The sequence below is a fragment of the Ensifer sp. Root423 genome, assembly GCF_001426275.1.
Classification (GTDB): Bacteria; Pseudomonadota; Alphaproteobacteria; order Rhizobiales; family Rhizobiaceae; genus Ensifer; species Ensifer adhaerens.
The window spans coordinates 112,974-167,763 of sequence record NZ_LMEG01000034.1; the positions used below are offsets into that span (position 1 = coordinate 112,974).

Sequence of the window (54,790 nt, forward strand, 5' to 3'; positions counted from 1 at the left end):
CCGGGCCACCGGCCGTCTCGATCTCGGCCCCAAGCACCGGATCGTCGTCGGACAACGGCAGGGTCTCGATGTCGACAGGTGGTTCGAAGGCGGTTTCCGGGCTCTCTTCGACGATCTCTGCCTCGGCAACGGCGGCAGGCGGTTCGACCGCCTCGGAGCTCGGCTCCGGCTGCGCCTCGACTTCGGGCGCAGAGACGATCGTCTCCTCCGGTACACCTTCCGGCGGCTTCGTTTCCTCCACCGCGCCCTTGCCGAAGGTGAAGATCCTCTTGATGAAACCCATTGCCATTCAGGAATTCCGCATAAATCAGGCCGCAGCCATCTGTTTTACCTGCATCGTCAGATGCTTGCCATTGTGGCCGGTGATTGAGACCGGGACAAGCGCACGGGGCGTCAGGTCAGCCGCGTCGACGAGCGTGAAGTTTTGTGTGTGGGCAAGCCCGTTGTTCTCGACCAGGATCGTCTGCTCGCTGCCGACCATACCTTCGAGGTGGCGGGCGTAGAGCGTCGCGCCGACGGCGCGAAGCCGCGCAGCACGATCCTTGACGAGCGCCCGGTCGAGCTGCGGCATGCGTGCCGCCGGCGTGCCGGGACGCGGGCTGTAGGGAAAGACGTGCAGATGCGCGATGCCGCAGTCCTCGGCGAGGCTCGCGGCATTTTCGAACATCTCTTCGGTCTCGGTCGGAAAGCCGGCGATCATATCGGCACCGAGGCTGATATCGGGGCGCAAGCGCCGGACCTGATCGGCAAAGGCGCGGGCGTCGGCGCTCGAATGACGGCGCTTCATGCGCTTCAGGATCAGGTCGTCGCCATGCTGCAGCGACAGGTGCAGGTGCGGCATGAAGCGCGCCTCGTCGGCGATCAGGTCGAAGAGGTGTTTGTCGGCCTCGATGCCGTCGATCGAGGAAAGCCGCAGGCGGCGGATTTCCGGAACCTGTTTCAGAAGCGTCTTCGCGAGCAGCCCGAGGGTCGGCGTGCCCGGCAGGTCGGCGCCGTAGCTGGTGGCATCGACGCCGGTCAAGACGATCTCGCAATAGCCGCTCTCGACCAGCCTGCGCGCCTGGTCGACGACGGCGCCCATCGGCACGGAGCGGGAATTGCCGCGGCCATAGGGGATGATGCAGAAGGTGCAGCGGTGGTCGCAGCCGTTCTGCACCTGGATGAAGGCGCGCACGTGGCCATCGATGTGCTTGACCATCTGCGGTGCGGTGGCGCGCACGCTCATGATGTCGTTGACCCGCAGTTTTTCTTCCGCCGAGACGCCGAAATCCGGCAGTGAACGATAGGAGGCGCTCTTCAGCTTCTCCTCGTTGCCGAGCACGGCGTCGACCTCGGCCATTTCGGCAAAGGTCTCCTTTTCGGTCTGCGCCGCGCAGCCGGTGACGATGATGCGGGCATGCGGATTGTCGCGCCGGGCACGGCGGATCGCCTGGCGCGCCTGGCGCACCGCCTCGCCGGTGACGGCGCAGGTGTTGACGAGGATGGCGTTGTTCAGCCCCGCCTTTTCGGCTTCCGCCCGCATCACTTCGGATTCGTAGGTATTGAGACGGCAGCCGAAGGTTATGACCTCGACGCCGCTCAAAGCGCCCGGGCTCCGCCCGCTTCGGCCTCGTCGCGCTGCCAATTGCCGGTCGTCGGGTTCAGCGTGCCGGACCATTCCCATTCGGCAGGTCCCGTCATGACGACATGATCGTCGTGCTCACGCCATTCGATCGTAAGCTTTGCCGGGGCAGGGGCGGATGCGACGTCGATCGCCACCTTGCGGCCGGTGCGGCCGGTGCGCGCGGCGCTGACCGCAGCCGCGCAAGCCGCCGAACCGCAGGCAAGCGTCAGCCCGGCGCCGCGTTCCCAGGTGCGGGTGCGCAGCGACGAGGGCGAAAGCACCTGCGCCAGCGTGATGTTGGCGCGCTCGGGAAACATCGGATGGTTTTCGAGCAGCGGGCCGAAACGATCGAGATCGAAGGACATCGGGTCTTTGTCGACCCAGAAGACGGCGTGCGGATTGCCCATCGACATGGCCGAGGGCGAGTGCAGGACGGGATTGTCGATCGGTCCGATCTGCAGTTCGATGCGGCTCGTATCGGCAAATTCCTCGGCAAGCGGGATCTTGTCCCAGGCAAAGACCGGCTTGCCCATGTCGACCGAGATCGTGCCGTCCTCATGCTCGGTGGCGTTGAGGATGCCTGCAATGGTCTGGAAGGTGAAGGCCTTCTTGCCGGTTTCGGCGGCCAGTGCCTGGACGACGCAGCGCGTGCCGTTGCCGCAGGCCTGGGCCATGGAGCCGTCGCAATTGACGATATCGATCCAGGCGTCGGTGCCCTGAGCCTTGGGGTCGTGGATCGCCATGATCTGGTCGAAGGCGGTTGCCGGATCGGCATTGAGCGCGATCGCAGCGGCCGGCGTCACCCGATCCTTCCGACCGCGCATGTCAACGACGAGGATCTTGTTTCCAAGCCCGTTCATCCTGGCAAATTGCACGTTGTCGGTCATGTCGCGATTGTCCAAACGGGCCCGCTCCGGGCGGGCCATCCTTCATTCGGGCTGTATATGGCGGAAAAGCCCGGAAAATACCAGTGCCGCCTTTATTCGGCTCCCTCGCCGCCGGTCGGTACATCGAAGATTTCGCCGGGGCGAAGCGGCCGGAAGCGGCTGCGGGCGATGCCCGCCGCATCGAGCGCCCGTTCCAGCGCCTGTCGCGGCTCTTCGACGCCTTCGTCGGTCAGGCGAAACGTACCCCAATGGTGGCCGGCGACATGGGCGGCGGCGCAATCGACCATGCCGCGCACGGCTTCCTCCGGGTTCTGGTGCTGGTCCTGCATGAACCAGCGCGGCTCGTAGGCCCCGAAGGGCAGGTTGGCGAGGCGGAAGGCGCCGTGTTTTTCGCGGGCGGCGCGATAGTTGATGCCGTCGTGAAAGCCGGTATCGCCGACGTGGTAGATCTTGCCGGCCGGCGTCTCCACGACGAAGGCGGCCCAGAGCGCCATGCGCCGGTCGCGCGAGCCGCGCGCCGACCAGTGGTGGCAGGGCTCGGCGTGAAGAATGACGTCATCGCCGCAATCGAGCTGGTCGCCCCAGTCGACCACGTCGATCTCGACGTCGGGAACGGCGCGGCGGATGATCGTGTCGTTGCCGAGCGGCGTGACGATGCGGGGAGCATGTTCCTCGTGAAGGGCTGCCAGCGTCTCGACATCGAGGTGGTCGTAGTGATTGTGGGTGACGAGCACGATGTCGATCGGCGGCAGGTCGTCGAGTTCGATGCCGGGCGCGTTGCGGCGCTGCGGGCCGGCAAAGGCAAACGGGCTGGCGCGATGCGACCAGACGGGGTCGGTGAGAATGTTGAGCCCATGCACCTGGATGAGCAGCGTCGCGTGTCCGACCATCGTCACGCGCAGGCGATCGCCTTCGACGCTGAGTTCAGGCTTCACCGGCGCGAACGGGCTTGGATTGTGCGCGGGCCAGCGCACCTTGCCGCTGCCGAACTGCCAGCGCAGGAGATCTGCCGCGCCCTTGGGCGGTTTGCCGTCGGGATTGAAGAACCTGGTGCCGTCGAAATGATCGGTGACGGGACCTTGGTAATAGGGATTGCGTGTCTTCATCCGGGCGGTTCGCCTTGGTTGAAAGGTCAAGGTTTAATAAATTCTTGAAGACAGCAACTGGATTGCTATCGTGGTTCCATGCTCGTTCGATTCGACCCGCAAGAACGTCTCTACAAGACCCTGAAGCTGGTCCGCTCCATCCATCTCAATATGCAGCGCTCGGCAGAACATATGCTCGATGGTGCCGGCATATCAGTGGCGGAGCGGGCGGTTCTCGAACTTTTTTGCGAAATGCCGCTGACGGTGCCGGAAGCCGGACGGCGCCTGTCGATGAAACGGCAGTTCGTGCTCAGGGTCGTCAACGGGCTGATGGACAAGACGTTGCTGGAAAGACGGCCGAACCCGGAACACCGCAGCGCCTATCTTTGTGCGCCGACGGCGGCCGGGCGTGATCTGTTCGCGGAAATCCATCGCCGCGAGGTGGAGTTGCTGCATGCCCTGCTCGGCGATATCAACCAGACCGAAGTGGTGGCCGCACTTCGGGTGATGACGCGGGTGTCGACCGCCTTCGAGCAGCTGGCTGGCGAACTCGACGACGCCGGCAAGGACGAGGCGCTCTGAGCCGAAAGCGCCTCATTTGCCTGCCGTCCTTGACTTTTGCCGCGCTTTCCTGTTTATCCGCGCCAATTCCTTCGCAAGCTCAAGTCTTCGAAGCCACCGACCGGGTCCCGTAAAGGTATAAAGAGAACCCGGAGGTCAACACCCGACAGCGCGTGGCGCCCTCGGGTGGTTTTTGGCTTTGCGCCTTGTTTTCTGCGCGAAGGAACCCACGTTTCCGGCGAGTTGATCGCCACCGGAAACCAGAAGGAAGTGAGAATGTTCGAGAGCCTCCAGGACCGCCTTGGTTCCATATTGAATGGACTGACCGGCCGCGGCGCATTGTCGGAAGCCGATGTTTCCGCTGCGCTCCGCGAGGTTCGCCGTGCGCTGCTCGAAGCCGACGTCGCGCTCGACGTCGTGCGCTCCTTCACCGAAAAGGTTCGTGAAAAGGCCGTCGGCGCCGAGATCCTGAAGTCGATCAAGCCCGGCCAGATGGTCGTCAAGATCGTCCATGACCAGCTCGTCGAGATGCTCGGCTCCGAGGGCGTCACCATCGACCTCAATGCGCCGGCGCCGGTCGTCATCATGATGGTCGGTCTGCAGGGCTCCGGTAAGACGACGACCACCGGCAAGATCGCCAGCCGGATGAAGACCAGGGACAAGAAGAAGGTCCTGATGGCTTCGCTCGACACGCGTCGTCCAGCAGCCCAGGAGCAGCTGCGCCAGCTCGGCGTGCAGACCGGCGTCGACACGTTGCCTGTTATTGCCGGCCAGTCGCCGACCGATATCGCTGCGCGCGCCGTTCAGGCTGCCAAGCTCGGCGGCCACGACGTCGTCATTCTCGACACGGCGGGCCGTACCCATATCGACGAGCCGCTGATGATCGAGATGGCGGAGATCAAGCGGAAGTCCAATCCGCATGAAATCCTGCTCGTGGCAGATGCGCTGACCGGTCAGGACGCCGTCAACCTCGCCCGCAACTTCGACGAACGCGTCGGCATCACCGGCCTGGTGCTCACCCGTATGGACGGCGACGGCCGTGGCGGTGCAGCGCTGTCGATGCGTGCGGTCACCGGCAAGCCGATCAAGCTCATCGGCGTCGGCGAAAAGATGGGCGAACTCGAAGAGTTCCACCCCCGCCGCGTCGCCGACCGTATCCTCGGCATGGGCGACATCGTCTCGCTCGTCGAGAAGGCTGCCGAGAACATCGACGCCGAGAAGGCGGCCGCCATGGCCGCCAAGATGGCCAAGGGCAAGTTCGACCTGAACGACCTCGCAGACCAGCTCGGCCAGATGCAGAAGATGGGCGGCATGGGCGGCATCATGGGCCTGATGCCCGGCATGGCCGGCATGAAGGACAAGATGGCCGCGGCCGGCCTCGACGACAGCCTGTTCAAGCGCCAGCTCGCCATCATTTCGTCGATGACCAAGGCCGAGCGCGCCAACCCGGATCTGCTCAAGCACTCGCGCAAGAAGCGCATCGCCGCCGGTTCCGGCACCGATGCCGCCGACATCAACAAGCTTCTGAAGATGCACCGCCAGATGGCGGACATGATGAAGATGATGGGCGGTAAGGGCAAAGGCGGCATGATGAAGCAGATGATGGGCGGCCTTGCCAACAAGATGGGCCTTGGCGGCCTCGGTGGCGGCGGCATGCCTGATCTCTCGAAGCTCGACCCGAAGCAGCTCGAAGCCCTGCAGAAGCAGGCGGAAGCCGCCGGTCTGAAGCCGGGCGGTATGCCTGGCCTTGGCGGCGGTGGCCTGCCAGGTCTGGGTGGCGCCAAGCTTCCGGGTCTTGGTGGCGGCTTCCCCGGCCTTCCCGGCCTGCCGAAGAAGAAGTGAGGATCGCTTAAAAGATGATTGATCCCGAAATCAAAAAGGAATTGGCGGGCTACCGGCAGTCGATCGACAATATCGATGCCGCGCTCGTCCACATGCTGGCTGAACGCTTCCGCTGCACCCAGGCAGTCGGCGTTCTGAAAGCCAAGCACGAACTGCCGCCGGCCGACCCGGCGCGCGAAGAATACCAGATCGAACGCCTGCGCCGCCTGGCCAAGGATGCCAATCTGGATCCGGATTTCGCCGAGAAGTTCCTGAACTTCATCATCAAGGAAGTCATCCGGCATCATGAAGCCATCGCCGCCGATCGCTCGCATTCCGCGGGCAACGCCGGCACAAACCATTCCGCTTGAACCAAGCGGTCAAGAAAGCCTGCAAGGAGTTACTCAAATGGCACTGAAAATTCGTCTCGCCCGTGGCGGTTCCAAGAAGCGTCCTTACTACCAGATCGTCGTTGCCGACGCCCGCAGCCCGCGTGACGGCCGCTTCCTCGAGAAGATCGGCTCGTGGAACCCGATGCTCGGCAAGGACGACGAAAAGCGCGTCGAGCTCGACGCCGAGCGCGTCAACCACTGGATCGCCCAGGGCGCCCAGCCGACCGACCGCGTTCTGCGCTTCCTCGACCAGGCCGGTCTCGCAAAGCGCCCGGCTCGCAGCAACCCGACCAAGGGTGCCCCGGGCAAGAAGGCTCAGGAGCGCGCTGCTGAAGCCAAGCAGAAGGCTGAAGACGCCGCTGCTGCTGCTGCTGAATAACAGCCGGCGAACGGTCCGGAGAGTGATCGGCGGTCATCTGCCGACGCAGCTCTCCGGCTAGCCGTGGCTTAAGGAAACGGGTGGCATTTCCATGCCGCCCGTTTTCCGTTATGTGCACCGAGATATACCGAAACGGATGCGGACGATGAGCAAACTCGAAAACCCGGTTCTGATGGCGACGATCGGCGCGGCGCAGGGCCTGCGCGGCGAGGTCAGGGTCAAGTCCTTTACCGATGATCCGACGGCGCTCGGCGAGTATGGCAATCTGCACAGCGCAGACGGCCGTGTGTTCGAGGTGCTGGAGATTCGCGAGGCGAAAAACGTCGTCATCGTTCGCTTTCGCGGCGTCAATGACCGCAATGCCGCCGAGGCGCTCAACGGCCTCGACCTGTTCATCGAGCGCGACAACTTGCCCGATGACGATCTCGACGAGGACGAGTTCTTCTATGCCGATCTCGAGGGCCTGGAAGCGATCGACGGCAATGGCACGAGCTACGGCAAGGTCAGCGGTGTCTTCGATTTCGGCGCCGGCGATCTCCTTGAGCTGAAGGGGCCAGGCCGACGTCCGGTGCTGATCCCGTTTACCGAATGGTCGGTGCTGGAGATCGATCTGGAAGCGGGGCGGCTGCTGGTCGATCCGGTTGCGGCCGGCCTTACCGACGACAAGGACCAGGATCCGGGTAGTCCGTTTTCCGCGAAGCGCAAGTGAGCATCGCGGCCATGACGTTTCGCGCCACCATCCTGACGCTCTATCCCGAAATGTTTCCGGGCCATCTCGGCGCCTCGCTTTCCGGCAAGGCGCTCGAGCGTGGCCAGTGGTCGATCGAGCCGGTGCAGATCCGTGATTTCGCCGAAGACAAGCATCGCACAGTCGACGACACGCCGGCTGGCGGCGGCGCCGGCATGGTGCTGAAGCCGGATGTGCTCGCGCGCGCGATCGATCGTGTCTCGGAGAACGACGATCGGCCGCGATTGCTGATGAGCCCGCGTGGCCGACCGCTGACACAGGAGCGGGTGCGTGAACTCGCCGCCGGCCCCGGCGTCGTCATCGTTTGCGGACGCTTCGAAGGTGTCGATCAGCGGGTGATCGACGCCCGCGACCTCGAAGAGGTTTCGATCGGCGACTATATTCTTTCGGGCGGCGAGCCGGCGGCCCTCACGCTTCTCGATGCGGTGGTGCGCATCCTGCCGGGTGTCATGGGCAACGAGCTTTCGGGTGTGCATGAGAGCTTCGAAGGCGGGCTGCTCGAGCATCCGCACTACACCCGCCCACAGGTCTTCGAAGGCCGCGAAATCCCGGCAGTGCTGACCTCGGGTAATCATGGCGCCATTGCCAAATGGCGCGAGGCGGAGGCGCGGCGGCTGACCGCCGAGCGCCGGCCCGATCTTCTTAATCAACCCGTGAAGAAGTAATAGGCGGCAAGCAGCAGACCGACGGCGACGACCAGCGTGCGGATGACCGCCTGCGGCACGCGTCTTGCTGCCCAGACGCCGCTGTAGCCGCCAAGGGCGGCCCCTGGCACCATGATTGCCGCGTGCAGCCAGGACACGACCCCGCCGGCGGCAAAGACGACGATGGCGATCGCGGCAATAACGATCGAGATGAAGTTCTTGAGCGCGTTCAGCCGGTGATAGCCGCCGCCGGTCGCAAGTCCCAGCACTGCCAGCATCATGATGCCCATGCCGGCGCCGAAGAAGCCACCGTAAATGGAGGTGACGAACTGGGCGCCGATGCCGACCGGATTGATCGCATGCTCGTCGACGCGGGCCCTGGGCTTCAGGAGCGGCCCGGCAGCGAAGATCGCCGTCGCGGCCAGCAGCAGCCAGGGCACAAGCGCGCGGAAGGAGGCATTGGAGAGCGAGATGAGCAGCAGCGCGCCGGCCAGACCGCCAAGTGCGGAGATGACGCCGAGCAGGATCGCATAGCGCTTGTCGGCGCGGATCTCCTTGGCATAGGCGAGCGCCGAGGTGATGTAGCCTGGAAACTGGATGATCGACGAGGTCGCGTTGGCGACGATTGGCGAGAGACCGCCAAGCGTCATCGCCCCGAAGGTCAGGAAGGTTCCGCCGCCGGCAATGGCATTGACGACGCCGGACAGGAAGCCGGCCGCAAACAGCATGAGTATTTCGAAGATGTTCATGGTCTCCCCCGACCCCTCATGCTCGGGATAGCCGGTGGTTGTGCCGGCCGCAAGTCCGTTGCATCGGACAATGATCACGCGCGTGTTTGCGTATTTTCTGATAAATTCGGCTTTCCTGGCGCGGATGCCTTAGAAATTATGGCCTTCGGGGATGACAAGGCAGTGCGATTGGTGTAAGTGCCGCCCCGGTTCGGGTTGCATGCCCGTCGACCAAAACAAAGAATGGCGAATCCGCTCCTGCCGGTATCCGGCAAGACCTGAAGGCTGGCCCGACAGGTTCATCGAGAGCGCTCTGGCTGTTTCAGAAGAACTTGAAAGGTTAGACCGATGAACATCATCCAGCAGCTGGAAGCCGAACAGGCCGCCAAGATCGCCGCCAAGCGCACGCTCCCGGAATTCTCCGCAGGCGACACGCTCCGCGTCAACGTCCGCGTTGTCGAAGGCAACCGTACCCGCGTCCAGGCCTATGAAGGCGTTTGCATCGCTCGTTCGGGCGGCGGCATCAACGAAAGCTTCACCGTTCGCAAGATCTCCTACGGCGAAGGCGTCGAGCGCGTATTCCCGGTTTACTCTCCGCTCGTCGAGAGCGTCGAAGTGGTTCGCCGCGGTAAGGTCCGTCGCGCCAAGCTCTACTACCTGCGCGACCGTCGCGGTAAGTCGGCTCGTATCGTCGAGAACACCGGCACGCGCGCCCGCAAGCTGAACGAAGCCGAGCGTCAGGCGTTTGCCGAGGAAAAGGCACGCATCGAGGCTGAAAAGGTTGCAGCAGCTCAGGCGCTCGCCGCCGAGAAGGCAGCAGCCGAAGCCGCCGAAGCAAAGGCAGCAGCGGAAGCCGCAGCAGAATAACATTTCAATCCCTAGGGATTGTTGGAAAGGCGGCCTCGGCCGCCTTTCTTTTTTGGTACTATCCGCTTGTCTTTTCGACGGAATTTGTGACATTTTCCGCTGCCACACTTTTCGGGAGCTCCTCCAATGACAATCCGTCGCCACGTGCTTGCGGGCATCGCAGCCGCACTTGCAGCACCTTTTGCGTTTTCTGCACCGGCGCTGGCCGCCGACCTGCCTGACCTCGGCGGCAAGACGGTCGTCGTCGTCACGGAGAACGCCTACCCGCCGCTGCAGTTTGTCGATCCGAAGTCCGGCGAAGCCAAGGGCTGGGAGTACGACGCGATGAACGAGATCGCCAAGCGGTTGAATTTCAAGGTCGAATACCAGAACACCAGCTGGGACGCGATGATCCAGGCGGTGCATGACGGTCAGTACCAGATCGGCATGACGGGCATCACCATCAAGGACGACCGCAAGGAAAAGGTCGATTTCTCGGACCCCTACATGCGCTCGCAGCAGTTCATGCTGGTGCGCAGCGACGAGGCCCGCTTCAACGATGGCAAGAGCTTCGGCGCCTTTGCCGACGGTCTCGTCGGCGCACAGCCGGGTACCTCGCCGTTCTACACCGCCGTCTACGAAATGCTCGATGGCAACGAGCAGAACCCGCGCATCAAGCTGTTTGAGACCTTCGGCGCGACCGTTCAGGCGCTGAAGGCCGGCGACGTCGACGTGGTCCTGACCGATAGCGTCGCCGCCAAGGGCTATGTCGATTCCTCCGAAGGCAAGCTCAAGGTCGTCGGTGGGCCGCTCGGCACCGAGGATTTCGGCTTCATCTTCCCGAAGGGCTCGGATCTCGTGGCTCCGGTCAACGCCGCGATCAAGGCGCTGAAGGAAGACGGTACCTTCGACGCCCTCGATAAGAAGTGGTTCCTCGAATACAAGATGGGCGGCTGATAGCAGGCTATGGCCGCTCCACAATCTTCAGACATGTCCGGCAAGGGCGACTATCCCTGGTGGTTGGTCGCCCTTGTTGTGATCGCTGTGTCGCTCGCCGCCGTGATCATCAGCAATGACATCTTCTCGGAAGTCTTCACCGTCGTCTTCAAGGGCCTTGGCGTCACCGTCTTCGTGACCCTCATGGGCTTCGTGCTGGCGACGACGCTCGGCCTCGGCATCGCGCTGATGGCGCTCTCCGAGCACTCGTCCCTTCGGCAGATCGCCCGCTTCTATACGGAAGTCATCCGCGGCGTGCCGATCCTGGTGCTTCTGTTCTACATTGCCTTCGTCGGCGCGCCGGGGCTCGTCGTCGCGGCCAATTTCATCTCAGCACCGCTGATTAGCGCCGGCTGGATGGAGCCGGTTGTCGTGCGCGACATCTCCTTGATGTGGCGGGCGATCCTGGCGCTGATGATCGGCTATTCTGCGTTCATCGCCGAAGTGTTCCGGGCGGGCATCCTCTCGGTAGACAAGGGGCAGGTCGAAGCCGCTAAGGCGCTCGGGCTTTCACGCTACCAGCGCTTTCGTCTCGTCATCTTTCCGCAGGCGATCCGCGTGATCCTGCCGCCGCTCGGCAACGACTTTATCGCCATGGTCAAGGACAGTTCGCTCGTCTCGGTGCTCGGCGTCGCCGACATCACGCAGATGGGCAAGGTCTATGCCTCCGGCTCCTTTCGCTTCTTCGAGACCTATTCGATCGTTGCCTATGTCTATCTCGTGCTGACCATCGGTCTGTCGCTGGGATTGCGGGGGCTGGAGCGGCGGCTCAGGCGCGCGGAGCAGCGCTGAGTCCGTTTCCGGCAATTGCCGACCTGTCAGAAAATTGATATGAACACGGCCATGGAATCCAAATTCGGATGTAGCGAGCAGAAAATCGTCGTGCTGCAGGACCACAAGCGCCTGCCGGCACGCTTCTTTGCGCGCGTCCACGGGGCGCTTACAAGCCGCCTATCCTGATCTCCTGATCAGTGCTTCCGGCCGCCTTGCCGCCGGCTTTCCTACTTTTTCTGAAAACTCGATGGATATACCGCCATGAGCGCACCGCGTACCCTCTATGACAAGATCTGGGATGATCACCTGGTCAACGAACAGGACGACGGCACCTGTCTTCTCTACATCGACCGTCACCTCGTTCACGAAGTGACGAGTCCGCAGGCCTTCGAAGGTCTGCGCATGGCCGGCCGCAAGGTCCGTGCGCCTGAAAAGACGCTCGCTGTCGTCGACCACAATGTTCCGACTTCGGCCGACCGTCACCTCGGCATCAAGAACGAGGAAAGCCGCATCCAGGTCGAGGCGCTCGCCAAGAACGCCGCCGACTTCGGCGTCGAATACTACTCGGAAAACGACAAGCGCCAGGGCATCGTGCACATCGTCGGCCCCGAGCAGGGCTTCACCCTGCCGGGCATGACCATCGTGTGCGGTGACAGCCACACCTCGACACATGGCGCCTTCGGTTCGCTGGCCCACGGCATCGGCACGTCGGAAGTCGAGCACGTGCTCGCGACCCAGACGCTGATCCAGAAGAAGGCGAAGAACATGCTGGTGCGCGTCGACGGCCAGCTGCCGCCGGGCGTCACCGCCAAGGACATCATCCTCGCCATCATCGGCGAGATCGGCACTGCCGGCGGCACCGGCCACGTCATCGAGTTTGCCGGCGAAGCGATCCGCTCGCTGTCGATGGAAGGCCGCATGACCATCTGCAACATGACGATCGAAGGCGGCGCCCGCGCCGGCCTGATCGCGCCTGACGAAACGACGTTCGCGTATATCAAGGACAAGCCGCGCGCACCGAAGGGTAAGGCCTGGGACATGGCGCTCGACTACTGGAAGACGCTGCACACGGACGAGGGCGCGCATTACGATCGCGTCGTCGTGCTCGACGCCGCCAACCTGCCGCCGATCGTCTCCTGGGGCTCGTCGCCGGAAGACGTCATCTCGGTTCAGGGCATCGTTCCCAATCCGGATGAGATCCAGGAAGAGAACAAGCGGGCCTCCAAGTGGCGCGCGCTCGACTATATGGGCCTGAAGCCGGGCACGAAGATCACGGACATCGCCGTCGACCGCGTCTTCATCGGCTCGTGCACCAACGGCCGCATCGAGGACCTCCGGGCCGTGGCCGAGGTGGTCGAAGGCCGCAAGGTCGCCTCGACCGTTTCGGCGATGATTGTTCCGGGATCCGGCCTCGTGAAGGAACAGGCCGAGGCCGAAGGCCTCGACAAGATCTTCCGCGAAGCGGGCTTCGACTGGCGCGAGCCGGGCTGCTCCATGTGCCTGGCGATGAACGACGACCGGCTGAAGCCTGGCGAGCGTTGCGCCTCCACATCGAACCGCAACTTCGAGGGCCGTCAGGGCTTCAAGGGCCGCACGCATCTGGTCTCGCCGGCGATGGCGGCAGCCGCTGCGGTCGCGGGTCATTTCGTCGATATCCGCGAATGGAGATAGGCCGGGTCTGAGCTTTTCCGGCGTCAATGGCCGCCCTTCGGGGCGGCCTTTTTTATTTGGCGCTCTCCCCGCCCGCGCGCCTGAAATGGGTTAAGCTGTGCGGGCCGAGGCACATTGGGGAGAACGATGGGATGAGCGACGATCTGCCTGTGCAACGCTACCGTCTGCTGCTGTTGCGCCATGCCAAGTCCGCCTGGCCGGACGGCGTTGCCGACATCAACCGACCGCTCGGCGAGCGAGGCCGCAAGGCGGCGCCACTGATGGGGGGCTATATGGCTCGGCATGCGCTCGTGCCGGATCTCGCCCTCGTCTCGACCGCGAAACGGGCGCAGGAGACCTGGACACTGGTAGCCGCTGCCTTGCCGCCCGGCATCACGGTCGAAAACACCCGGGCGATCTATGAGGTGGAGGCCGCCCAGATCCTCAGCGTGCTTCGTGCAACCGACCCGGCCATCAGGACGCTGCTGATCGTCGGCCATAATCCCGGCATGGAGGACCTGGCGCATGAACTCGTCGGCTCCGGCGATGCGGATCTGCGTATGCGCATGGCGGACAAGTTTCCGACGGCGGCGCTTGCCGTCCTTGAATTCGAAGCGACTGGCTGGCGTGAGCTTCTGTCCGGCGGGGCCAGGCTCGCGCGCTTCGTGACGCCGCGTTCGCTCGATTGAGCCGATCGGACGTCGAGGTCAGATTACCTTCACGACGGTGCCGCGGCGCATATGCGGGATCAGCCGACGCATCGCCGGCAGGCTGACGGCGACGCAGCCCTGCGTCGGCTCGTAGCCCGGCCGGATCAGGTGAAAGAAGATCGCCGAACCGGCATTTCGCCGGCGCGCGAGCAGGTTCCAGTCCATCACCAGGCAGATGTCGTAGAGCCCGTCGTCACGCATTAATTCCTCATGGCTCGGCTGGAAGGGTGCCTTGACCGGGCGATTGTAGAGCGCGTGGCGTGTCGCGTCGCACCACAGCATGCCCGTGCGCGTCGTCCGGGTCGGCAGCGGCGTCGACGGCAGGAGGAGGCGGTCGCGCCTGACATAGCCGCCGATCAGCTTCATCGCGGCGCGTGGCGTGGCGCCATCGCCCTCGCGCTTCAGGCTGGTAATGCCACTTCGCCCGATGGCGGCGTGCTCGACGCGGCCGTCGAACGAGACAAGTGCTCGCTTGCGATCGCGCGGTGCGGCGCGCACGGTGATGACAGATTTGGCTGGTCTTCTTCCCGACGTTTTCTTGAGCATCATTCTCACGGATTTTTGCTTTGCCCGTGATTTGGGGGGCACCATAAGCACGGTTACGGATATAAAGAGGTAGCAACGCTGGTTCGCTTGCCAACACAGGCATTTGAGCTAGTTTGAAAACGGAAGCAAACAGGAATTGTCCCATGGCGACCCGTACCATTCTTCTTGTCGATGACGACAATGACCTGCGCGAGACCCTGGTCGAGCAGCTCTCGCTCTACGAGGAATTCGACCTCATCCAGGAAGCGACTGCCGGCAAGGGCATCCAGACGGCGCGTGCCCAGCAGGTGGACCTGTTGATCATGGATGTCGGCCTGCCGGACATGGACGGTCGCGAAGCGGTGAAGCTGCTGCGCAAGGGCGGCTTCAAGGCGCCGATCATCATGCTGACCGGCCACGACACCGATTCCGATACGATTCTGGGCCTTGAGGCCGGCGCCAACGATTATGTGACGAAGCCGTTCCGTTTCGCCGTACTGCTCGCCCGCATCCGCGCGCAGCTGCGCCAGCACGAGCAGAGCGAGGACGCAACCTTCAGCGTCGGGCCCTACACGTTCAAGCCGAGCCAGAAGCTGCTGACGCTCGAAAACGGCCAGAAGATCCGGCTTACCGAAAAGGAAGCGGCGATCATCCGCTATCTCTACCGCGCCGACCAGAAGGTGGTGACGCGCGACGTGCTCTTGGAAGAAGTCTGGGGCTACAATTCCGGTGTGACCACCCACACGCTCGAAACCCACGTCTATCGTCTGCGCCAGAAAATCGAGCGGGACCCTTCCAATGCCGAGATTTTGGTGACAGAGAACGGCGGCTACAAGATCGTTCCGTAGCCGGGGTGCGCAGGGTGGCAATCCACTTCTCGCGCGTTCTCCGTAGACTGTTGTTTGCATGGGTCGCGTGCGCGATCCGGTCCATCGGGACCGGCACTGGCGTGACCGTGGGAGGTTAGCCGCTTGGCGCTCAACGACGATATCGTGCTTCTGTCCAACGTGCCGCTGTTTGCCGATATCAGCGAGGACAAGCTGAGGCTGATCGCCTTCGGCGCGGAGCGGCGCCGCATCTTCAAGGGACAGGAGCTGTTTCGCGAGGGGGCGCCGGCCGATTGCGCCTATGCGATCGCCAGCGGCAGCTTGTCCCTGTCGAAGGCCGGTTTCGACGGTTCTGAGACGACGGTCTCGACCGTCAGTCGCGGAGCGCTTCTGTCGGAACTGGCGCTGATCTCGATGGTCGAGCGTAAGTTCACGGCAACGGCCGAGGAAGACAGCGAAGTCATTCGCATCAATCGGCCGCTCTTCCGCCGCATGCTGGAGGAATATCCTGAAGTGGCCGAGCTCGTCGAAGCGCGCATCCGCGAAAACCTGCAGGCGATGATCCGCCGGGCCGGCGCGCTCGCCGGCCGTTTTGCTTGAACCGCGCTACGGTTTCCCGCTACCACCGATACTTCAGCGAACCGAGCACGGTGCGGCCCTGGCCGAAATAGCAGTAGCCATCGGTGCAGACCTCTTCGCGGCGATCGCCGAGATTGGTAGCGCTGACGGCGAGCGACAGTCCGTCGAGTTCGGGATTCTTGACGCCGAAGTCGTAGGCGATCGAGGCGTCGAAATAGACGGCGCCGCCGTTCTTGGCGGTGTTGGCATCGGACGTGTAGGAGCTTGACGCCAGCCGTACGCCGCCGCCGAGGCTGAGGCCCGCAAGCTGCTTGTCTTCGGGCAAAAGATAGTTCACCCACAGCGATGCGACATGGCGCGGCTTCGTCGACGGCACGTTACCGATCAGCGACGGATCGACGTTTCCGGTGATTTCAGCGTCGTTGTAGTTGTAGGCGGCGATGAAGCTCAGGCCGTTGTCGAACTCCCGGCGTCCTTCCACCTCGAAACCATTGGTCGTCACCTCGCCGGCCGACTTGTAGTAGTAGCCGACGGGAAGGGACGGGTCGGACACGTATTGCGGCGCGCCGCTTTCGACGATCCGGTAATAGGCCGCGCTCAGTGAATAGGCTTCGCCTTCCGGATGGTACTTCACGCCCAGTTCGACCTGCTCGCCGGTCGTCGGATCGAGCACGCGGCCATCGGCCGAAAGCTCTGTGCGCGGCACGAAGGAGGTGCTGTAGCTGGCATAGGGCGCGATGCCGTTGTCGAAGAGGTAGAGCAGACCGGCCTGCCCGGTGAGTTCGCCATCGTCCTTGCGATCGACGACGCCGGTGTTCTTGTTGGTGCTGGTCTGGTCGACCCAGTCGTAGCGAAGGCCACCAACGGCGCGCCAGTTGCCTACCTCCAGCTGATCCTGGACATAGATGCCCGTCTGCCGAAGGTCCCGCCCGCTGAAGCTGGTAAGTGCTGGCGTCGGACCGCCGACGCCGAAGGTCGGGTTGTTGAGATCGAAGCGATAGGCCGGATCGACGGCGCCGAAGCCGAGGCCGAAGTCCGAGGTGATCCAGGTGTAATCGAGGCCGGTCAGCAGCGTGTGCGAGGCCGCACCGGTGTCGAAGTTGGCTTCGAGCTGGTTGTCGATCTGGTAGGCGCGCTGGTCGTCCTTGATGGCGACGGGTGAGCGGTCAAAGACGCCGGGCGCGACCTCCGTCCCGAACTGCAGGTAACGGGCCTTGAGGTCCAGATCGCTGACGCGGCCGTGCTGGCGGAAGGTCAGGCCGTTGTCGAACTCGTGCTCGAACTTGTAACCGGCCTGGACCTGGCCGACCTTCTGGTAGTCATAGTCCGGGTCGCTGTAGCGCAGCAGCCGGCCGTCATGCTCGAGCACCCGCGGGCTGGCGTCGCTTTCGCCCTTCTGCGCCAGGCCATAGACCGTCAGCGACGTGCCTTCGTCCGGCTTCCAGGTGAAGGAGGGCTGCAGCAGGTAACGATCGTCGGCAACGTCGTAGTTGGTCTCGCCGTTTCGCAGAAGCCCGACGATGCGATAGAGGACGTCGCCGTCAGCCGTTACCGGTCCGCCGACATCGAAGGCGGCCTGGGCGCGACCGATCGTGCCATATTGCAGCTCGACCTCGCGGTGGGGCTCCTCCTCCGGCATCTTCGAGATGCGGTTGACGATGCCGCCGGCGCCGGCAGCACCGTACATGACCGAGACCGGACCTTTCAGGATCTCGATCCGCTCGAGGCCGTAGACCTCCGTCGGGAAGGTGCCGTAGTTCATGTAGGGCTGGCGCAGGCCGTCACGGAAATCGCCGGTCGTCGTCGTCTCGAAGCCGCGGATATAGATCTGGTCGAAACGCGGATCGAAGCCGAAGGCGCCGGTCGTGACGCCGGCGGCATAACGCGTTGCCTGGATCATGTCCTGCACGCCGCGTTCTTCGAGCTCCTTGCGCGTGACCACCGAGACCGAGCGGGGCGTTTCGATCAGCGGGGTGTCGGTCTTCAGCGCCGAGACGTTGCGTGTCGGCACGATCGTGTCGTTATCCTCGGCGATCGCCGCAGCTGCCTTGCCGGCCGTCGCTTCTATCTTTTCCAGACGGGTGGTCTTCTGGCTTTCGGCCGATTGCGCATGGGTCGCTGTCGGCGAAAGGATCACGGCGACAGCGCTTGCGGCGAGCACGGTGGTCGCGGACAGCGCGCGGCGCGAGGCGCGCAGGAAGGTGGTCGGCAAGGTCTTTGGCATCTCTGGCCCTCTTGCGGGCGCACGAAAACCCTCCGGCCAAAGCCAGAGCCAAGCACCCGAATATCAGTGAAAACGACGGCTGAGCGGCCATCGGAGGCGGTGTCCCCGCCGCCCGACAAGAGGGATAGTCCGTTTGGAAATGCGCATCAAGAAAAATATGATTCTTTTAGTCATGTTTTTCTTGATGGAACAGCGGGCGCCGAAGGTGCGTGCCGCCGCCCAGAAAATGACGTCCTAGATGTCGAAGTGCGCGATGACGGGCACGTGGTCTGAGGGGCGCTCCCAGCCGCGGGCTTCGCGCAGGATATCGACGTTCTTGAGCGCCGGCGCGAGGTCGGCGGACGACCAGATATGGTCGAGTCGGCGGCCACGGTCGGCAGCTTCCCAGTCCTTCGCCCGGTAGCTCCACCAGGTGTAGAGCTTGGTCGGGGATGGCGTGTGCTGGCGCATCAGGTCGACCCAGCCGCCGCCGTTCATGACCGTGGTCAGCCCCTCGGTTTCGATCGGCGTATGGCTGACGATCTTCAGGAGCTGCTTGTGCGACCAGACGTCGTCTTCCAGCGGCGCGATATTGAGGTCGCCGACGAGGATCGAGGAAATGCCGGCTTCGGCTTCGGCGTGCAGCAGCTTCATCTCCTCGACGAAATCGAGCTTGTGGCCGAATTTCGGATTGATGGTGCGGTCCGGCTCATCGCCGCCGGCAGGCACGTAGAAATTATGCAGCCGGATCTTCTTGCCGCCGGCCTCGAAAACGACCGAGAGATGGCGGGCGTCGCCGATGCCGCAATAGTCGCGGCGATCGCTAAGCTCATGCAGCGGCAGGCGCGAGATCGTCGCCACGCCGTGATAGCCCTTCTGGCCGTGCATCTCGATATGATTGTAGCCGAGCGCCTTCAGGGGCTTGGACGGAAACTGGTCGTTCGGGCACTTGGTTTCCTGCAGGCAGAGGATGTCAGGCTGCCAGGTCTGCAGCAGATGCTCGACCAGCGGCATGCGCAGGCGAACGGAGTTGATGTTCCAAGTGGCGACGGAAAGGGCCATGCGTCATTCCCTGATCGGCTGGGGCCGGACGCTCGCGAAGGGAAGGCCGGCTCGGGATGGATGTTTGACCCGAGCTTTAAGCAGGTCCGGCGCGCCGGGACAAGGAATGCCTGAACGAGGCCGCACTAAAAACCGCGCGTCCAATGGACGCGCGAAGGTCGGCTTGGCGCGTGATGTCGTTCAGCCGCCGCGCTTGTTGCGGACCTCGTCATAGGGGATCTGGAAGACCTTGTCGTCCAGCGCCATACCGGTCTTGACATTGAAGATCATGACCGAGGTGTCCTTCTTCTGCGCGTCGGTGATGGTCCACTGGCGCAGATCGTAGGTCTTCGGGTCGAACATCATGGTGATGGTCGAATCGCCGAAGATCGAACGGTCGCCAAGCACGATGGTGATGAGGTCGGACTCTTCCTTGACGTCGCGCACCATCTTGCCGGTCAGGTCGATCCTCTCGCTGAGCAGCAGGTTGAGCGGAGTCTTCGACAGCGGATAGATGTCCCAGGTCTTGAGCTTCATGTTGCCGATGACGACGGACTTGCCGTCGGCGATGACGCGCATCGGCGAGGGGGCCTCGTAGTTGAAGCGGATGCGGCCGGGGCGGCGGATATAGAATTTGCCGCCGGTCTGCTCGCCGCGCGGGCCGAACTGGACGAATTCGCCGGCCATGGTCTTCACCGAGGAGAAATGGTCGGCGATCTTCTGGGCAGCGCTCGGGGCCTGGGCGAAGGCCTGGCCGAGGTCGAGACCGGTGCCGCCGATGCCGCCAAGTGCCGCAAGCCCGCACACGAAGAGGCGGCGCGACATCACCGGGTGGTTGCGCTCGCCAGTCTTAGTCTCTGTCATCTCGGTCTCCTTCATTTACGAATCATCTGGAGCGCAAGTGCGGCGCCTTCAAGGCGCCATTTTCGAGCTTTTTCGCTCGCGCTCTCACATGACTGTTACCGGTTTGGCCCTTTATGCAGAGCCTCTGCCCGCATCCGCCGGGCGTCTTTTCTATCAATGCATTCGCCTCACGCGAATCTGCGGGAATTGCCCTGTGGTCCGGTGACTTACTCTTCGGTCGGAACGAGGATCTCGCGTTTGCCGGCGTGGTTCGCCGGCCCGATGATGCCTTCCTGCTCCATGCGCTCGATCAGCGATGCGGCACGATTGTAACCGATCCCGAGGCGACGCTGCACGTAGGAAGTGGAGGCCTTGCCGTCGCGCAGGACGACCGCAACCGCCTGGTCGTAAGGATCGTCGGAATCGGCGAGATTGGAGGTGCCGGCCGGGCCGCCGCCCTCGCCATCCTCGTCGTCATCCTCGGTGATGGCATCGAGATATTGCGGTACGCCTTGCGTCTTCAGGTAGGCGACGACTTCTTCGACCTCGGTGTCGGAGACGAAGGGGCCGTGGACGCGCTGGATGCGGCCGCCGCCGGCCATGTAGAGCATGTCGCCCATGCCGAGCAGCTGTTCGGCGCCCTGTTCGCCAAGGATGGTGCGGCTGTCGATCTTCGAGGTCACCTGGAACGAGATGCGGGTCGGGAAGTTGGCCTTGATCGTGCCGGTGATGACGTCGACCGAGGGGCGCTGCGTCGCCATGATGACATGGATGCCGGCGGCGCGGGCCATCTGGGCGAGTCGCTGCACGGCGCCCTCGATGTCCTTGCCGGCGACCATCATCAGGTCGGCCATTTCGTCGATGATGACGACGATGTAGGGCATCGGCGCCAGATCGAATTCTTCCGTCTCGTACATGGCTTCGCCGGTCTGGCGGTCGAAGCCGGTCTGCACCGTGCGGGTGATCTGTTCGCCCTTGGCAAGCGCCTGCTCGACGCGGCTGTTGAAGCCGTCGATGTTGCGCACGCCGATCTTCGACATCTTCTTGTAGCGCTCTTCCATCTCGCGCACCGTCCACTTCAGTGCGACGACCGCCTTCTTGGGGTCGGTCACAACCGGCGAAAGCAGGTGCGGGATGCCGTCATAGACGGAAAGTTCGAGCATCTTCGGGTCGATCATTATCAGGCGGCACTGATCGGGGCTCAGCCGATAGAGCAGCGACAGGATCATGGTATTGATCGCGACCGATTTGCCCGAACCGGTGGTGCCGGCGACGAGCAGATGCGGCATCTTGGCGAGATCGGCGACGACGGGCTCGCCGCCGATCGTCTTGCCGAGCGCCATGGCAAGGCGGGCCTTGGAGGTCTCGAAATCGCGCGAGCCGATGAGTTCGCGCAGATAGACGGTTTCGCGCCGCTGGTTCGGCAGTTCGATGCCGATGGCGTTGCGGCCGGGAACGACGGCGACGCGCGCGGCGATCGCGCTCATCGAGCGGGCGATGTCGTCGGCAAGGCCGATGACGCGGGAGGACTTGATGCCCGGCGCCGGTTCCAGTTCGTAGAGGGTAACGACCGGGCCAGGGCGAACGTGGATGATCTCGCCCTTGACACCGAAATCTTCAAGCACGCCTTCGAGCATGCGGGCGTTCTGCTCCAGCGCATCGGGCGAGAGCGAGGCGTCGCGGCCGACGTTTTTCGGCTCGGCAAGGAAATGCATCGGCGGCAGCGTGAAGTCGCCATCGTTGTCGTCGACGAAGGAGCGCTGGGCTTCGCGCTCGACGCGCTGGCCCGTCTTCGGGCGAGGAGCAGGCGTCGAAACGCGCGAGCCGCCCTTGGGCAGGCCCTGCTTCGGCGGTGCCGCCTTCGGCGCCCAGTCGGCGGCTGCATCGTAGTCTTCGTCGTCAGGCAGAATGCCGGCGGGGCGGCGCTCGTCAATGTCGAAGGGCAGGTCGTCATCCTCGTCGTCGGCCATGATCGGCGGCGGGGTGAGGATGCGGCGCTCGGAGCGGTCGAGCGAGGGCTCGATGCGGTCGCCGGCGGCCATCGGCTTCGGCCGGGCGGGTTCGTTCAGCGTGCCGAACTCGTCGTTGTTGAAATCATAGGGTTCGTCGTACTGGCGCTTGGGCGTGGCGCGGGTGCCGCTCATGCCGAAAATGCGGCGCATGCGCGCGTGCATGGTGTAGCGCATATGGGCAAAGGAGCCCATCAGCAGGGTGAAGGGGCCTTCGCTGTCGTCCTCGTCCAGTTCGTCGCGCACGGTGCGCGCCTTGCTCGGCGTCGGCTCGGCAATTTCCTCTTCCTCCTCCTCGTCGCTGACGCCGATCAGGCCGGCGCTATAGACCAGGCACCAGGCGGCGGGGACGGCGAAGATGCAGGCAAGAATGGTCGCAAGCGTGCCGGTCGGAAAGGCGCCGGTAAAGAGCGCGGGGAAGCGCAGGATCATGTCGCCGAAGACGCCTCCAAGGCCGTTGGGCAGCGGCCAGGTGATGGGGGCGGGAACACAGCTGAGTGCTGCGCCGGCTAGGACGGAACCGACGAACCAGAGACCGAGGCGCTTGAAGACCTTGTCGAAACGTTTGCCGCCGATCAGCACCAGGGCCCAGGCGACGGCCGGCAGGAGGGCGACGACGCTGGCCAGCCCGAAGAACTGCATGAAGATGTCGGCAAAGGCAGCACCCGTGTAACCGAGCACGTTGGTCGGCGCTTGTGACGTAGCGTAGGAGAAGCTGGGATCGGCGACGTTCCATGTCGAGAGCGCTGCGACGGCCAGCGCCAATGCGCCGAACAGCGCAAAGCCCGCCAGCGACGCGATCTGTCGCCAAACGAAGGTGGTTAGCACGAACCGGTTGGAACGGCTGTCAAGCGCTGCCGGATTGCTTCTGCTCATGTTGCCTGCTGCCCGTCTCGATCTTCACGGCGCATTGCGCGCCATGGAATCAACCTAAGCGGTGTACGGTTAATGCGACATTAACCATGCGTAGTTGGCGCTAAAATAGCAGTCGCAGCCGGACCGATCGGCACGAAAAAGGCCCGGAGCTTCCGATCCGGGCCAAGGGCGATCCGCGTGGGGCGGATCGCGACGGGACTGTAGGCGGCGCCGGATTGCCGGCGCCGCGATCCGCTTAGCTGTGGTAGGCGGCTTCACCGTGCGACGAGAGGTCGAGGCCCTCGCGTTCGGCTTCGACGGAGACGCGCAGGCCGACGATCGAGTCCACCAGCTTGTAGAGGATGACGGAGACGACGCCGCACCAGACGATGGTGATGGCAACCGCGGTCAGCTGGGTCATGAACTGGCCGCCCATGGTGACGCCGTCGGCATAACCGATGCCGCCGAGCGACGAGGAGGCGAAGATGCCGGTGGCAAGCGCACCGAAGAAGCCGCCGACGCCGTGGACGCCGAAGACGTCTGCCGTGTCGTCATAGTGGAACTTGTTCTTCACGACAGAGACGAAGAAGTAGCAGAGCGGCGAGACGAGCACGCCCATGACGATCGCGCCCATCGGGCCGGCAATGCCGGCGGCGGGCGTGATGGCGACGAGACCGGCGATCATGCCCGAGGCGGCGCCCAGCATCGAGGCCTTGCCGCGGGTGAAGGTTTCGACGGCCGACCAGGAAAGGATGGCGGCTGCGGTTGCAAGGAAGGTGTTGACGGTCGCGAGCATGGCGCCGCCCGAGGCTTCGAGGTTCGAGCCGGCGTTGAAGCCGAACCAGCCGAACCAGAGCATGGCAGCACCAACCAGCGTCAGCGTCATCGAGTGCGGTGCCATCATGTCGCGGCCGTAGCCGGTGCGCTTGCCGACCATGATCGCGCCGATCAGGCCAGCCACGCCGGCATTGATGTGAACGACGGTGCCGCCGGCGAAGTCAAGCGCGCCCATGCCGAAGAGCAGGCCGTTGCCGTCCCAGACCATGTGGGCGATCGGGAAGTAGACGAAGGTCGCCCAGAGTACCGAGAAGAGCACGGCTGCGGAGAACTTGATGCGCTCGGCAAAGGCGCCGACGATCAGCGCCGGGGTCAGTGCCGCGAAGGTCATCTGGAACAGCATGAAGATGTATTCCGGAATGACGACGCCTTCCGAGAAAGTGGCCGACGTGCTCTCAGTGGTGACGCCGGCGAGGAACATCTTGGCGAAGCCGCCGAAATAGGGGCTGGTCGAGCCGCCGAAGGCGAAGGAGTAACCGTAGACGACCCAGACGATCATCATCGTCGCGCCGATCACGGTGCACTGCATCAGCACCGAGAGCATGTTCTTGGCGCGCACCAGGCCGCCGTAGAACAGCGCGAGGCCCGGGATCAGCATGAAGAAGACGAGAAGCGTCGAGATGAACATAAAGGCGGTATCGGCCTTGTCCGGCACCGGTACAGCTGCGGCCGCCGCCGGTGCCGCTTCCTGCGCGAAGGCCACGGCCGGCGCAAGCAGGGCGGCGGTCATTGCGCCCAGGCGTCCAAGAGAGGTGGAAAGCTTAAGTGATGACATCGAGGTAGTGCTCCCTGAACGGCGTGGTTTACAACGCTTCTGAATCGGTTTCGCCGGTGCGGATGCGCACCGCATGGTCAATGGCGTAGACGAAGATCTTTCCGTCGCCGATCTGGCCGGTCTTGGCGGCTGCGGCGATCGCTTCAACGGCCTTGTCGACGAGTTCTGAAGGAACGGCGATCTCGACCTTCAGTTTCGGCAGGAAGCTCACGGCATATTCGGTACCGCGGTAGATTTCGGTATGTCCCTTCTGGCGGCCGTAGCCTTTGACTTCGGTCACGGTCAGGCCCTGGATGCCGACAGCAGTGAGGGCTTCGCGAACCTCATCGAGCTTGAACGGCTTGATAATGGCCATCACAATTTTCATCTGGTTTCATCCTTGTTCGCCTCCGGCGGAGGCCGTCTCTCCTTGCTGCGGAGCGCCAGAGCGCCGTGCAACCGAACCATGACATTCAAGGGGCGTGCCAGATTCTGACGCTCGACTTAAAGTAATGAAAACAAATAGAAAAAAAGAAAGCCGCAGCACGATTGCTGCGGCGCATCAAAAAATCGTCACTTTAGAAGATTAAAAAATAGGCAGAACGAAGATTCTGCTTATTTCCTATTCAGATGCCTTTTTCCGGATCAACCCTTCCTGGGCGACGGAGGCGATCAGCACACCGGAACGCGTAAAAAGGCTGCCTCTGGTCATCCCGCGGGCACCATGCGCACTCGGACTGTCCTGGGTATAGAGCAGCCAGTCGTCCATCTTGCAGGGCCGGTGGAACCACATGGCGTGATCCAGGCTCGCCACCTGCAGGTTCCGGTCGAAGACCGAAGTGCCGTGCGCATAGAGCGAGGTGTCGAGCAGGGTCATGTCGGAGAGATAGGCAAGGATCGCTGCCTGGATATGGCGCTCGTCCGGAACCGTGCCGACGGCCTTGACCCAGACATCCTGGATCGGCTTGCCGTCGTTGCGGGTAAAATAGTGCTGCAGCGACGCCGGCCGGATCTCGATCGGCCGCGGCCTTTCCCAATAGCGCCGGATTGCTTCGGGCGCGTGGACGAGAAACTTCTCTTTGAGTTCCTGTTCGCCCGGAAGCGTCTCGGGCATGGCGAGATCAGGCATGTCGATCTGGTGGTCGAAACCATCTTCGTCATACTGGAAAGAGGCGGACATCGAGAAGATCGCCTTGCCGTGCTGGATGGCGACCACCCGCCTGGTGGCGAAGCTCGAACCGTCGCGGATGCGGTCGACTTCATAGATGATAGGTACGGAAGGATCGCCCGGCCGCATGAAATAGGCGTGCAGCGAATGCACGTAACGCCCCTCATCAACGGTTCGCTGCGCGGCGACCAGCGCTTGGCCGATCACCTGGCCGCCGAAGACGCGCTGCCAGCCGACCTGCGGGCTACGGCCGCGGAACAGGTTTTCCTCGAGCTTTTCGAGATCGAGAATGGCCAGCAGCGCATCCATGGGGGTGGCGGTCTCGGTGGGGCGCGACATTTCGGCTTTCTCCGATGGTAGGAACGTCGATGGCATTGATCTATATAGACATAAAACGATGCTCAAGTGCGACGGAGAAAGCCGATGCTCGATGTCTTGATTGCCGGTGGCGGCTATGTCGGCCTTTCGCTCGCGGTTTCGCTGAAGAAGGCGGCGCCTCATCTCGACGTGATGGTGATCGACGGCGCGCCGGAAGGCGCCTGGAAGAAGGACCAGCGCGCTTCCGCCGTTGCGTCCGCGGCCGAGCGCATGCTCGACGTGCTTGGCGTCTGGGATGAGATCGCGCCGGAGGCCGAGCCGATCCGCCGCATGGTGATTACCGATTCGAAGGCGGCCGATCCGGTGCGGCCTGTGTTCCTGACCTTCGACGGTGACGGCGGCGAGGGTCGTCCGTTTGCCCATATGGTGCCTAATACGGCGATGGTCGGCGCACTGCGCGGTGCCTGCTCGGCGCTCGGCGTGGTCAATCGCCAGTCGACCATGGTCGAGAGCTTCAAGAGCGGCGACCACGCAGTTGCCGTTACGCTTGCCGGCGGCGAAGAACTGGAGGCCCGTCTTTTGGTTGCCTGTGACGGCGTGCGCTCCAAGCTGCGCGATGCCGCCGGCATCAAGACCGTCGAATTCGACTATGGCCAGTCCGGCATCGTCACCACCGTCGAGCATGAGCGGCCGCACGAGGGCACGGCGGAGGAGCATTTCCTGCCGGCCGGGCCTTTCGCCACCCTGCCGCTCAAGAACAATCGCTCGTCACTGGTCTGGACCGAGCGCACCGAGGACGCCGAACGCCTGGTCAAGGGCGACGATTTCCTGTTCGAGGAAGAACTGGAGCGCCGCTTCGGCCACAAGCTTGGTCACCTGAAGGTGGTCGGCGGACGGCGGGCCTTTCCGCTCGGCCTGACGCTTGCCCGCGATTTCGTGAAACCACGCTTCGCGCTTGCCGGTGACGCCGCCCATGGCATTCACCCGATCTCGGGGCAAGGGCTCAATCTCGGCTTCAAGGATGTGGCAGCACTTGCCGAAACCATCGTCGAGGCGGATCGTCTCGGGCTCGACATCGGTTCGCTCGCGGTGCTTGAGCGCTACCAGAGCTGGCGGCGTTTCGACACGTTCCGCATGGGTGTTACGACCGACGTGCTCAACCGGCTGTTTTCCAACGACATCACCCCGGTCCGGATCGCCAGGGATTTCGGCCTGGGCCTCGTCGACCGGCTGCCATCTCTCAAGAGCTTCTTTATCCGCCAGGCGGCCGGTATTGCCGGGGAGACCGATCCGCGGTTGTTGTCGGGTCAGCCGATCTGAGGCTTTACGGCTGGGGTTGCCCCTCTCCTCGGGTTAAACCCGAGGACTAGCCCTCTCCTCGCAGGATGGGAGAGGGGACGCCTCGCTGCGTTTGCGGGGAGAAGGTGGCCGGCAGGCCGGATGAGGGGCAGTCGAGAACTCTACGGGTAACGGGCCGACGCGGCCCTCAATCCTCGATCTTGCGTGCTTCCGAGATCAGCATGATCGGTACGCCGTCGCGGATGGGATAGGCGAGGCGCGCCTTTTCCGAGATCAGTTCATTGGCTTCGGCGTGATAGCTGAGGCGTCCCTTGGTCAGCGGGCAGACGAGCAGTTCGAGCAGTTTCGGATCGACCTTGCTGGCGTTGATATCCATCTATCCGTTGCTCACTGCAAAATGCTGTCCATATCGCCGAAGTCGCGCGCAAGCACGATTTCGGTGATGGCGATCAGGGTTTCGGCGCGGGTCTTGAGATCGGGAGCCTCGAGCAGCGCCTGTTTCTCCGCCGGGCCATAGGGCGACATCATCGCCATGGAGTTCACGAGCGTGCGGTTGCTCGCCCGCTCGACGCTTTCCCAGTCGGCTTTCAGCTTGTTGGCTTCGAGATAGGCCTTGAAGGCGGCCAGAAGCGCTGCCCGGTCGACGAGGGTCTCGTCGTCGCGGTTTTCGAGATCTGCCGCAAAGGGGCCGATACGGAAGCGACGGTAGCCGCGGGTGCCCCCGACTTCCGAAAACAGCCGGTAGCGGCAGACGCCTGTGAGCGAGGTGATGTAGCGGCCGTCGCCGGTCTCGGCAAAGGAGGTGATGCGGCCGATGCAGCCGACCTCGCAGAGCGCCTGCATCGGTCCGGTGGCGGTGTCGTTGCGGCCCTCGCAGAAGGACGGCTGTACGATGCCGATCAGGCGGTTGCCGGAAAGGGCGTCATCGAGCATGGCGAGGTAGCGCGGCTCGAAGATGTTGAGGGGAAGCTGGGCGCCGGGAAGCAGCAATGCACCGGTCAGCGGAAACACCGGAATGATCTCCGGCAAGTCCTTCGGACCGAGATAGCGTGCATTTCCGACGTGCATTTCCGATAGACCCTGCCGGTATTCGCTTTGCCCCGCCAAGGAAGCGTGGTCAACCAGATCAAAAGATGGTGCGCTGCTTGAAAATCTCAAGGGACGAGCCCGTCGATCTTCACAGGTGAAGATGGATCGTGATCGGATCCGCTTACGAAAAGGGGCGCAGATAGCGCCCCTTTCAAAAACATGTCTGACGGCTCAGGAGAACAGGATCGACGAGAGCTTGCGTCGCGCGGCGATGGTTGCCGGATCCTTCGGGCCCCAAACCTCGAAGAACGAAAGCAGCTCGCGCCGCGCGCCGTCGTCGTCGTAAGCCCGGTCGCGCTTCATGATCGTGAGCAGATGGTCGGCCGCAGCCATCCGGTCGCCCTCGACGTTGCGGATTTTGGCGAGCAGCACGCGCGCCTCGTGATCATCGGGGTTTGCGGCGAGGCGCCGTTCGAACTCGTTGGGATCGCCGAGCTTGCGGGCTTCCTCGATCTGGTCGAGCTTTTTGCCGATGGCGGCAATGCCGGCATCCTTGGCAAGATCTTCCGGTAGGCTGGACAGCGCCTCGCGGGCCTCGGCAAGCTGGCCGAGCGCGATCATGCAATCGACCATGCCGGCGATCGCCAAGACATTTTCCGGGTCGGCCTGCAGCACGGCGCCATAGAGGCCGGCGGCGTTCTCGGCATCGCCGGCATCGATGAGCGCCTTGGCGTCGGCGAGAACCGCCTCGATCTCGGCCTTGCTGTCGTCAACGGCGGGACCGGCGATCTTTTCGATGAACTGCTTGATCTGGCTTTCCGGAACTGCGCCCATGAAGCCGTCGACCGGGCGTCCGCCGACGAAGGCGATGACGGCCGGGATCGACTGGATGCCGAGCTGGCCGGCGATCGAGGGATGATCGTCGATGTTCATCTTGACGAGCTTGACGCGGCCTGCGGCTTCCGTGACCACCTTTTCGATGACAGGGGTCAGCTGCTTGCAGGGACCGCACCAGGGCGCCCAGAAATCGACGAGAACGGGCTGCTGCCTGGAGGCTTCGAGCACGTCCTTGGTGAAGTTGGCAGTGGTGGTTTCCTTGATCAGGTCACCGCCCGACGCGGCCGCCGGCGCCGGCTGGCCGAAGGAGGCCGAAGCCGTCATCTGAGTGCCGAAAGACCCTGCATAGGGATTGTCGCTGCCCGTCATTCTTCTCTCCTCGCCGGCTCGTCCGCCAGCTTACTGCATTCGCGCCAAAGATCGTATGTCAGGCCGTGACTTTCAAGACAAGCGGTTCGTGTCCGGTCGCTTCCATGAAGCGCAACAGATCCTTCGAAGCGATCGAGGTCGTTGCGTCGTTGGAAAGCGGGTGGCAGTTGACGATATCGAACGTCATCAGCGCCTCGTCGAGGATGACCTTGACGTTGCCTCCGGTGTCGTTGATCGCGCCGAAGGCGGTTACGGCCCCCGGAATGACGCCGAGATACTCCATCAGCTTCTCCGGCTTGCCGAAGGATACCTTGCTTGCCGCGCCGATCACCTGGTGCACGGTCTTCAGGTCCACCGTCGCGTGCTCCTCGACGGTGAGCAGGAAATAGTTGTCCTTCTTGTCCTTCACGAAGAGGTTTTTCGTGTGGCCACCGGGCATCTCGTCACGAAGCGCCACCGATTCGGCCACGGTGAAAACCGGAGCGTGGTTCTTCGTCTTATACTCGATTCCAAGTCCATCGAGAAAATTGAAGAGGTCTTCGGCGGTTTTCGGCTGTGATTCACGCATGATTCTCATCCCCACGGCGTTCGTTTCGTCTCTGCTTTAGGGGAGAAGGCCGTCAGGACGCAATCTCACAGGCGGCGAGGCCGGCCGAAAACGCGGCATTTCCGGGCTTTGCGAAGGGTGTCCAAAAAAATATTCGATTTCTCGTCATTTCCCTGTTGCATTCCAAAATCGCTTAGGCCATATACCGCCCGTCGCCGCAAGACAGCGCCGACGCCACGGTCCACCGACTACCCCCGGACCTTGGATGATGAGCGGGTGTAGCTCAGGGGTAGAGCACAACCTTGCCAAGGTTGGGGTCGGGCGTTCGAATCGCCTCACCCGCTCCAATTTCTCCCAACCACTTCATTTCACAGTCATTTCTGGAATGAAACGGCATTTGCCGTCAGGCATTCCATGCGCCGATAGTGCCGTCCGCACCATGTGGTTCGGACCGCCGAGACGGCTCCTTTTGCATTTTGCCTTTGTTGGTAAAGCCGGTCGCCGTTTCCGCGCTCAGCTCTTCATGAACACGTAGTCCGTCTCCTGCCGGCGGATCTCGCCGGGGCGAAGTACCGCGTTCGGGAAGCCGGCGTGGTTGGCCGCATCCGGCCAGATCTGGGTTTCGAGACAGAAGCCGGCAAAGGCGCCGTAACGGCGGCCCTCGAGGCCGGGGACGGGGATGTTCAGCTTTGCGCCGGTATAGAGTTGCACGCCGGGCTCGGTCGTCAGCACTTCCATCGTGACACCCGAATCGATGCTGCGAGCAAGCGCCACCGAATGTTTCGCCATGCGTTCGTTCGAAAGGCAGAAATTATGGTCGTAGGCGATACGCTCGCCTTCGGTCTGGCGGCTGAGCCGCGTCATTTCCCGCAGATCGAAGGCAGTGCCCTCGACCGGGCGGATCTCGCCCGTCGGCACCTGGCGTTCGCTGGTGGGCAGATAATGGTCGGCAGCGATCATGATGTCGTGGCCGAGGGCGTCGGCGCTGCCGTCGAGATTGAAATAGCTGTGCTGGCAGACATTGGCGAGCGTCGCTTGGTCGGTTTCGCTCTCGTAGACGACGCTCAAGACGCCGCCGGGCTTCAGCTGGTAGGTGCAGGTGACCTTGCAGTTGCCGGGATAACCGGCGCGGCCATCCGGGTCGGTAATGGCGAGCGTGATGCTGTCGGGCGTCTGCTTTAGGATCGTCCAGTTGCGCTTGCCGATATTGTCGCTGCCGCCGTGCAGATGCGTGACGCCCTTCTCGTTCAGTTCGAGCTGGTAGGCCTCGCCATCGAGCGTGAAGCGGCCGTTGCCGATGCGATTGGCGCAGCGTCCAGGCGTGGCGCCGAGATAGGGCGAATGGGCGAGATAGCTTTCGAGATCGGTGAAACCGAGCACCAGCGGCGGCTCATGGCCTTCCAGGCGCAGGTCCTGGATCACCGAGCCCCAGGTCAAGACATGGGCGGTGAGGCCGCCACCGGAGAGCACCACACGATGGACCGGCTCGCCGGATGGCAGGTGGCCGAAGATTTCCGTGTTCTGATGCATATTCACCGCTGGCTCCCACTACAGCGCTGCGCGTCTCCCCAGACGCACAAAGGTCGCCGTACACTTTTGAATTGCTGCATGTTTTGTCCTTGGCTCGGTTAGGATCCAAGGAAACATGCAACGGTGCGATCGCAGCAACCTGCGTCATTTCCAAAGGCACGGCAACCGGAAAATCATACTAAATGCGGCCTGGCGCCGTCTCCGGCCTGAGAGCGAAAACATCCAGCTATTCAAGGTGCTACAGCGACCTCTCGGCAGACATGTCAGCGCGACAGCTGCTTGGTGGCCTCCTGCAGGCCGGCGAGCGTCAAGGGGAACATGCGTCCCTCGAACAGGCTCTTCACCATCGTGATCGACTGGGTATAGCCCCAGTGCTGCTCGGGCACGGGATTGAGCCAGATGGAGCGCGGAAAATGAGCCGTCAGACGAGAGAGCCAGAGGGCGCCCGCCTCATCGTTCCAGTGCTCCACCGAGCCGCCGGGGTGGCTGATTTCATAGGGGCTCATCGAAGCGTCGCCGACGAAGATGGCGCGATAGTCGCCGCCGTAGGTGCGCAGCACTTCCGTCGTACGGGTAATGTCGACACGGCGGCGGCGATTGTCCTTCCACAGGCCCTCGTAGACGCAATTGTGGAAGTAGAAATGCTCCATATGGCGGAACTCGCTGCGGGCCGCTGAAAACAACTCCTCGACGATGCGGATATGATCGTCCATCGATCCGCCGATATCGAAGAACATCAGAAGCTTCACCGCATTGCGGCGCTCCGGCCTCGTCACCACGTCGAGATAGCCGTGTTCGGCGGTGGCGCGGATGGTGCCGGAGAGGTCGAGTTCGTCGGCGGCACCCTGGCGCACCCAGCGTCGGAGCCGCTTCAGCGCAACTTTGATGTTGCGCGTGCCGAGCTCGATCGTGTCGTCATAATCCTTGAACTCGCGCCGGTCCCAAACCTTGACGGCGCGGCGGTGGCGCGACTGGTCCTGGCCGATCCGCACACCCTCGGGATTGTAGCCATAGGCGCCGAAGGGCGAGGTGCCGGCGGTACCGATCCATTTTGAGCCGCCCTGATGGCGGCCCTTTTGCTCCTGCAGCCGCTGGCGCAAGGTCTCCATCAGCTTGTCGAAGCCGCCGAGTGCCTCGATCAGGCGTTTTTCTTCCTCGCTCAGATGCTTCTCTGCGAGCTTGCGCAGCCAATCCTCGGGGATGACCGCCTCTTCGCTCGCTTCCATCGGGTTGACTGCTTCGAGACCCGAAAAGCAGTGCTGGAACACCCGGTCGAAGCGGTCGATATGGCGTTCGTCCTTCACCAGTGCCGTGCGCGCCAGATAGTAGAAGGCTTCGACGTCGAAGGTGGCGATGCCCGCCTCCATCCCCTCGATCAAGGACAGGAATTCCCGGAGCGTGACCGGGACCTTCGCTGCCTTGAGTTCGAGGAAGAAGGGAATGAACATCTGACCTCAGCTTTTCCCGGTGCCGATCTCCGCGAGATCGTAGGGCGTCGTCTGGTACATCTCGTTGATCCAGTTGCCGAAGAAGAGATGTGCATGGCTGCGCCAGCGGTTCTGCGGCGGCAGGGTCGAATCGTTGTGCGGGAAGTAGTCGTGCGGCATCTTGATCGGCACGCCCGCATCCACGTCGCGGAAGTATTCGTCCGACAGCGAGGTCGAATCATACTCCACGTGGTTGAACATGTAGAGCCGGTTGCCCTTTTTCTCGTGCACGAGGCAGACGCCCATCTCCTTCGATTCCATCAGGATTTCGAGGCTCGGCACCTTGTCGATGTCGGCGCGGCGCACTTCGGTCCAGCGCGAAACGGGGACGGCGAAATCGTCGGAGAAGCCGTTGAGATAGACGGAGGAGCGGTTGAGGTTCTGGTGACGATAGACGCCGAAGGCTTTTTCCTTCAGCGGATACTTCGGCACGTCGTGGAAGTGATAGATTGCCGCCATCGCGCCCCAGCAGACGTTGAGCGTCGAATGCACGTTGGTCTCGGTCCAGTCGAGGATGCGCTTCAGCTCGTCCCAATAGGTGACGTCTTCGTATTCGAGCGTCTCGACCGGGGCGCCGGTGATGATGAAACCGTCGAACTTGCGGCCCTGCACTTCTTCCCAGGTCTCGTAGAAGGAGAGCAGGTGATCTTCCGAGGTGTTCTTGGCGCGGTGCGCGCCGATGCGCACCAGCGACAGTTCCACCTGCAGCGGCGAAGCGCCGATCAGGCGCGCCATCTGGATCTCTGTCTTGATCTTGTTCGGCATGAGGTTCAGGAGCCCGATCTGGAGCGGGCGGATATCCTGACGGATCGCCACGGTCTCGGTCATCACCCGCACGCCCTCATGCGCGAGGGTTTCGAAGGCGGGCAGCGTATCGGGAATCTTGATGGGCATGGGCTTCCACTCGATCAATACAAAAAAACCGGCAGCGATTGATCGCGACCGGTCCTCGGAAATCCAACTTTCCTCGGCCCTTTAGCGACTTGTTTAACGTGGCTGCAAGCCGGCCGGCCAAATCACCACGGAGAATTTGATAGCGCGAGTGGGCCGCGGGGGTCAAGAAAAACGATTCGCGTTGGGGGCGGCTGCCCCTCATCCCGCTGCTGCGACTTCTCCCCGCTGGCGGGGAGAAGTGGCCTTGCCGCACCCGATCGTTCCACGAGTTAAGCTCAGCGGCCGTTCGGCCCATCTTGGTAGCCGGGTTCGCTGTCGGCACGTCTCGGCTTGGGGGCAGCCGTCGTCCTCGTCCCCTCTCCCCGCCTGCGGGGAGAGGGTCAGGGAGAGTGGCTGGTCTGCAGCAGGCGTAGAGCATCCCGCATGCCATAACCCAGCCGGCGGTCAGCCTGATCGATACCGAGCCAAAAGAAACGAAAGCGGATCGGGTCACCGCCGCCAAAGGGCGTCATTTCCTGATGTATCCAGGTCTGCCGTTGCTCGCCGGCAAGGGCGATGTGGAAGTAGTGCCGCCGATGACAGATCGTCCTGCCGTCCTTCGGGTAGTGGTAGTCCTGCGTGACGAGATGGGTGAGTGCTTCCGGCGGCGTCAGCCCGGTTTCCTCGATGAATTCCCGCTGAGCCGATGTCTCCGGGCTTTCGCCTGGTTCCATCGTACCGCCGGGCACCTGCAGCTCGATGTCTGGGAAATCCGGCTCGTCGAAGACCAGCAGGCGGTCCTGCCAGGTGGCGTAGATCAGGACCTTGTGCGCGTCCGGCCTCATCCGTCGCGGCGGGCCATGAAGGCGAGGCGCTCGAAGAGGTGCACGTCTTGTTCGTTCTTCAGGAGCGCACCATGCAGCTTCGGCAGCATGGTCTTGGCATCGGCCCTGAGGTCGGCCGGATCGACCTCGTCGGCGACGAGCAGGCGGATCCAGTCGAGCGCCTCTGACGTGGAGGGCTTCTTCTTCAGGCCCGGCACCTGGCGGATGTCGTAGAAGGCGGCGAGCGCCGCCGAAAGCAGCGTCTTGCGGATGCCGGGATAATGCACCTCGACGATGCGGGCGAGCGTGTCTGCATCGGGGAAGCGGATATAGTGGAAGAAGCAGCGGCGCAGAAACGCGTCCGGCAGCTCCTTCTCGTTGTTGGAGGTGATGATGACGATCGGCCGGTGACGCGCGCCGATCATCTCGCCGGTCTCGTAGACATGGAATTCCATGCGGTCGAGCTCCTGCAACAGGTCGTTCGGAAACTCGATGTCGGCCTTGTCTATCTCGTCGATCAGAAGCACCACGCGGCGATCGGCCTCGAAGGCCTGCCAGAGCTTGCCCTTGCGGATATAGTTCCGGACCTCGTTGACACGCTCGTCGCCGAGCTGGCTGTCGCGCAGCCGCGACACGGCGTCATATTCATAGAGGCCTTGCTGTGCCTTGGTCGTCGACTTGACGCTCCATTCGATGAGTTCGAGGCCAAGGGCGGCGGCGATCTGGCGGGCAAGCTCGGTCTTGCCGGTGCCGGGCTCGCCCTTGACCAGCAGTGGGCGCTCCAGCCGGATCGCGGCGTTGACGGCGATCATCAGGTCCTTGTCGGCGATATAGTCGGCGGTGCCTTGAAATTGCATGGGCGTCTTCCGGTTCAGCGTAAGTCAGGCGAAGTCATGCCCTATGGACTATCGCATAATGGCTTAAATCGGAATCGTTTTGAGGGTGGGCGCGATCAAGGGGTCAGCCGCGAAGCGCGGTGACCTCGATCTCGATCAGCATTTCCGGGCGGATCAGGTCGCAGACGATCATCGTTGCGGCCGGGCGGATTTCGCCGAAGACTTCGCCGAAGATCGGGAACACCCGGTCGGCGAAGCTGGCATCAGTGACGTAATAGTGGTTGCGCACCACGTCCTTCATCGAGAAGCCCGCTTCCTTCAGCGCGCCCTCGATCGTCTTCAGGCAATTGCGCGCCTGCTCTTCCACCGTCTCGGGCATGGTCATGGTGGCGTAGTCATAGCCGGTCGTGCCGGAGACGAAGCACCAGTCACCCATCGCGACGGCACGCGAATAGCCTGCCGTCTTTTCGAAGGGCGAGCCCGAGGAGATGAGCTTGCGCGCCATATCTTCGTTTTAAGCCCAGGGGCGCGCGGCGCCGACCGTCTTTTCGAAGCTGTCGATGGCGGTTGCCTTTTCCAGCGTCAGGCCGATGTCGTCGAGGCCGTTCAGCAGGCAGTGACGCTTGAAGGCGTCGACCTCGAACTTGACCGAACCGCCGTCCGGACCGGTGATTTCCTGGGATTCCAGGTCGACCGAGAGGATGGCGTTGGAGCCGCGCGAGGCGTCGTCCATCAGCTTGTCGAGGTCAGCCTGGCTGACGACGATCGGCAGGATGCCGTTCTTGAAACAGTTGTTGTAGAAGATGTCGGCAAAGGACGTGGAGATCACGCAGCGGATGCCGAAGTCGAGCAGCGCCCACGGAGCATGCTCGCGCGAGGAGCCGCAGCCGAAGTTATCGCCGGCAACGAGAATGCTGGCGTTCTGGTAGGCCGGCTTGTTGAGCACGAAGTCGGGGTTGACCGAGCCGTCTTCATTGTAGCGGGCTTCGGCGAAGAGGCCCTTGCCAAGGCCGGTGCGCTTGATCGTCTTCAGGTAGTCCTTCGGAATGATCATGTCCGTGTCGATGTTGACGACGGGGAGGGGGGCAGCGACACCGGTGAGCTTGACGAATTTTTCCATAACTTCAGGCCTTCGATTTCAGAAGAATGTTGCGCTAGCGTTTAGATGAGTTTTGCGCCGAAATGAAGGAAAATCTGTTCAAATACGCTTCGCCGGGCGGGTGAAAATGCCCGCCCGGCGAGAGCTTCGTCCGGATCTCGATTGTCTGCAGGGACTTAGCTTGCCTTCACCGGGCTGTTCATGGCCCAGAGAACGCCGAAGGGATCGCGGAGCTGGCCGTAGCGGTCGCCCCAGAACATCACCTCGATCGGCATCACGACCTCGGTGCCGGCGGCAACCGCACGGTCCCACCAGGCATCGATGTCGTCGACGGTGAGCGTCAGGGTGAAGGCCTGCGGCTTTTCCAGCGGATGGCCGTATTCCGGATAGGCATCGGCGAGCATCAGCGAGCTGCCGTTGACATAGAGGTGGATGTGCATCGTGCGGCCCTGCTCGTCGAGCGGGTGCCGGCCCACTTCCTTGGCCCCGAAGGCGCGCTGGTAGAATTCGGACGCCTTGGCGGCGCCATCGACCTGAAGATAGGGCAGAAGGCCGTTGAGGACCGGTGCCGGCTGCTGCGTCTGGGTATCCATATCGTTCTCCATCCTGTTCGAAGAGCCAGGACCGTGCTGGCCTGCCTCAAGGACGGACATGGAATCTCCGATCCGACATGGGGTCGAAAAAAAATCGCGGCCGGCTGCATGACGGTTTTTGAAGGCCACCAACAGGGTTCGAGCCGATCACGGATCGGCCCGATTGCAATGATCGCCGGGGATCGATTCCGACGCCCGGGGATCGATTTCGACACCCAGGGGGATCAGAGGTCGATGATCGTGCCGCGGCCGTCGTTCCAGATGCGCATCTCGCGCTGGCTCTGGGTCGCACCTGCGGCAGCCGGGCGCGCGGTGGCGCGGGCAGGCCTGAAATTCAGCCGGGTGGCAATGGCGCTGCCGACCACGACGACGGCGGCGATGCCGGCCAGTGCCAGCGCCAGCGAGGCGGTAAGCACAAAGGCCGCGAACGTGATGGTCAGGGCTGCGGCCGTAAAGAGAACAGAGCGAATGCTTTGCATAATCGTCACCTTTCTGATGGCGATGTGGGGGCGCGCCTTCGGACTTGCAAGAGGCGGGCTTTCGAAAGGGGTGCGGCGGTTCGCCTCGTCTTGCGGAACGCGGCAAAGGCGGGCACAACTGAAGCATGAACAAATCGAGCGAACATCACCCTGTACGCCTGCGCCGCTCGGTGCTTTGCGTGCCGGCCGACAATGCCCGCGCGCTTGCCAAGGTCGCGGAACTCGCGACGGATGTCGCGATCTTCGATCTCGAGGATGCGGTAGCGCCCGAGCGCAAGGTGGAAGCGCGTGCGGCGCTTGTGCAGTATCTGACGGCGAGCCGGCCGGATTGCGAGATTGTCATTCGCATCAATGCGATCGGCTCCGACTATGGTCAGGGCGATCTTGCTGCGGCGCTTGCGGCCAATCCCGACGCCATCCTGTTGCCGAAGGTCGAAAGCCCGGCGGATATCCAGGCGGCGGCCGACTGGCTCGACGAGAACGATGCGCCGGAGACGCTGCGCCTCTGGGCAATGATCGAGACGCCACGCGGGGTGATCAACGCGCCGGCAATCGCCGAGGCCGGCCGTACCTTCAGTGGCAGGCTCGATTGTTTCGTCGTCGGCCTCAACGACCTGCGCAAGGAGACCGGCGTTCCGGATCGTCCGGGCCGGCCCTATCTCATCCCCTGGCTGATGCAGATCCTGCTTGCCGCGCGCGGCGGCGGGCTCGATGTCATCGACGCCGTGTTCAACGATTTCCGCGATGGTGCCGGTTTCGACGAGGAATGCCGGCAGGGCCGCGACATGGGCTATGACGGCAAAATGCTGATCCATCCAGCGCAGATTGGCCCGGCGAACGAGCGCTTCGGCGTCGATCAGATCGCCGTCGACGAGGCGCGCGCGATCATCGCCGCCTTTGCGCTGCCCGAAAACGTCGGCAAGGGCGTCATCAACCTCAGCGGGCGGATGGTCGAGCGGCTGCACCTCGACCAGGCCGTCACGCTTGCCGCCAAGGCGGACCTCATCGAAAAACGAAAGACAAGATCTTGAAACTCTTCCGCTTCCTGACCGGCCCTGACGACGCTTCCTTCTGCCACAAGGTGACGGCGGCGCTAAACCAGGGCTGGAGCCTGCATGGCTCGCCCACCTATGCTTTCAATGCCGACACGCAGCACATGCAGTGCGGCCAGGCGGTGGTCAAGGAGGTCGAAGGCAAGGAATACACCCCGGATATCAAGCTGTCGGAGCAGTAGTCGAGGCTGTTTGCCGTCGTGCAGGTTTGCCCCTCTCCTCGGGTTTAGCCCGAGGACTAACCCTCTCCCTGCAGGCGGGGCGAGGGGACGCGGTTGATGCTCACAATCGGCGTGTGAGGCCTGCTTTCTGGAATCGGTCGTGCTCCGATTGGGATGCGTATCGCGAGTTTCCTTCGCCCCGCCTGCGGGGAGAAGGTGCCGGCAGGCGGATGAGAGGCTTCCTCACCGCGCGATGATAGGCAAATGAAGTGTCAGCCGCCGACGTGCTCGACGCTGGCCTCGATCCGTTCCATGTCGTCGTCGGAGAGGCCGAAATGGTGGCCGATCTCGTGGATCAGCACGTGGGTGATGATGTCGCCCAGCGTCTCCTCGTTCTCCGCCCAATAGTCGATGATCGGGCGGCGGTAGAGGGTGATGCGGTTCGGAAACTGGCCGGTTTCCATGGTGAAGCGTTCGCTGATGCCGCGGCCTTCGAAGAGGCCGAGCAGGTCGAAAGGCGTTTCCAGCGCCATGTCCTCGAAAACGTCGTCGCTCGGGAAGTCGGCAACTTCGATGATAAGGTCGGTCGTCAGCTGGCGGAATTCCTGCGGCAGGTGGCCATAGGCCTCCAGCGCAAGCTGCTCGAAAGTGGTAAGCGTCGGTGCGTGGCGTTCCCGCCAATCATCGGTCTGGTCAATGCGGGCCATAGGCACTCCTTGTTGCCCTCCATATAGCGATTTTGCCTTTGTTTTTCGAGTGTTGAATTCCTTGACCACAGGGACAGGAATAAATTCTTAGAATTGGCTGTTGACTCATTTAGGAAGCTCTGGAATCTAATAGAACATAACATGAACATTCTGATGGGAGTTGACCGTCATGGCCGACACAGCCGTGCAGCGGGAGACGGTACTTTCGCTCCGAGAAACCATAGCCAGGATCGAAAACCGTCGGCTTCCGGGCGTCGTGCGCGCCGCCAAGGCGGCCGATCCCGGCGGCTTCCGTCAACGGGAAGAAGACGAGCCTGGCCGCAAGGCGCTGGCGCTCGGCGTTCCCGATCTGGACGATCTTCTCGAAGGCGGCCTGCCGCTCGAAGGCATGACGGAAATCCGCAATGCCGAGACGCGCGATGCCGGTGCAGCCGCCGGTTTTGCCGCAGCACTCAGCGTGCTCTGTCAACGGGCGCGGCTTGAAAAGGGCGAGCCGGCCGCCCCCGTTCTCTGGATCAGCCAGTCGATGGCTTCCACCGAGGCGGGCATGCCCTATGGGTTGGGTCTGAAGGCCTTTGGTCTCGATGTCCGCGGCCTCGTCTTCAGCCTGCCACGCACGATAAAGGATGCGCTCTGGATCGCCGAGGCCGCGCTTTCCGTGCCGAGCTTCTGTGCCGTCATCCTTGAAATTCGCGGCAACCCGGCTGCCCTGGCACTCAGCGAGAGCCGACGCCTGCATGTGCGCTCGCGCGCTGGCCACGTCCCCCTTCTGCTTCTGCGCCAATCCGGACACGAGGAGGCGAGCAGCGCCTTCTTCCGCTTCCTCGTCGAGCCGGCACCGGCGCGTGAGCGACCGCTACCGGATGGATCGATGCTTCGCGGCAGCATCGGCCATCCCGTCTTTCACGTCATTGCCGAGAAGAGCAGGGCTCCTGCGCCGCTCGGCTTCTTCCTGGAGTGGAACCCCCATGACCGCCGCCTTTACCCCGTCGAGCCCCTACCAGCCGCTGCTGCGGCAGATCCAGAATCAGCGCATTCTGTCGCTCGCCTTTCCGCATCTTCCGGCCGATCGGGTCGCGCGCAAGCGCTGGGGGAACTCGTGGCTTTCCCGCGGGCGTCCTGAGCATCCGCCCGTCGTCTTCGCCGACAAGGTGAAGAGCGCAATGCGTCTCGTTGCGCTCGATGGTTTCGCTGAAAAGCGTGGGTTTCATATCGGCCAGGGTGTCGCCGAAGCGCGGGCCATGTGTCCCGAGATCGACGTGCTGCCGGCCGATCCCGCCGCCGACCGGGCGCTGCTTGCAGGGCTGGCGGCCTGGTGTTGCCGCTACACGCCGCTCGTCGCGCTCGATGGCGACAGCGGCCTCTTTCTCGACATCACCGGCTGCGCCCATCTTCTCGGCGGGGAAAAAGCGCTGCTCGACGATCTGCTCGCTCGCCTCTTTCATCTGGGGGTCGAGGCCCGGGCGGCGATCTCTTCGTCCGCCGGGCTCTCCTGGGCGGTGGCGCGTTTCGGCTCCGACGCTATCCTTGCCGAGGACGAGGCGGTGCGAGCGCTGGCACCCTTGCCGATGGCGGCGCTGCGGCTGCCGCAGGAAACGATCGAAACACTCGGCCGGGTCGGGCTCAAGCAGATCGGCGACCTGATCGAGGCGCCGCGCGCACCGCTCGCCCGCCGGTTCGGCGCAACCCTGCTTCTGCGTCTCGACCAGGCGCTCGGGCGCGAGGACGAGCCGCTGTCGCCACGGTTGCCCGTCGCTGCCCTTTCGGCAGAGCGGCGGCTCGGCGAGCCGGTCCAGGGTGAAGACGATATTTTGGGCCTGACGGAAGAACTGGCGTTGCGGCTGAAACCGGAACTGGAGAAGCGCGGCGAGGGCGGGCGCCTGTTCGAACTGCTGCTTTTCCGCGTCGACGGTGCGGTCTTTCGCATCGCCGCCGGCACGTCCTCGCCGCTCAACGAGCCGCGTCGCGTCGCGGGTCTCTTCCGCGAACGCCTGCAGGCGGTGCACGAAGATCTCGATGCCGGCTTCGGCTTCGAAATCCTCAGGCTTTCGGTGCCGAAGAGCGAAAAATACGAGGTGATGCAGGAGGATTTCTCTGGCACGCCGGATCGCGAGCGTCCGCTTGCCGCCTTCGCCGACCGGGTCATGGCGCGCTTCGGCGCAGAAAGCCTCATGGTGCCGGCGCTCTCGGAAAGCCATGTGCCGGAGCGGGCGGCAAGCTTCCGGCCGCTCACGGATCTGGCGCTGATCGGCAAGGCAGAGGAACCGGGTAACAACATCCCGGCGCCCCTGCTTGCTGCCGCCGCCCGGCCGCAGCGGCTCTTTCCAAGTCCCGAACCGGTGGAGGCGGTGGCCGAAGTGCCGGAGGGGCCGCCGAGAAGCTTTCGCTGGCGGCGCACATTGCACCGTATCGCGCGCGCTGAGGGGCCGGAGCGGATCGCCGGCGAATGGTGGCTTGATGGCGAGCCGGCGCTGGAGCGTGATTATTTCCGGGTGGAGGACGATAGCGGCCGGCGGTTCTGGCTGTTTCGCGAGGGGCATTATGGCGCGAGCGCTCCGCCGCGCTGGTTCATGCATGGAGTCTTCGCATGAGCGACGCTACCCCCTATTTCGAGATCGGTGCCTGGTCGAATTTCTCCTTCCTCGAAGGCGCTTCCCATCCGGGTGAGATGGTCGTTGCGGCGAGCCGCCTCGGTATTGGCGGCCTCGGCATTGCCGATCGCAACACGGTCGCCGGCGTGGTGCGCGCCCATGCGCAGGCCAAGGTGGAGAAGTCGGCTTTCCAGCCCGGTGCGCGGCTCACCTTTGCCGAAGACCTGCCCGACGTGCTCGCCTATCCCTTAAACCGCCGCGGCTGGGGCAATCTCTGCCGAATGCTGAGCGCCGGAAACCTGCGGGCCAAGAAGGGCACCTGCACGCTCTACGAGACCGATCTCATCGAATGGGGCGAGGATTTGCTTCTCGCGGTGCTGCCGGGTCCTGTCATCGGCGCGCCGGAGGCAACCCTGCTTGCCGATTTTCTCAAGCGACTGAAACCGCATTTCGCCGATCGGCTCTATCTGGCGCTGGTGCCGCGTTACGATGGCTTCGATCAGTTCGCCTTTGCCGGGCTTGCAACCATTGCCCGCCATGCGTCGGTCAGGCTCGTCGCCACCAACAGTCCGCTGTTTCATGCCGCCGGCCGCCGGCCGCTTGCCGATGTCGTTACAGCCATCCGCGAGCATGTGACGATCGCGACCGCAGGCTATCGGCTGCATGCCAATGCCGAGCGGCATCTGAAGACGCCCGCCGAAATGATCCGCATCTTCCGCGACTATCCGGAAGCGATCGCCAATACCGGGCATTTCTTCGAGAGGCTGAAGTTCTCGCTGTCGGATCTCGAATATCAATATCCGGATGAGAGCATTCCGGGCGAGACGCCGACGCAGACGCTGCGGCGGCTGACGATGGAGGGCGCGCGCGAGCGTTATCCCGAAGGAATTTCCGAACAGGTTTCCAGGCAGATCGAATACGAACTCGGCCTGATCGCAGAGAAACGCTACGAGCCCTACTTCCTGACAGTGCGCAACATCATGCAGTTCGCGCGCGGCGCCGACATCCTGTGCCAGGGCCGCGGGTCGGCGGCGAATTCCACCGTCTGCTATTGCCTTGGCATCACCGAGGTAAATCCACTTAAGACCACCCTGCTCTTCGATCGCTTCCTTTCGACCGAACGGGACGAGCCGCCGGATATCGACGTCGATTTCGAGCATGAGAAGCGGGAAGAGGTGATCCAGCATATCTACCGCACCTACGGCAAGGAGCATGCGGGACTGACGGCGGCTGTCATCAGCTACCGGGCGCGCTCGGCCGGCCGAGAGACCGCCAAGGCCTTCGGGTTCTCAGAAGACGTGCAATCGGCGCTTGCCGGTTCCGTCTGGGGCTGGTCGGTCGCCGATCTCTCGGAGCGCGAGGCGCAGGCGGCCGGGCTCGATACGAAGGATCCGACGACGGTGAAGGTGCTCGATTACGCCACCGAGCTGATGAGTTTCCCGCGCCATCTTTCCCAGCATGTCGGCGGCTTCGTGATGACCCGCGACCGGCTCGACGAGGTGGTGCCGATCATGAATACGGCGATGCCCGACCGCTACATGATCGAGTGGGACAAGGACGACCTCGACACGCTGAAGATCCTGAAGATCGATGTACTGGCGCTCGGCATGCTGACCTGCATCGCCCGTGCCTTCAAGCTTCTCGACCGGCATTACAACGAGCAGAAAACGCTGCATCAGCTCTTCAAGGATGACCAGAAAGACGTCTACGACATGATCTGTCGCGCCGATACGATCGGCGTCTTCCAGATCGAGAGCCGGGCGCAGATGAGCATGCTGCCAAGGCTGAAGCCGCGCATCTTCTACGATCTCGTCATCGAGGTGGCGATCGTCCGGCCCGGGCCGATCCAGGGCAACATGGTGCATCCCTATCTGAAGCGGCGGGAGCAGCGGGATAAAAAAATTCCCATCGAATATCCAAGTCCTGAACTGGAGGCCGTGCTGAAGCGAACGCTGGGCGTGCCGTTGTTCCAGGAGCAGGCGATGCAGATCGCGATTACCGCCGCAGGCTTCTCGCCCGGCGAGGCTGACCAGTTGCGCCGGGCCATGGCGACCTTCAAGCGCACCGGCACCATCCATACCTTCCACGAAAAGATGATCGAAGGCATGGTCAGGAACGACTATCCGCGCGATTTTGCCGAGCGTTGCTTCAAGCAGATCGAGGGTTTCGGCGAATACGGCTTTCCCGAAAGTCATGCCGCGTCCTTTGCGCTGCTCGTCTATGTCTCGTCCTGGCTCAAGACCTATTACCCGGATGTCTTCTGCGCGGCGCTCTTGAACTCGCAGCCGATGGGGTTTTACGCGCCCGGTCAGTTGGTGCGCGATGCGCGCGAGCATGGGGTCCGGGTGCTGCCTGTCGATATCAACCACTCGGTCTGGGATGCGGATCTCGAAGAGGGGGGGCTCGACAAGAGGGCCATCGAGCCGCGCCACCGCGAGATGGAGACTGTGATCAGGACGACGAAGGCGATGCGCCTCGGCTTCAATTCGATCAAGGGGCTGAACCAAAGGGAACTCGAGGACAAGCTCGTCGCCAATAGGGGGGCCGGTTACGGATCGGTTCGCGATCTCTGGCTGCGCTCCGGCCTCTCCCGTTCCGCGCTCGAAAGGCTTGCGGATGCGGATGCCTTCCGCTCGATTGGGCTCGATCGTCGCAAGGCGCTCTGGGCGGTGAAGGCGCTCGACGAAAAAAGTGCGGCCGAGCGGCTGCCGCTTTTCGAGGGGGCTGCGAGAGAGGAGTTGCGGCCGGAGCCCGCGATGATCTTGCCGGAGATGCTGGCAGGCGAGCAGGTGATCAACGACTATCGTTATCTCTCCTTCTCGCTGAAGGCGCATCCGGTCTCCTTCCTCAGAGACACGCTTGCCGCGCAAGGGATCGTCCAGAGCCGCATGCTTGCGACCGCTCCGGTCGGGCGGCGGGTGACCGTTGCCGGGCTGGTGCTCGTCCGCCAGCGCCCGGGTTCGGCCAAGGGCGTCATCTTCATGACGATCGAGGACGAGACCGGTGTTGCCAATGCGATCGTCTGGCCGAAGGTGTTTGCGACCTATCGGCCGGTGGTCATGGGTGCGCGTCTCGTGAAGATCCGCGGCCGGCTGCAGCGCGAAAGCAGCGTCATCCATGTGGTCGCCGAGCACATCGAGGATATCACGCCGATGCTCGGGTTGTTGCGCAAGGAAGCGCGGCGGTTCGGCGCAAGCGAGCGTGCCGATGAGGCACTGAGACCGACCGGCGACGCGCGCATGAAGCGGGCGCAAGGCGACCAGCGCCTACCGATCCCCCGCCATTCCGGCAGCAGTTCCAGCAACCCGGATCGAGCGACAGCCGAGGTGGCCGACGTGATGCCGAAGGGGCGCAATTTCCATTGAAAGCCCGACCCGGCTTTGCTGTCTCCCGATTGTGTGGGGCGGTTTGGCGAAGGGACGGCCAGATACGTCGGAGGGATTCCATGGAATGCTTCCGGCGCGGGGTCATGGGCAGGGTTTCCCGCCGTCGCGACCGGAGGTGTGTAAAAATGTCGCAGGCTGTGCGCCTCATGACCCATTCAGGGTTTGCAGGCGCAGTCGCTCAGGAATCTCTAAAATTCTGAAAAGGCGAAGTTTTTTGTCAAGTTTAGAGTCGTTCTAATCCACCCGCAACTTCCGCTCGCGGAGTTTTTAGTTGACACTAAATGTCCTGTTTTGCTTTATGCGCTGATACAGGGCGTTGCGTACGACAGGCGAGACGACATGCTGGTTTGCAGCTGCAATTTCATCACGGAAAAAGAGATCGAGGACACGATCATTGGTCTCCTCGACGAGGACTGTTGGCAGCTGATCGTGCCGGCGAAAGTCTACCACGCGATGGAAAAACGCGGCCGTTGCTGCGGCTGTTTCCCCAATGTCGTCGACATCATCATCCGCACCACCGAGCAATATCACGCGCACCGCGACTCGACGGACGCAGAGATATTTGATTTCATGACCCGCCTCAGACAATTCCACGACGACAACCGGAGGGCGGATCTTGAAAGGCGACAAAAAAGTCATCGAGCAGCTTAACGAAGCGCTCTATCTCGAACTCGGTGCCGTCAACCAGTATTGGCTGCACTACCGCCTCCTCGAAGACTGGGGCTATACGCTTCTCGCCAAGAAGGAGCGGGCCGAATCCATCGAGGAGATGCAACATGCCGACAAGCTCGTCGCGCGCATCATCTTCCTTGAAGGCCATCCCAACCTGCAGACGGTCGCGCCGCTGCGCATCGGCCAGAACGTCAAGGAAGTGCTGAAGGCAGATCTCGCCGGCGAATACGACGCCCGCACCGCCTACAAGAAATCCCGCGACATCTGTCATGCCGCCGGAGACTACGTCTCCATGAAGCTCTTCGAAGAGCTGCTTGCCGACGAGGAAGGCCATATCGACTTCCTCGAAACCCAGCTCGAGCTGCTCGACAAGATCGGCGAAGAGAAATACGGCCAGCTCAATGCCGCTCCGGCCAACGAGGCCGAAGCCGACTGAGCCTGGTAAAAGCTTGCAAACACAAAGGCCGGCGATATCGCCGGCCTTTGTCGTTTCAGGAACGGGCAGGTCCGGTTCACGGCGCCAGATGCGCGAAAGCCGCAACCACTTCCTCGTAGACCTTGCGCTTGAACGGCACGATCAGCTCCGGCAGGTCGCGCATCGGCTTCCATTCCCAGGCGTCGAACTCCGGCTCATGTCCGCCCGGCGGCGGGTTGATGGCGATCTCGTTTTCCTCGCCTTCAAAGCGGAAGGCATACCAGCGCTGCGTCTGGCCGCGATACTTGCCCTTGAGGCCGATACCGATCAGATGTTCGGGCAGGTCGTAGTTGATCCAGCCGGGCGCTTCGGCCAGCAGCGAGACGGTGCTCATGCCGGTCTCTTCGTAAAGCTCGCGATAGGCGGCCTTCAGCGGATCCTCTCCCTTGTCAATGCCGCCCTGCGGCATCTGCCATTGCTGCGGCGAGCCGTCATATTCGGAATTGCCGACGGCGATACGATGACCGGCCCAGACGAGGCCCGCCCGGTTCAGCACCATCACCCCGACACAGGGGCGATAGGGAAGGTCATCCGCCTTCAGTTTCTTGTCCTTGCTCATCGGCTGCCTCTTCTGTGCAAACGTTCATTGGTCCCGTGGGGACGGCTTTAAGCTAGTTCTGTTGCGGATCCTTGACGAGCGCGGAAACGCCGACGATCTCGATGCCGCGCCCCTGCGCTTCACCGATCCAGGAGGCAATCGCGCCGACGCTCTCGTCGAAGGCAGAAGCGACGCCAATGGCGGTACCGTTGCGGCGCGCGATGCGTTCGAGTTCATCAAGCTTCTTCAGGATCGCGTTGCGGCTGAGTTCGCTGTCGAGCGTCAGGTCGGCAAAGCCGTGCGGCACGTCGAAGGCGCCGGCAAGCTTGCCGGACAGCGACTGCGCCGAGGTGCCATCGTCGAGGAACAGCAGGCCGCGCTTGCCGAGATCGCGCATGACCGGCTCCAGCGCATCGGCATCGGACAGGAAGCGGCCGCCAAGATAATTCATGACGCCGGTATAATTGGTGATCTCGGCGAGGTTGCGGTGCAGTTCCGCGAGGTTCTTCTTTTCGCCGAGGCCGACGCGCAGCGCATTGGGGCCTGGATCGTTGGCCGGATAGTCGAACGGCTCCATCGGAAGCTGCAACAGGATCTCATGGCCGCTGCGGCGCGCTTCCTGCATCCAGCGCTGCAGGCTGTTTCCAGCCGTGGCAAAGCCGAGCGTCACCTCACCCGGCAGGTCGCGGATCGCCTTCTGGGTTCCCGTCTGGCTGAGGCCGAGCCCGCCGACGACAAGTGCGATGCGTGTGCCGCGCGCGCCCGACCAGGGGCGCGCATATTGATCGAGCGGCCGCAGCCCGTCGGGACCGATGATCGGCAGGCGTCCGGCGGGGCTTTCTTCCAGCAGGTCGTCATTGGGCATCGCCGCCATGCGCGGATCCTGGCCGCGGATCGGACCGACATTGATGAGGGCCGGTCCCTTGCCGTCGCGGCTGCGCGGCGAGAACGTCGTGACGGTGGAGCCGTCGTCGGTAAGCGTGCGCTCGACATCGGCGCCGGAATAGGCCGTTCCCGGTGCCATCGTTCCGGAGCCGACGCCCGTCTGGCCGCTGGCCGGGTTGGATGCCTTGTCGCCTGGGCTCTTCGCTTTCTCGGCCGTTACGACCGGCGATGCGGAATCACGCCGCAAACCGTCCGGCGAAAGCGTGTTCCAGGCGGAAATGCCAATCACCGCGGCGATGCAAAGGCCGGCAAGAGAAAACCCGAGCGTTCGCTGGGGATTGCGCTTCGACACTGGCTTGGCCCGCCGGTTCTGGCCGAGCGGAGCATTGAGATCAGTTCCCAAACGAAGCCTCGGTCGAGCTGTGGGATGTTGCCGCTAGAGCGAGGCCGGCGCCAGGACGCGTGCCGATCCTCTCCCGTCGCACGCCGTATGCCTTCGAAAGAATCAGTGGCCGCGGCAGCGCTTGCTAACCCTATAATTTAGTGGCGAAGGCTTGACCAGTGCATCGGCCGGCCGAGTCATGGGGCCAAATGCGAAGCGCCGCATGTTCGGGTGAACATGCGGCGCTTCGTTTCGTGTCTGTGAGGCTTATTTCTTCAACTGTGCCTGCTCGGGGCTCGCCGGGAAGGACGGGTCCGTCTTCTTGCCGCGCAGAAGGTCGAGCGCGTAGTTCAGCTGCAGGTCGTCCTTGGCTTCCGGCGGCACATAGGCGACCGAGCCGGAGCCTTCGTCGGTCTCGCTCTGGCCTTGGATGTGGCCGCGCAGATCGGACTCGCCCTGAGCCTCGACCTTGCCGAGCAGTTCCGGCGGCAGCGGCTGTTCGACCTTGATGTCGGGCGTAATGCCCGTGCCTTGGATCGATTTGCCTGACGGCGTGTAGTAGAGCGCCGTCGTCAGACGCAGCGCACCGGCTTCGCCGAGGGGGATGATCGTCTGGACCGAACCCTTGCCGAAGGAGCGCGTGCCGAGCACGGTCGCGCGCTTCAGGTCCTGCAGGGCACCGGCGACGATTTCCGAAGCGGAGGCCGAGCCGCCGTTGACCAGAACGACTACCGGCTTGCCATCGGTCAGATCGCCCGGCGTGGCGTTGAAGCGACGGGTCTCGTCCGGGTTGCGGCCGCGGGTCGAAACGACTTCGCCACGTTCCAGGAAGGCGTCGGAGACGTTGATCGCCTGATCGAGCAGACCGCCCGGGTTGAGGCGCAGGTCGAGCACGTAGCCCTTCAGCTTATCGGCCGGCACTTCGGCCTTGATCTTCTCGATGCCCTTCTTCAGGTCGTCATAGGTCTTTTCAGTGAAGGATATGACGCGCAGGTAGCCGACGTCGCCTTCGGTGCGGAACTTGACCGCACGAACGGCGATGACGTCGCGGACGATCGTCAGTTCGATCGGCTTGTCCGCGCCCTTGCGCAGGATCGTCAGCTTGATCGGGGTGCCGATGGCGCCGCGCATCTTTTCGACGGCGTCTTCGAGCTTCAGTCCGCGAACATCCGCACCGTCGATCTTGGAAATGAAGTCGCCGGCAAGCACGCCGGCGCGGGCCGCAGGTGTGTCGTCGATCGGGCTCGTGACCTTGACGAGGTCGTCTTCCATCGTCACTTCGATGCCGAGGCCGCCGAATTCACCGCGCGTCTGGGTGCGCATGTCCTCGGCATCGGTCGAGTTCATGTAGCTCGAATGCGGGTCGAGCGAGGAAAGCATGCCGTTGATCGCGTTCTCGATCAGCTTGTCGTCCTGCGGCGGCGTCACGTATTGCGCCCGCACGCGTTCGAACACGTCGCCGAAGATTGCCAGTTCGCGATAGGTCGAGGTGTTGGCAGCGACGGCCGGAACGACAGCCGAATAAACCACGCCCATCGCGGTCGCGCCCATCAGCGCCCCGACCAGAACAAGTGAAGCCCTACGTATCATTTCGCGCCTTTCCAACCTCTGCTGCGGTCCACCATGGTCGGGAATCAACCGGTTTTCCGTCTTTTCGGAATTCAATGTAAAGCGTCGGCCGGTCCGTTTCCAGCGCCAAGGCCGCAGCGCTCGCCACTCTTTTTGCGCCCATCGTCGCCAGCGGTTCTCCGGCGACGACGAACTGCCCAGTCTGAACGCTCACCTTCTCCATCCCCGAAAGCACGACGTGGTAGCCGTCGCCCGGGTTGAGAATGATCATCTGCCCATAACTGCGGAAATTGCCTGCATAGACGATCCAGCCATCTGACGGCGCAGTCACCAGCGCGCCGGGATTGGTTTCCAACATGATCCCTTGCAGGGAATGCCCCGTGCCGTCTGCATCGCCGAATTTGCGCAACAGCGATCCCGCGGCCGGATAGGCAAGCTTGTTCCTCAGCTCCGAAAACACATATGCGGGCGCAATGCGGTTTTTGTCAGGCACCGCATTGCGGGCGAGTTCCCGCGCCGCCTCGCGCTCTGCCTCGCTCATACGACGGCGTTCTTCCTCCTGCGCGCGCGCCGCTTCGGCAGCCTCGCGAACGGAGGAGATCTGGTCCTCGAGCGAGCCGATCAGGCCCTGGAGATTGGTCGCCTGCGAGGCCAGTTCCTGCGCCTTGCGCTGCTCGGCCGCAAGTTCGCTGGCGCTCGTCTGGCGCAGCTTTTCCTTTTCGGCAACCAGCATCGACATGCGGCGCTCTTCCTCGACATTGGCGGTCATTGCCGCAGTCAGGTCCTCGCGCTGCCGGTCGATGCCGGTGCGGATGTCGGCGAGCGCCTTGAGGTCGGCCACCAGGTTTTCGGTTTCCTTGCGCAGGCCGGGCACGACGGCGCCAAGCAGAATGGCGCTGCGCACGGAGCCGAGCGCATCCTCAGGCGTCACCAGGATCGCCGGCGGCGGGTTGCGTCCCATCCGCTGCAGGGCGGCGAGCACCTCGGCAAGCACGCCCCGGCGTGAGCGCAGCGAGCGACGGACCGTGTCTTCCTTGGTTCTAAGGTCGCTCAGCTTCTTCTCGCCATCGACGATCTGCTGTTCGAGATCCTGGCGTTTCTTTGCGGACTCGACGATTGCGGCGCGCAGCGTCTCGTTGGTCTTGTCGATTTCGGCAATGGTTTCCGTCAGCGCATTGGCGCGCTCCTGGGAAAGCGTGATCGTCTTGGAGAGCGCATCCAGTTCGCTGCGCGTACTGTTGCGGCGAAGCGTGAGGTCGGCGGCGGGGTCGGGCGGGCCCTGCTCCTGACCGGTCGCGGCGGCGGGCGGCGTGGCCTCCTGGGCGCTCGCCGGCAGGCCGATCGCAAGCGCAAGCGCAAAGGCCGCCGCAGTACGGGCAAGCCGTCCTGCGTCGTCTCTTCCCATGCCGAAAACGCTGGTCCTGCCTCGGGGCGTCATCCGTTGCGTGCGTCCATCCGAAAATATGAGGAAAAAACCTAATCTGATTTGGCGCGCACGACCAAGCATATTCTCGTTATCGCCGCGTGTACCGGGAGAGGTTGCCCGAAAAGCAGCCCCGCCGCTTCAGACCCGATGATAGGGGTGGCCGGAGAGAATGGTGACGGCCCGATAGAGCTGCTCGGCGATCAGGATGCGCACGAGCTGGTGCGGCCAGGTCATCTTTCCAAGGTTCAGCACCGCATCGGCGCGGGGATGAAGGCTCGGATCGAGACCATCGGCGCCACCGATCGCGATCATCAGGTCACGCTTGCCGCTGTCGCGGAACGTGCCGAGAAGCGATGAGAAGCCTTCCGAATCCAGCGCCTTGCCGCGTTCGTCCAAGAGCACGAGCAGACTGCCTTCGGCCAGTGCCTTTTCGAGCTGTGCGGCTTCCTCGCGCTTGCGCGTCTCGGCGTTCGAAGCACGACTTTCGTTGACTTCGACGACGCGGGAAAGCTCAAGCCCGATCGCCGGACCGGCCTTGGAGAAGCGATCGAGATAACGGGCCGCAAGATCCTTTTCCGGCCCCGCCTTGAGGCGGCCGACTGCGAAAAGTCCGATACGCATGACCTTGTCCGTCCTCGCTTGCGCTGCAACGCGCACTGCATAGTTCCTGAAATCGGGTCGATTCAAGGAGAATCTTATACCGCGTTCCTGGAGCCTTGCAGCGTCGTTGCGCGCCTTGTCCGGTTGACGGGCCTGCAGGTTACGATCAGTCGCAACAAATATCCGGCTGACAACGCCGCCCAAGGCGGCGCCAGCCCTTCACATTCATGCATGACCGCAACTCGGCTCGTCCGGCATTCAGCTGCGCGGCGACCCGGTCGGTCTCAATGCAAGGTGCCGTCCTCGATCTCGGGAGCCGCCCACATCTTCTCGATGTTGTAGAACTCCCGGATTTCCGGCCGGAAGATGTGAACGATCACATCACCGGTGTCGATCAGCACCCAGTCACCGCCTTCCAGACCTTCGACACGGGCATTGCCAAAGCCCCCGTCTTTCAGGTCGGTCGTCAGGTGATCTGCAATGGCCATCACATGCCTGTTCGATCGCCCGGAGACAACGACCATGAAGTCTCCCAGCGCCGACTTTCCGGCAATGTTGATGCTGACGATGTCTTCTGCCTTCGAGTCCTCTAGGCTCTCGAGGACCAGTTGAAGCGCACGGACAGCGGCTTCGTCGCTAGATCCCGTGCTGCGCGGGAATGCGGTAACCGCATATCCCTTGGCGTGTGCTGTTGTCAGGGTCTTTCCTTTCCACATGAACAGAACAGGCACTTCCGATTCGAACAAAGATCGAACCGTCCATGAATGTAGGCATCAAACCGTAGCTGTTTCAAGACAGCAGAACTGAATCCCTGGAAATCATACTCCACCGGCGGCGCGAAGCGCCGTCGAACTCATCGATGAGCGCGGTCCATGGATGAAGGTCCAGGCTGGCGCGCGGTGGAAGGGGAGGCGCCGCGCGTCGTCCTCGTCGATGCGAGCATAGTCGAAGGTTTTCGCCATGCGTGAGGAGAGATAGGCGAGCGTCGAGCCCGGCCGATCGATGACGGCGATCGGAAAAGTGCGGGCGATCTTCTGCCAGTTCTGCCAGCGATGGAAGCTCTTCAGGTTGTCGGCGCCCATGATCCAGACGAAGCGAATGTCGCGGTTTCGCGCCTGCACGATTTCGAGCGTGCGGGCGGTATAGCTCTGCCTCAACGCCTTTTCGAAGGCCGTCACCTTGATGCGCGGGTTGTGCGCGATCGCTTCGCTCATGGCGATGCGGTCGGCAAGCGGCGCCAGATTGTTGTGGTCCTTCAGCGGATTGCCGGGGGTCACCATCCACCAGAGCTGGTCGAGCCCGAGCCGTTGGATCGCCGTGTCGGCAACGAGCACATGGCCCTCATGCGGCGGGTTGAAGGATCCGCCGAAGAGGCCCACCACCATGCCGGCTTCGACATGGGGCATGCGCAGGTAGCGGGTGTTCACCCTGCCTGCCGTCACCTCAGGGCCTGACCTGTCCAGCACCACGCACCCGATACTTGAAAGAGGTCAGCTGTTCGACGCCGACCGGTCCGCGCGCATGCATCTTGCCCGTGGCGATGCCGATTTCACCGCCCATGCCGAATTCGCCGCCATCGGCAAACTGGGTCGAGGCGTTATGCAGCAAGATCGCGGAATCGATCTCCGAGAAGAAACGCTCGACGACCTCGGGATCCTCAGCGATGACGGCCTCCGTGTGGGCCGACGACCAGGTCCCGATGTGCTCGATCGCACCGGCGATCCCGTCAACCAGCTTCACGGAGATGATGGCGTCGAGATATTCCGTTGCCCAATCCTCGTCGGTCGCTTCCTTCAGGCCGTCGACCGCGCCTGAGAGCTCGTCGGAGACGCGTACTTCGCAGCCCGCTGACAGCAGGGCGTTCAGCAACGGCTTGACCAGTCGGTCGGCGTCGTTGCGGTCGATCAGCAGTGTTTCGGCAGCACCACAGATACCGGTGCGGCGCATCTTGGCGTTGACGACGATCTTTTCCGCCATGGCGAGATCGGCAGAGGCATCGACATAGATGTGGCAGAGGCCTTCGAGATGGGCAAAGACCGGCACGCGCGCTTCGTTCTGCACCCGGGCAACGAGGCTCTTGCCCCCGCGCGGTACAATCACATCAATCGTGCCGCCAAGACCCGAGAGCATGGCGCCGACGGCCGCGCGGTCAGAGACCGGCACCATCTGGATCGCATGTTCCGGCAGGCCGGCGGCTTTGAGGCCTTCGACGAGGCAGGCATGGATCGCGCTGGAGGAATGGAAGCTGTCGGAGCCGCCGCGCAGGATCACGGCGTTGCCGGCCTTGAGGCACAGCGCGCCGGCATCAGCCGTCACGTTCGGCCGGCTTTCATAAATGACGCCAATGACGCCGAGCGGCGTGCGGACGCGCTCGATGTGCAGGCCGTTCGGCCGGTCCCATTCGGCAATGATGTCACCGACCGGATCTTTGAACTCGGCAATCGCGCGAATGCCGTTTGCCATGTCGCGGATGCGGCCTTCGCTCAGCGTCAGGCGGTCGATGAAAGAGGCGGCGACGCCGCTTTCTCGGGCGTTTTCAAGGTCGATCGCATTGGCCGCCAGGATCTCGTCCGTGCGGGCGACGATCGCATCGGCCATGGCGATCAGGGCGGCGTGCTTGCGTTCGGCGCTGGCGATGGCAAGCGGTCGGCTGGCGGCCTTGGCGTTGCGGCCGATCTCCAGCATGACGGTCTCGACGTCGCCCTTGTTTTTCACCTCGTCAAGCATGGACTTCATCCTTCCGGCTGCCCTCGGCCTCAGC

At 63.1% G+C, this 54,790-nt stretch carries 57 protein-coding genes, 1 tRNA gene and 1 riboswitch (2 of these 59 only partly in view); of the genes, 22 read left to right on the forward strand and 36 right to left on the reverse strand.

Annotation, left to right across the window (positions count from 1 at the left end; genetic code table 11):
• The 4 genes from ftsY to ASD01_RS24150 all read right to left on the reverse strand — a co-directional run.
• Positions 1-289 carry the 5' end (the start) of a signal recognition particle-docking protein FtsY gene (gene ftsY / locus ASD01_RS24135; RefSeq protein ID WP_034802818.1) on the reverse strand. Its footprint begins 1,526 nt before the window's first position, so only the first 289 of its 1,815 coding nucleotides appear in the window; it begins with the start codon at positions 287-289; its stop codon lies off the left edge, out of view.
• 18 nt (positions 290-307) lie between these two features.
• A complete protein-coding gene (gene mtaB / locus ASD01_RS24140) occupies positions 308-1,582 on the reverse strand; it encodes a tRNA (N(6)-L-threonylcarbamoyladenosine(37)-C(2))-methylthiotransferase MtaB (RefSeq protein ID WP_034802815.1) in 1,275 nt (424 codons plus the stop codon).
• Complete coding sequence (gene dapF / locus ASD01_RS24145; protein ID WP_034803126.1) at positions 1,579-2,490, reverse strand: diaminopimelate epimerase; 912 nt, start codon at positions 2,488-2,490, stop codon at positions 1,579-1,581. Before dapF ends, mtaB begins: the two co-directional genes overlap by 4 nt.
• Positions 2,491-2,582: 92 nt before the next feature.
• Positions 2,583-3,596 (reverse strand): MBL fold metallo-hydrolase, encoded by a 1,014-nt coding sequence (locus ASD01_RS24150; protein ID WP_034802812.1) that lies wholly within the window; start codon positions 3,594-3,596, stop codon positions 2,583-2,585.
• Positions 3,597-3,674: 78 nt separating this feature from the next.
• On the opposite strand from ASD01_RS24150, the gene ASD01_RS24155 reads away from it, so the two are divergent.
• From ASD01_RS24155 to trmD, 6 genes are all read left to right on the forward strand, one after another.
• Positions 3,675-4,157 carry a MarR family winged helix-turn-helix transcriptional regulator gene (locus tag ASD01_RS24155; RefSeq protein ID WP_034802808.1) on the forward strand — a complete coding sequence of 161 codons (483 nt, stop codon included), beginning with the start codon at positions 3,675-3,677 and terminating at the stop codon, positions 4,155-4,157.
• A 255-nt stretch (positions 4,158-4,412) separates the two neighbouring features.
• The gene (gene ffh / locus ASD01_RS24160; protein WP_034803123.1) at positions 4,413-5,978 is read left to right on the forward strand and encodes a signal recognition particle protein; all 1,566 of its coding nucleotides are present in this window, start codon (positions 4,413-4,415) and stop codon (positions 5,976-5,978) included.
• Positions 5,979-5,992: 14 nt separating this feature from the next.
• A complete protein-coding gene (locus ASD01_RS24165) occupies positions 5,993-6,328 on the forward strand; it encodes a chorismate mutase (RefSeq protein ID WP_034802805.1) in 336 nt (111 codons plus the stop codon).
• A 37-nt stretch (positions 6,329-6,365) separates the two neighbouring features.
• Entirely contained in the window at positions 6,366-6,728 is a 363-nt protein-coding gene (gene rpsP / locus ASD01_RS24170; protein WP_034802802.1) for a 30S ribosomal protein S16, read from the forward strand.
• A 145-nt stretch (positions 6,729-6,873) separates the two neighbouring features.
• On the forward strand, positions 6,874-7,437 hold the full coding sequence (gene rimM, locus ASD01_RS24175) for a ribosome maturation factor RimM (protein WP_034803120.1): 564 nt from the start codon (positions 6,874-6,876) through the stop codon (positions 7,435-7,437).
• Positions 7,438-7,448: 11 nt separating this feature from the next.
• Positions 7,449-8,141 carry a tRNA (guanosine(37)-N1)-methyltransferase TrmD gene (gene trmD / locus ASD01_RS24180; RefSeq protein ID WP_034803117.1) on the forward strand — a complete coding sequence of 231 codons (693 nt, stop codon included), beginning with the start codon at positions 7,449-7,451 and terminating at the stop codon, positions 8,139-8,141.
• Here the strand turns inward: trmD and ASD01_RS24185 are convergent.
• A complete protein-coding gene (locus ASD01_RS24185; RefSeq protein WP_060644535.1) occupies positions 8,123-8,869 on the reverse strand; it encodes a sulfite exporter TauE/SafE family protein in 747 nt (248 codons plus the stop codon). The two genes, trmD and ASD01_RS24185, sit on opposite strands and share 19 nt — an antisense overlap.
• 327 nt (positions 8,870-9,196) lie before the next feature.
• On the opposite strand from ASD01_RS24185, the gene rplS reads away from it, so the two are divergent.
• The 5 genes from rplS (at position 9,197) to ASD01_RS24210 (ending at position 13,803) form a co-directional block, all read left to right on the forward strand.
• Complete coding sequence (gene rplS / locus ASD01_RS24190) at positions 9,197-9,715, forward strand: 50S ribosomal protein L19 (RefSeq protein ID WP_034802800.1); 519 nt, start codon at positions 9,197-9,199, stop codon at positions 9,713-9,715.
• A 126-nt stretch (positions 9,716-9,841) separates the two neighbouring features.
• Positions 9,842-10,651, forward strand: a complete 810-nt coding sequence (locus ASD01_RS24195) for a transporter substrate-binding domain-containing protein (protein ID WP_034802798.1) — start codon at positions 9,842-9,844, stop codon at positions 10,649-10,651.
• A gap of 9 nt (positions 10,652-10,660) precedes the next feature.
• On the forward strand, positions 10,661-11,482 hold the full coding sequence (locus tag ASD01_RS24200) for an amino acid ABC transporter permease (protein ID WP_034802795.1): 822 nt from the start codon (positions 10,661-10,663) through the stop codon (positions 11,480-11,482).
• Positions 11,483-11,725: 243 nt separating this feature from the next.
• Entirely contained in the window at positions 11,726-13,135 is a 1,410-nt protein-coding gene (gene leuC, locus ASD01_RS24205) for a 3-isopropylmalate dehydratase large subunit (RefSeq protein ID WP_034802792.1), read from the forward strand.
• Between the two features lie 131 nt (positions 13,136-13,266).
• On the forward strand, positions 13,267-13,803 hold the full coding sequence (locus tag ASD01_RS24210; RefSeq protein ID WP_034802788.1) for a SixA phosphatase family protein: 537 nt from the start codon (positions 13,267-13,269) through the stop codon (positions 13,801-13,803).
• An 18-nt stretch (positions 13,804-13,821) separates the two neighbouring features.
• Here the strand turns inward: ASD01_RS24210 and ASD01_RS24215 are convergent, their stop codons facing one another.
• Positions 13,822-14,370, reverse strand: a complete 549-nt coding sequence (locus ASD01_RS24215) for a L,D-transpeptidase family protein (RefSeq protein WP_034802785.1) — start codon at positions 14,368-14,370, stop codon at positions 13,822-13,824.
• Positions 14,371-14,513: 143 nt separating this feature from the next.
• Here ASD01_RS24215 and ASD01_RS24220 point away from each other — a divergent pair, with 143 nt between their 5' ends.
• Positions 14,514-15,197: a response regulator transcription factor gene (locus ASD01_RS24220; protein ID WP_034802783.1), complete on the forward strand. Its 684-nt coding sequence runs from the start codon at positions 14,514-14,516 to the stop codon at positions 15,195-15,197.
• A 123-nt stretch (positions 15,198-15,320) separates the two neighbouring features.
• Entirely contained in the window at positions 15,321-15,776 is a 456-nt protein-coding gene (locus ASD01_RS24225; protein ID WP_034802780.1) for a cyclic nucleotide-binding domain-containing protein, read from the forward strand.
• 19 nt (positions 15,777-15,795) lie between these two features.
• Here ASD01_RS24225 and ASD01_RS24230 read toward each other — a convergent pair whose 3' ends face one another.
• The 7 genes from ASD01_RS24230 to tesB form a co-directional block, all read right to left on the reverse strand.
• Positions 15,796-17,979, reverse strand: a complete 2,184-nt coding sequence (locus ASD01_RS24230) for a TonB-dependent siderophore receptor (RefSeq protein ID WP_034802777.1) — start codon at positions 17,977-17,979, stop codon at positions 15,796-15,798.
• A 234-nt stretch (positions 17,980-18,213) separates the two neighbouring features.
• Entirely contained in the window at positions 18,214-19,020 is an 807-nt protein-coding gene (locus ASD01_RS24235) for an exodeoxyribonuclease III (protein WP_034802774.1), read from the reverse strand.
• A 180-nt stretch (positions 19,021-19,200) separates the two neighbouring features.
• Positions 19,201-19,863 carry an outer membrane lipoprotein carrier protein LolA gene (locus tag ASD01_RS24240; protein WP_034803111.1) on the reverse strand — a complete coding sequence of 221 codons (663 nt, stop codon included), beginning with the start codon at positions 19,861-19,863 and terminating at the stop codon, positions 19,201-19,203.
• A gap of 206 nt (positions 19,864-20,069) precedes the next feature.
• Positions 20,070-22,727, reverse strand: coding sequence for an FtsK/SpoIIIE family DNA translocase (locus ASD01_RS24245; RefSeq protein WP_034802771.1), 2,658 nt, complete (start codon positions 22,725-22,727; stop codon positions 20,070-20,072).
• A gap of 235 nt (positions 22,728-22,962) precedes the next feature.
• A complete protein-coding gene (locus ASD01_RS24250; RefSeq protein ID WP_034802768.1) occupies positions 22,963-24,318 on the reverse strand; it encodes an ammonium transporter in 1,356 nt (451 codons plus the stop codon).
• Between the two features lie 28 nt (positions 24,319-24,346).
• Positions 24,347-24,685 (reverse strand): P-II family nitrogen regulator, encoded by a 339-nt coding sequence (locus ASD01_RS24255; protein WP_034802765.1) that lies wholly within the window; start codon positions 24,683-24,685, stop codon positions 24,347-24,349.
• A gap of 234 nt (positions 24,686-24,919) precedes the next feature.
• Complete coding sequence (tesB, locus tag ASD01_RS24260; protein ID WP_034802762.1) at positions 24,920-25,804, reverse strand: acyl-CoA thioesterase II; 885 nt, start codon at positions 25,802-25,804, stop codon at positions 24,920-24,922.
• An 84-nt stretch (positions 25,805-25,888) separates the two neighbouring features.
• Between tesB and ASD01_RS24265 the strand changes: the two genes are divergently transcribed.
• On the forward strand, positions 25,889-27,103 hold the full coding sequence (locus ASD01_RS24265; protein ID WP_034802758.1) for a ubiquinone biosynthesis hydroxylase: 1,215 nt from the start codon (positions 25,889-25,891) through the stop codon (positions 27,101-27,103).
• Positions 27,104-27,269: 166 nt separating this feature from the next.
• Here ASD01_RS24265 and ASD01_RS24270 read toward each other — a convergent pair whose 3' ends face one another.
• The 4 genes from ASD01_RS24270 to ASD01_RS24285 form a co-directional block, all read right to left on the reverse strand.
• Positions 27,270-27,458 carry a Trm112 family protein gene (locus ASD01_RS24270; protein WP_034802755.1) on the reverse strand — a complete coding sequence of 63 codons (189 nt, stop codon included), beginning with the start codon at positions 27,456-27,458 and terminating at the stop codon, positions 27,270-27,272.
• An 11-nt stretch (positions 27,459-27,469) separates the two neighbouring features.
• On the reverse strand, positions 27,470-28,150 hold the full coding sequence (locus tag ASD01_RS24275; protein WP_034802753.1) for an LON peptidase substrate-binding domain-containing protein: 681 nt from the start codon (positions 28,148-28,150) through the stop codon (positions 27,470-27,472).
• Positions 28,151-28,342: 192 nt separating this feature from the next.
• The gene (gene trxA, locus ASD01_RS24280) at positions 28,343-29,317 is read right to left on the reverse strand and encodes a thioredoxin (RefSeq protein ID WP_034802750.1); all 975 of its coding nucleotides are present in this window, start codon (positions 29,315-29,317) and stop codon (positions 28,343-28,345) included.
• Positions 29,318-29,375: 58 nt separating this feature from the next.
• Complete coding sequence (locus ASD01_RS24285; protein WP_082572987.1) at positions 29,376-29,885, reverse strand: prolyl-tRNA synthetase associated domain-containing protein; 510 nt, start codon at positions 29,883-29,885, stop codon at positions 29,376-29,378.
• Positions 29,886-30,136: 251 nt separating this feature from the next.
• Between ASD01_RS24285 and ASD01_RS24290 the strand changes: the two genes are divergently transcribed.
• Positions 30,137-30,211 (forward strand) — tRNA-Gly (locus tag ASD01_RS24290).
• 166 nt (positions 30,212-30,377) lie between these two features.
• Here the strand turns inward: ASD01_RS24290 and ASD01_RS24295 are convergent.
• The 9 genes from ASD01_RS24295 to ASD01_RS24335 form a co-directional block, all read right to left on the reverse strand.
• Positions 30,378-31,394, reverse strand: a complete 1,017-nt coding sequence (locus tag ASD01_RS24295; RefSeq protein ID WP_034802744.1) for an aldose epimerase family protein — start codon at positions 31,392-31,394, stop codon at positions 30,378-30,380.
• 263 nt (positions 31,395-31,657) lie between these two features.
• Complete coding sequence (locus tag ASD01_RS24300) at positions 31,658-32,842, reverse strand: vWA domain-containing protein (RefSeq protein ID WP_034802741.1); 1,185 nt, start codon at positions 32,840-32,842, stop codon at positions 31,658-31,660.
• Between the two features lie 6 nt (positions 32,843-32,848).
• Positions 32,849-33,775: a homoserine O-acetyltransferase MetA gene (gene metA, locus ASD01_RS24305; protein WP_034802737.1), complete on the reverse strand. Its 927-nt coding sequence runs from the start codon at positions 33,773-33,775 to the stop codon at positions 32,849-32,851.
• Positions 33,776-33,836: 61 nt separating this feature from the next.
• Positions 33,837-33,914: riboswitch (SAM riboswitch) on the reverse strand.
• 241 nt (positions 33,915-34,155) lie between these two features.
• Entirely contained in the window at positions 34,156-34,599 is a 444-nt protein-coding gene (locus ASD01_RS24310) for an NUDIX hydrolase (RefSeq protein ID WP_034802734.1), read from the reverse strand.
• Positions 34,596-35,435, reverse strand: a complete 840-nt coding sequence (locus ASD01_RS24315) for an AAA family ATPase (protein WP_034802731.1) — start codon at positions 35,433-35,435, stop codon at positions 34,596-34,598. The genes ASD01_RS24310 and ASD01_RS24315 overlap by 4 nt, the downstream gene beginning before the upstream one ends.
• A 103-nt stretch (positions 35,436-35,538) precedes the next feature.
• Positions 35,539-35,919, reverse strand: a complete 381-nt coding sequence (locus ASD01_RS24320) for a RidA family protein (RefSeq protein WP_034802728.1) — start codon at positions 35,917-35,919, stop codon at positions 35,539-35,541.
• 9 nt (positions 35,920-35,928) lie between these two features.
• A complete protein-coding gene (leuD, locus tag ASD01_RS24325) occupies positions 35,929-36,534 on the reverse strand; it encodes a 3-isopropylmalate dehydratase small subunit (RefSeq protein ID WP_034802725.1) in 606 nt (201 codons plus the stop codon).
• A gap of 155 nt (positions 36,535-36,689) precedes the next feature.
• Positions 36,690-37,106, reverse strand: coding sequence for a VOC family protein (locus ASD01_RS24330; protein ID WP_034802718.1), 417 nt, complete (start codon positions 37,104-37,106; stop codon positions 36,690-36,692).
• 224 nt (positions 37,107-37,330) lie between these two features.
• Entirely contained in the window at positions 37,331-37,585 is a 255-nt protein-coding gene (locus ASD01_RS24335; protein ID WP_034802715.1) for a hypothetical protein, read from the reverse strand.
• A 125-nt stretch (positions 37,586-37,710) separates the two neighbouring features.
• Here ASD01_RS24335 and ASD01_RS24340 point away from each other — a divergent pair, with 125 nt between their 5' ends.
• Positions 37,711-38,616, forward strand: coding sequence for an HpcH/HpaI aldolase/citrate lyase family protein (locus tag ASD01_RS24340; protein ID WP_034802712.1), 906 nt, complete (start codon positions 37,711-37,713; stop codon positions 38,614-38,616).
• Positions 38,613-38,819, forward strand: a complete 207-nt coding sequence (locus tag ASD01_RS24345) for a DUF1737 domain-containing protein (protein WP_034802710.1) — start codon at positions 38,613-38,615, stop codon at positions 38,817-38,819. The genes ASD01_RS24340 and ASD01_RS24345 overlap by 4 nt, the downstream gene beginning before the upstream one ends.
• Before the next feature lie 251 nt (positions 38,820-39,070).
• Here ASD01_RS24345 and ASD01_RS24350 read toward each other — a convergent pair whose 3' ends face one another.
• Positions 39,071-39,505, reverse strand: coding sequence for a metallopeptidase family protein (locus ASD01_RS24350; protein ID WP_034802708.1), 435 nt, complete (start codon positions 39,503-39,505; stop codon positions 39,071-39,073).
• A gap of 169 nt (positions 39,506-39,674) precedes the next feature.
• Here ASD01_RS24350 and ASD01_RS36055 point away from each other — a divergent pair, with 169 nt between their 5' ends.
• From ASD01_RS36055 to bfr, 5 genes are all read left to right on the forward strand, one after another.
• Positions 39,675-40,628 (forward strand): ImuA family protein, encoded by a 954-nt coding sequence (locus ASD01_RS36055; protein WP_034802706.1) that lies wholly within the window; start codon positions 39,675-39,677, stop codon positions 40,626-40,628.
• A complete protein-coding gene (locus ASD01_RS24360) occupies positions 40,543-42,096 on the forward strand; it encodes a DNA polymerase Y family protein (protein ID WP_244495302.1) in 1,554 nt (517 codons plus the stop codon). The genes ASD01_RS36055 and ASD01_RS24360 overlap by 86 nt, the downstream gene beginning before the upstream one ends.
• Positions 42,093-45,461, forward strand: a complete 3,369-nt coding sequence (locus ASD01_RS24365) for an error-prone DNA polymerase (protein WP_060530001.1) — start codon at positions 42,093-42,095, stop codon at positions 45,459-45,461. The genes ASD01_RS24360 and ASD01_RS24365 overlap by 4 nt, the downstream gene beginning before the upstream one ends.
• 360 nt (positions 45,462-45,821) lie before the next feature.
• Positions 45,822-46,133: a (2Fe-2S)-binding protein gene (locus tag ASD01_RS24370; RefSeq protein ID WP_034803108.1), complete on the forward strand. Its 312-nt coding sequence runs from the start codon at positions 45,822-45,824 to the stop codon at positions 46,131-46,133.
• Entirely contained in the window at positions 46,099-46,590 is a 492-nt protein-coding gene (gene bfr, locus ASD01_RS24375) for a bacterioferritin (RefSeq protein WP_034802698.1), read from the forward strand. Before ASD01_RS24370 ends, bfr begins: the two co-directional genes overlap by 35 nt.
• Positions 46,591-46,666: 76 nt before the next feature.
• On the opposite strand, the gene ASD01_RS24380 is transcribed toward bfr, so the two are convergent.
• From ASD01_RS24380 to proB, 9 genes are all read right to left on the reverse strand, one after another.
• On the reverse strand, positions 46,667-47,188 hold the full coding sequence (locus tag ASD01_RS24380; RefSeq protein ID WP_034802695.1) for an RNA pyrophosphohydrolase: 522 nt from the start codon (positions 47,186-47,188) through the stop codon (positions 46,667-46,669).
• 52 nt (positions 47,189-47,240) lie between these two features.
• The gene (locus ASD01_RS24385; RefSeq protein WP_034802692.1) at positions 47,241-48,455 is read right to left on the reverse strand and encodes a divergent polysaccharide deacetylase family protein; all 1,215 of its coding nucleotides are present in this window, start codon (positions 48,453-48,455) and stop codon (positions 47,241-47,243) included.
• Positions 48,456-48,701: 246 nt separating this feature from the next.
• A complete protein-coding gene (locus ASD01_RS24390) occupies positions 48,702-50,024 on the reverse strand; it encodes a S41 family peptidase (protein ID WP_034802677.1) in 1,323 nt (440 codons plus the stop codon).
• Positions 50,014-51,408, reverse strand: a complete 1,395-nt coding sequence (locus ASD01_RS24395) for a murein hydrolase activator EnvC family protein (RefSeq protein WP_060521429.1) — start codon at positions 51,406-51,408, stop codon at positions 50,014-50,016. Before ASD01_RS24395 ends, ASD01_RS24390 begins: the two co-directional genes overlap by 11 nt.
• Positions 51,409-51,567: 159 nt before the next feature.
• Positions 51,568-52,050: a 23S rRNA (pseudouridine(1915)-N(3))-methyltransferase RlmH gene (gene rlmH, locus ASD01_RS24400; protein ID WP_034802670.1), complete on the reverse strand. Its 483-nt coding sequence runs from the start codon at positions 52,048-52,050 to the stop codon at positions 51,568-51,570.
• Positions 52,051-52,313: 263 nt separating this feature from the next.
• Positions 52,314-52,745: a ribosome silencing factor gene (gene rsfS / locus ASD01_RS24405; RefSeq protein ID WP_034802667.1), complete on the reverse strand. Its 432-nt coding sequence runs from the start codon at positions 52,743-52,745 to the stop codon at positions 52,314-52,316.
• A 102-nt stretch (positions 52,746-52,847) separates the two neighbouring features.
• Entirely contained in the window at positions 52,848-53,456 is a 609-nt protein-coding gene (locus ASD01_RS24410; RefSeq protein ID WP_034802664.1) for a nicotinate-nucleotide adenylyltransferase, read from the reverse strand.
• A 16-nt stretch (positions 53,457-53,472) separates the two neighbouring features.
• Positions 53,473-54,756 carry a glutamate-5-semialdehyde dehydrogenase gene (locus ASD01_RS24415; RefSeq protein ID WP_034803104.1) on the reverse strand — a complete coding sequence of 428 codons (1,284 nt, stop codon included), beginning with the start codon at positions 54,754-54,756 and terminating at the stop codon, positions 53,473-53,475.
• A protein-coding gene (gene proB / locus ASD01_RS24420; RefSeq protein WP_034802661.1) for a glutamate 5-kinase crosses the window boundary here: on the reverse strand, positions 54,749-54,790 show its 3' end. 1,128 nt of this gene lie beyond the right edge of the window; 42 of the gene's 1,170 nt are visible here — the last part of the coding sequence; its start codon lies off the right edge, out of view — the gene reads right to left on this strand; it ends in the stop codon at positions 54,749-54,751. The genes ASD01_RS24415 and proB overlap by 8 nt, the downstream gene beginning before the upstream one ends.

Bases quoted from the DNA above. Each gene is read 5' to 3' on its own strand.
- dapF (WP_034803126.1), bottom strand. From the start codon at position 2,490: ATGACCGACAACGTGCAATTTGCCAGGATGAACGGGCTTGGAAACAAG.
- ASD01_RS24150 (WP_034802812.1), bottom strand. From the start codon at position 3,596: ATGAAGACACGCAATCCCTATTACCAAGGTCCCGTCACCGATCATTTC.
- ASD01_RS24155 (WP_034802808.1), top strand. From the start codon at position 3,675: ATGCTCGTTCGATTCGACCCGCAAGAACGTCTCTACAAGACCCTGAAG.
- ffh (WP_034803123.1), top strand. From the start codon at position 4,413: ATGTTCGAGAGCCTCCAGGACCGCCTTGGTTCCATATTGAATGGACTG.
- ASD01_RS24165 (WP_034802805.1), top strand. From the start codon at position 5,993: ATGATTGATCCCGAAATCAAAAAGGAATTGGCGGGCTACCGGCAGTCG.
- rpsP (WP_034802802.1), top strand. From the start codon at position 6,366: ATGGCACTGAAAATTCGTCTCGCCCGTGGCGGTTCCAAGAAGCGTCCT.
- rimM (WP_034803120.1), top strand. From the start codon at position 6,874: ATGAGCAAACTCGAAAACCCGGTTCTGATGGCGACGATCGGCGCGGCG.
- trmD (WP_034803117.1), top strand. From the start codon at position 7,449: ATGACGTTTCGCGCCACCATCCTGACGCTCTATCCCGAAATGTTTCCG.
- ASD01_RS24185 (WP_060644535.1), bottom strand. From the start codon at position 8,869: ATGAACATCTTCGAAATACTCATGCTGTTTGCGGCCGGCTTCCTGTCC.
- rplS (WP_034802800.1), top strand. From the start codon at position 9,197: ATGAACATCATCCAGCAGCTGGAAGCCGAACAGGCCGCCAAGATCGCC.
- ASD01_RS24195 (WP_034802798.1), top strand. From the start codon at position 9,842: ATGACAATCCGTCGCCACGTGCTTGCGGGCATCGCAGCCGCACTTGCA.
- ASD01_RS24200 (WP_034802795.1), top strand. From the start codon at position 10,661: ATGGCCGCTCCACAATCTTCAGACATGTCCGGCAAGGGCGACTATCCC.
- leuC (WP_034802792.1), top strand. From the start codon at position 11,726: ATGAGCGCACCGCGTACCCTCTATGACAAGATCTGGGATGATCACCTG.
- ASD01_RS24210 (WP_034802788.1), top strand. From the start codon at position 13,267: ATGAGCGACGATCTGCCTGTGCAACGCTACCGTCTGCTGCTGTTGCGC.
- ASD01_RS24215 (WP_034802785.1), bottom strand. From the start codon at position 14,370: ATGCTCAAGAAAACGTCGGGAAGAAGACCAGCCAAATCTGTCATCACC.
- ASD01_RS24220 (WP_034802783.1), top strand. From the start codon at position 14,514: ATGGCGACCCGTACCATTCTTCTTGTCGATGACGACAATGACCTGCGC.
- ASD01_RS24230 (WP_034802777.1), bottom strand. From the start codon at position 17,979: ATGCCAAAGACCTTGCCGACCACCTTCCTGCGCGCCTCGCGCCGCGCG.
- ASD01_RS24235 (WP_034802774.1), bottom strand. From the start codon at position 19,020: ATGGCCCTTTCCGTCGCCACTTGGAACATCAACTCCGTTCGCCTGCGC.
- ASD01_RS24240 (WP_034803111.1), bottom strand. From the start codon at position 19,863: ATGACAGAGACTAAGACTGGCGAGCGCAACCACCCGGTGATGTCGCGC.
- ASD01_RS24245 (WP_034802771.1), bottom strand. From the start codon at position 22,727: ATGAGCAGAAGCAATCCGGCAGCGCTTGACAGCCGTTCCAACCGGTTC.
- ASD01_RS24250 (WP_034802768.1), bottom strand. From the start codon at position 24,318: ATGTCATCACTTAAGCTTTCCACCTCTCTTGGACGCCTGGGCGCAATG.
- ASD01_RS24255 (WP_034802765.1), bottom strand. From the start codon at position 24,685: ATGAAAATTGTGATGGCCATTATCAAGCCGTTCAAGCTCGATGAGGTT.
- tesB (WP_034802762.1), bottom strand. From the start codon at position 25,804: ATGTCGCGCCCCACCGAGACCGCCACCCCCATGGATGCGCTGCTGGCC.
- ASD01_RS24265 (WP_034802758.1), top strand. From the start codon at position 25,889: ATGCTCGATGTCTTGATTGCCGGTGGCGGCTATGTCGGCCTTTCGCTC.
- ASD01_RS24270 (WP_034802755.1), bottom strand. From the start codon at position 27,458: ATGGATATCAACGCCAGCAAGGTCGATCCGAAACTGCTCGAACTGCTC.
- ASD01_RS24275 (WP_034802753.1), bottom strand. From the start codon at position 28,150: ATGCACGTCGGAAATGCACGCTATCTCGGTCCGAAGGACTTGCCGGAG.
- trxA (WP_034802750.1), bottom strand. From the start codon at position 29,317: ATGACGGGCAGCGACAATCCCTATGCAGGGTCTTTCGGCACTCAGATG.
- ASD01_RS24285 (WP_082572987.1), bottom strand. From the start codon at position 29,885: ATGCGTGAATCACAGCCGAAAACCGCCGAAGACCTCTTCAATTTTCTC.
- ASD01_RS24295 (WP_034802744.1), bottom strand. From the start codon at position 31,394: ATGCATCAGAACACGGAAATCTTCGGCCACCTGCCATCCGGCGAGCCG.
- ASD01_RS24300 (WP_034802741.1), bottom strand. From the start codon at position 32,842: ATGTTCATTCCCTTCTTCCTCGAACTCAAGGCAGCGAAGGTCCCGGTC.
- metA (WP_034802737.1), bottom strand. From the start codon at position 33,775: ATGCCCATCAAGATTCCCGATACGCTGCCCGCCTTCGAAACCCTCGCG.
- ASD01_RS24310 (WP_034802734.1), bottom strand. From the start codon at position 34,599: ATGAGGCCGGACGCGCACAAGGTCCTGATCTACGCCACCTGGCAGGAC.
- ASD01_RS24315 (WP_034802731.1), bottom strand. From the start codon at position 35,435: ATGCAATTTCAAGGCACCGCCGACTATATCGCCGACAAGGACCTGATG.
- ASD01_RS24320 (WP_034802728.1), bottom strand. From the start codon at position 35,919: ATGGCGCGCAAGCTCATCTCCTCGGGCTCGCCCTTCGAAAAGACGGCA.
- leuD (WP_034802725.1), bottom strand. From the start codon at position 36,534: ATGGAAAAATTCGTCAAGCTCACCGGTGTCGCTGCCCCCCTCCCCGTC.
- ASD01_RS24330 (WP_034802718.1), bottom strand. From the start codon at position 37,106: ATGGATACCCAGACGCAGCAGCCGGCACCGGTCCTCAACGGCCTTCTG.
- ASD01_RS24335 (WP_034802715.1), bottom strand. From the start codon at position 37,585: ATGCAAAGCATTCGCTCTGTTCTCTTTACGGCCGCAGCCCTGACCATC.
- ASD01_RS24340 (WP_034802712.1), top strand. From the start codon at position 37,711: ATGAACAAATCGAGCGAACATCACCCTGTACGCCTGCGCCGCTCGGTG.
- ASD01_RS24350 (WP_034802708.1), bottom strand. From the start codon at position 39,505: ATGGCCCGCATTGACCAGACCGATGATTGGCGGGAACGCCACGCACCG.
- ASD01_RS36055 (WP_034802706.1), top strand. From the start codon at position 39,675: ATGGCCGACACAGCCGTGCAGCGGGAGACGGTACTTTCGCTCCGAGAA.
- ASD01_RS24365 (WP_060530001.1), top strand. From the start codon at position 42,093: ATGAGCGACGCTACCCCCTATTTCGAGATCGGTGCCTGGTCGAATTTC.
- ASD01_RS24370 (WP_034803108.1), top strand. From the start codon at position 45,822: ATGCTGGTTTGCAGCTGCAATTTCATCACGGAAAAAGAGATCGAGGAC.
- ASD01_RS24380 (WP_034802695.1), bottom strand. From the start codon at position 47,188: ATGAGCAAGGACAAGAAACTGAAGGCGGATGACCTTCCCTATCGCCCC.
- ASD01_RS24390 (WP_034802677.1), bottom strand. From the start codon at position 50,024: ATGATACGTAGGGCTTCACTTGTTCTGGTCGGGGCGCTGATGGGCGCG.
- ASD01_RS24395 (WP_060521429.1), bottom strand. From the start codon at position 51,408: ATGGGAAGAGACGACGCAGGACGGCTTGCCCGTACTGCGGCGGCCTTT.
- rlmH (WP_034802670.1), bottom strand. From the start codon at position 52,050: ATGCGTATCGGACTTTTCGCAGTCGGCCGCCTCAAGGCGGGGCCGGAA.
- rsfS (WP_034802667.1), bottom strand. From the start codon at position 52,745: ATGTGGAAAGGAAAGACCCTGACAACAGCACACGCCAAGGGATATGCG.
- ASD01_RS24415 (WP_034803104.1), bottom strand. From the start codon at position 54,756: ATGCTTGACGAGGTGAAAAACAAGGGCGACGTCGAGACCGTCATGCTG.